We start from the raw sequence: 57,671 nt of genomic DNA, 5'->3' as shown, positions 1-57,671 counted from the left end.
AATACTGAATCTCTTTCTAAGAGAGGGGTTTTACACTCATGGTGGGTTGTTAAAAAACACGATGATCACTTGCCATTACGCACATGACGCGCAATCTGCTAGAATCCCTATCGCTTTATAACTTTAACTTTTGTAATTTTTACAAAAGTTATAAATGAAAAATCTGATATAATTGATTCCCCATAGTTAATCAAAAAAATTCATTGCTTAATAATATTTGACAACTTAGAAAAAATCTGATTGCCTCTCTACTGAGCGTCTCATATCTAAAATTTGAGATCCGAGTACAATATTTTCAAACTACTTACTAGAAATCCATTTTGCAGGATCTACGGTATCATTATCCTGCATGAGGACAAATTTAAGCTCTGTTTCTCCAGAGTTAGAGGTAAAAATCTCACCTATGACGTCTTTTGTATTTACCTTACTTCCTTTTTCTACACTTACAGACTTGAGATTATCATATATAGAAGTGTAGTTACCATGTCTTATGTGTACCGCGAGTATACCATACTTACTTTTTGTGATACGTATCACTTCACCTTCAAAAATAGCACGCACTTTTGCACCTCCAGGACTTTGTAATCTGAGACCATTTGAATCAATAGTAAGCGATCTTACCACTGGGTGCGGCTGCGTACCATAGCGTCTAGAAACAAAACCTTCTTCCACCGGCCATGGTAATTTACCTTTGTTACTTTTAAAATTATCAGCCAGAATTTTTGCTTCTGGTGTTAAGAAGAATTTATTTGCAACTGCGCCTGTTTTTCCTTTATTAGACGCTTTAATATCAGCTGCGATAAGAGCTTTAAGTTTTCGGTCTATTTTATTACGCTCATTTGCCTTTATTCTTATGTCAGCGACATATTTTTTCTCGTTTTCTTTAACCACAGCGAGCAGGTTCTCTTGTTCTACTTTATCAATTTTAAGTGCTGCTCTTTGTTTTTTATTAAGTGCTAGAACTTGTTTCTTTTCTTTTTTCTCTATTTCTAGCGCTACATTTTTTGCTGCTATAGCTTCCGATTTTATCGTTATTTCTTCTGCTTGTTTTTTACGGTAGTCTGCATATGATTTTAAATATTGCACTCTCTTATAAGCCTGTAAAAAATCTTCAGAACTCAGTAAAAACATAAGTCTGCTTTGATCATTTTGAGATTTATATGACTTTACGATCATCTGAGCATACTCTGCTTTTAGCGCTTTTACCTCTGTATTTAATTTTTTAATCTCGGCAGCATTTGCTTTTATATTTCTAGTGAGGTTATTAGCTTGCCTATTAGTAATATTAATAATCTCTTGTGTACGCAATATCTTTTTATCAATGGTCTCTACGAGTAGCACCATTGTTTTTTCTTCTTTACGCACGTTTTTGAGCAACCTATCAAATTGATTTATCTCTTTTTGAATCAATGCTTTACGTTTTTCTAGAGCTGCTTTTTCTGATTGCGCTTTCGCGAAAGCGAAACACAACAAAAACAATATCGATAAGTAAAAGCACTTTTTCATCTACAATTTAAACTCACTGTAACCAGATGGCATGCTGAAAGGAAACGTCATCGATTGATTAAATTCTACATTTTTAAACTCCATTTCTACCTTAGAAACTCGGTAGCGCTGGTTAGCATCTATCTTAACTTCAGTTGGGATTATTCTTCCATCTACCACTTGATACTCGGTGTAATTAACCTTTAAGAAGCTATTTTCTGACGGTTTAGCAATAGATTGCTCAGAAACCTTAAAGTCTGACGGACGAAGGCTGAAAAGCTTAGTCACGATACCTTCTTGCTTAAACTGATACTCGTTATCTACAATTTTAAAATCTTTATTATCCAGAGGCTCTACTGCCTGACCTAGTAACAAATCTTCTAATTGCTTAAAGGAGATTTCTTCTCCTAAAAATTCACTTATTAAGCTGAAATCGCCATCAAACGACCTTCTATTGAGTTTTTCATAAAACTGTACACGGTCTGGCGTTATGTAAACCTTTGCTCCTGTAAAGCCCAGTACACTTAAACTCATCCATATTTTCTTACCTTTTTCCATACGCAGGTTAACGGTGAAGGATCTCGTGGTGTTTGAGTTATCATAACTCATAGAAAGTCTAGCTTTCATGGTTTTAAAATCGATACTAGCCGCGTTATGAGAATTAACCACTTTAGATCTTTTTGCAGCTGCCGTGGCGCGATTTGCAGCACGTTGCGTACCACCACAACCGGCTAGCAGTATGAAAAAGATTATAGAAACGTATTTTAAGTATTTCATTATTTATTTTTAGACAGCGTTTTTACTTTAGAACGCATTTTTGCAGCTTTAGTTGTGTCACCTTTTTGATCGTAACTTATCGCTAGTTGTTGATATATGTCACTTTCTAGCTTAGGCTCATCGAGTAAAAAACTTAATCCAGATTCTAGTTGATCTATGGCCTTATCTGGTTCACCTAACTTATTATGTGCTACGCCATTTAACAAATAGAGCAATGCCTGTGCAGGAAAAACGTTCAGCGCCTCCTCAGTTATCTCTACTGTTTTATCATAATCTTTTATATCGATACTTAAGAGCGCCACCTTTTTAATAAGGTCGTAATTCTTATTATCAATATCCAGTCCTTTTTGATAAAAAGCTATAGAGTTACCTACGTCCTTTCTTTTAAGATAATAATCACCGAGCGCATTAAATGCTTTTACATCTTCCACCTGGTCTGCAAAATCATTTATCGCATTATCAATATCATTATCTTCTATGTCTGTGGCATCAGATTGTATAAAATCGTTAAGCACATTAATCTTAGTCTCTGTATCGAACTGTGTAGATTCAAAAACCTTTTGCATGCTCCTGATTCCCTTGTGTGTTTTACCTGCTTCTAGATAGATTTTATAAAGAGCGAGTTGCGCTTTATCACTTTTGGGCAAGTTTTTATCTAACTCTTCTGCTATTTCCTGAACCTTATCTGTGTTATTCTTTTTACTGTAAAGATAAATGAGGTTGATATAAGATTTTTCATCTTTAGGATTTGCCGCGATAGCAGCCTCTAGATCTTCAATATTGCCATCTCTAGCCTCATTTGCTCCTAGTCTTGCTTGCACCTGTCTTTTAACCAGTATGCGACGGTCATCCTCACCTAGACGTTTATCTAGCTTTTCTATGATCGCAAGCGCTTCTTCATTTTTATTTACTCTCAAGTATTGAAACGGCAGCAACTCTTCATAGTTTTCATTAATTCTTGCCAGTTTCTCAAGAACGGTTAACGATTTTTCATATTCCTTTTGTTTGTTATAAACGTCATATAAAGTTTCTAATAACCATTCTGATTCTCCAGATAGTTCAATGGCACGAGTTATTTTCTGTTCCGCTTTCGCGAAAGCGTTACTCATCAAATAATTCTTTCCCATTTCAAACTGGATGACTCCAGTATCAGGTTGTATTTTTTCACAGGTCTCTAGAAATAAAATAGCCTTATCGTGATTACCGATAGCCTTTGCAGATAGTGCATTGAAAAAATTATCCTTAAAGTCGTCAGAGACGTCACCTAGATCATCCACATTAACCTCGTCTGAGGATACTTCTTCTTGAGCTATAATATGGTTATTACACAAAAAAGATAGTGTAATAAAGGAGAGAATGTGGAGTGACTTGATCATAAGTTATTGTTTTCAATACTAGTTATTCCATGGTAGAATAATCACCGATACTTATTTTAGTAAAATTAGCATCGTATGTTACGTGACTGCCTATCATAGCCTCGTCTAATGTAGCATTTTTAATACTAGTGTTTTTTTGTATCAATGAGTTAGTAATGGTACTGTTATCTATGACTGTACCTGCACCTATAGAAACGTGCGGTCCTACGGTACTGTTTTTAAGAACGACACTGCTATCGATAACACACGGTTGTATAATAGTTGAGTTTTCTAGAGTAGGTTGCGAGTTGATTTCTTCACTTCCATCTTTTTCCATAAAGGTCATGATGCGCTGGTTAGTCTCTATGGCAACATTCTTGTTACCGCAGTCCATCCACTCATCTACTGTACCTGTTTTAAAAACATTTCCAGCAGCCATCATTCTTTTTATACCGTCGTTAATCTGGTACTCGCCACCGTTAATGATCTCGTTATCGATCACAAATTGCAGTTCTTTTTTGAGTTTCTCTATTTCTTTAAAGTAATAGATACCTATAACTGCCTGGTCGCTTACAAATTGTTCTGGCTTTTCTACTAGCTCTACGATTTCTTGTTGGTCGTTTAATTTCACAACACCATAAGCTTCTGGACGGTCTACTTGCTTAGTCCATATAACAGCGTCTGCTATAGGATCCAGTTCAAAACTTGCTCTTATTAACGTGTCTGCATAAGCAACTACTGCTGGACCAGAAAGAGAAGGCTCTGCACACATAATAGCGTGACCAGTCCCTAGAGGTTCTAACTGACGGTAAATACTAGCTTTGGCACCTAGACCTTCAGCAAGTTTTTCTAAACTTTTTACCACTTCTTCTCCAAAGAAAGCCGGATCACCCAGAATAAAAGCGATCTCTTCTACTGGCTCTGAAAGTATGCGTGCTATATCCTTAACTAGTCTATGTACAATAGGCTGGTTTGCTATAGGGATTAATGGTTTAGGAACAGTAAGTGAATGTGGTCTGAGTCGTGAGCCACGACCTGCCATAGGTACGATTATTTTCATAGGCGTTATTCCTATTCAGGTAGGAATTTATATATTATTGAGATGGGAAAAACATCTCTTAGTTAGTCTAGTTTAATATTTAAGTTATTATCAGTACAAATCTTATTAAAAAGATCTTCTTTATTCTCTTTTACAAACATACGATATAAGAAGCCTATCATTTTTTCAGCATCTGCAGAATAAGGTGAGTTGGAATCTAAATACAATTGCCTAGCGTCGATAGCCTTTTTTAAAGAATCTTCTATCAATTGTTGATTCATATAAGTGAGTGCAAGTCCATAATGCCCCTCAGGATCTTTAGGATTTACCTCAATTAGTTTTTCATACCAAAACGCAGCACTTTTAAAATCTTTTTTATAATTATAAGCTACCGCCATATTCATTATAGACGTAGGATTTAAAGAATCTACCTCATAAGATTTTTCATATGCCTTAATAGCTTTGTCAAATTTATTAATCTGCCTGTAAGATCTACCCAAATTATCCCATGCAAAAACAAACTTAGGATCTAATTTAACCGCTTTTTCATACAACTTAATGGCCTTATTATATTTTTCAGCCTCCATATAATCTATCCCATCTAAATAGAATTCCATGGCTTTCTCATTTGTGGAATATGAGTTTAACTTTTCTTCATCGTTAGAAAAAACCAATCGCTCTACTGCGGGACAATTTTCAACTAAATTATTTGAAACCAACTTCAAGAAAGATCTCATTTTTTCTACTGTACCTAGTTTTAATTCTTGAATAGAATTGCTACTAACTATAGCCTCAGTAGTACATTGCTTTATAGCTGTGTTTTTATCTGCTTGAGAAATACTAGTAGAAACCTCACTTATACAGTCACAAGCGATATCGGTAACGTCTGGCAGCATATTTTCTACAGAAACAGCTGCTGCATTATACTTATTGTAAAGATCACACTCATTGGAAAGTAATTCTAACGTTGCCTCCATATCTGATTGATCAATGGTATCTAGAGAAGCGTTGGGATTAAGTGTCAGCGTAGTGTCTCTATCTTTTGTAATTTGAGATAAGGCACCAGCAAAAACAGCTCCTTTCTGACATTCCTTATATGTTTTTTCAAAATTATCTTTCAGAGTACCTTCCTTTTCTGCATTCTCTAAGCATTCACAAATAACCTTAGACATTACAGCATTCTTATTCTCGATTTGAGAAAAACTGAAGATTGAGATAAAGAAACAACTTACTAAAATTAAACTTTTCATAGATCCAACTTTATTAAATGAGTTAAAATTATTGCCCTGTGCAGGAATTTTAGACTTACTTCAATCCAGTACTCCCAAAACCACCTTCTCCACGTTCTGTAGAACTTAATTCTTCTACTTGTTGCCAGTCGGCACGCTCATGCTTTGCGATAACTAGTTGTGCGATGCGCTCACCGTTCTCAACTGTGAATGGCTCGCTAGATAAATTTACAAGAATCACACCTATCTCGCCACGATAATCTGCATCTATAGTTCCTGGCGCATTAAGGACAGTTACTCCTTTTTTTGCTGCTAGACCACTTCTAGGTCTTACTTGCGCCTCAGTCCCTATAGGTAATTCAATAAATAATCCTGTTTTTATGATCGCTCTTTCTAGTGGTTGTAATGTCACTGCTGTTTCTAGATTTGCTCTTAAGTCCATTCCTGCACTTGCTTCAGTTTCATAATGAGGTAAAGCGTGCGATGATTTATTTATAATCTTGATGGTCATTTTCTTCTGAGGATTTTATTGATAATTTCTTTTTCGCGCAAGCAAACTACACCTAATACAATAAGAGTCATTAACACTCCTGTTAGGTAGGTTTGCCACGTTTCTATACCTAATTCACTTCTTATATAGTAAAAGAAAACTAATGATAATGAAATAGAAAGGCATAAATATAGCAGAATATTTTTGAGATCGTAAGGAACAGCGAGGTGTTTTCTACCTATCAAGTAAGAAATCACCATCATTACTCCATAAGCTGCACAAGTAGCATAAGCACTTGCCATATATCCTATATGCGGAATCAGAAGTACGTTTACTACAATAGTAAGAATCGCTGCAGCAATAGAAATGTAAGCACCATACCTGGTTTTATCTTGGATTTTATACCACACCGATAGCGTTTGATAGACACCAGAGAAGAAATAAGCGATTAAAATCAATGGCACTACTTCCATGGCGGTTTCAAAACCTTTATCTACTATAAATGGACGTATAAAATCTACTAGAACTACATAGGCAACTAGAGCTACCGATCCTAGGGCTACAAATGCCTTAGTTATCAAAGCATATTGTTGTGTTGCATTTTTATCGCCAGACTGGCTAAAAAAGAAAGGCTCTACTCCTAGTCTAAATGCTTGTGCATATAATGTCATTCCTACTGCAAGTTTGTAACCAGCTGAATAAACTCCTACTATCGCCTTATTTTCTGCGGCATCATATGGTAGTATATATTGCAACAGTACTCGATCTATCGATTCATTGATTGCAAAAGCTAAACCAGCCAACAAAATAGGCCAACCATAAAACAGCATTTTTTTACATAACGTTTTATCAAATTGCCATTTTAGAAAATAAGGTTTAATTACAATTAAAAATGTCAAAACACTAGCAGAGAGAAAAGCAATAAAGAATAGTTCTATTTTATCTGTAGGTAAAACTTTTTCAATTGCTGGAGCGTATTGTAAAATCGTAAAGAACAAATATGTCATTCCTACTGTAATCACTACGTTAAACAACTTTATTAAGGCATAATTTGTAGACTTTCCTTGAGCACGCATGTAGGCAAATGGAATCACCATTAAAGTGTCAAAAACAATTACACCTATAACCCATTTCCAGTAGGACGCAGAGAGCTCTGTTACTGCAGCAATGAGATCTCTACACAAATAAGCGACACTTCCAAAAACTAATGTTGTTATTAATAAAGAGATAAGAGCAGTACTTAAGGTCTTTGCCTTAGTAGATGCGTCATTATAAAATCTAAAAAACGCTGTTTCCATTCCATAGGTAAGGATCACATTTGCAAAAATAATATAGGTAAAGATGAGATTTGCTTCTCCAAATTCAATTGGGCTAGGTAAATAGGACGTAAGCAAATTAGTCAACAACACAGTAAGCAATCGCGGTAAAACTGTCGCGAGACCGTATATAAAAGTATTCTTAAAAAGGTTTTTTATGGAAGTCAAAAAACGTGGATTAATTGAATTTCAAAGGTAGGATTATTTTCATATATCTTTTACCTCTATTCTTTGCTTGGACCCAATGACATTGATATGGCCACTTATATTATTTGAGATTTGTTTTACTTGCGCTTTCGCGAAAGCGGAACTCAAAAACAAGAGCCTCAACTATAACTAGATTGTTTAAAATTAAAATGTTTTGACAAACCTATAGAAAGAAAGGACTCAAAAATAGTTAGTTACCATGAGTGAACCCTTTCTGATTATGAGTGAACAGTATATTTTCTATTTAATTTCTATTACTTTGAGGTGGAGCACTAGGATAAGCCATGGTTTCTTTTTGATCTATTCCATCTAGTTTTACATACATGGTTTTTCCATTTTTTAAAAAAGCGATAACCGCCTGATCATTATTTAATTGAAAAGGTACGTTTTCTAGATATGGTGACTTATTCCCGTATTCCTTTTTAGGATCCAGAGACATTTCTCTATCTATGCGTGGTAAATCAAAACGAGTAACTAACATTTTTTTATTATTAGAAGTAAAACTGGCCGTTTTTTTCTCCATACCACGGAAGTATGCTGCTACAAACTCGTTACCCTCTAGAATCGAGGCAGGAAAATAAAGCGATACACCACTACGAGAGCCTGGAGCACCAGCAGACCAGATCTGAAAATGAGGTTCTAATTCTGTTTTAAAATCTGATGTAGCCATATTTTTATTTATTTTTTGAGAACTACAAGAGCTCAAAGCAATCCCTAAACAGATAATCAAGTATTTCATAATGGTTTAATTTTTATAAGACAAGTGGTTTTCATTCAGTAATTTTTACAAGCTATTCAATATTTTTGCAGCAGCAATGATTTCTTCGTCTTTCTTTGCAAAACAAAATCTTAACATTTTAGGATCTTCACCTTTCATAAAAACAGAGATAGGAATACTTGCTATTTTATGTTCTATGGTAAGTCGTTTTGCAAAGTTAAAATCACCTTCGTCAGTTATGGCGCTATAATTTAATAATTGGAAATAAGAACCTTGGGCTGGTGTAAAGGTAAACTTACTTTCTTTAATTGAGTTAAGGAATAGATCTCGCTTGCGTTGATAAAATTTACCTAGATCTAAATAGCGCTGTGCTTTTTGAAGGTAATTTGCAATGGCATCTTGACCAGGGTGACTCACACAGAAGACCATGTATTGATGTATTTTATAAAATTCTTTCATGAGATGCAGCGGTGCGAGGCAATATCCAATTTTCCATCCAGTAATGTGAAATGTTTTACCAAAACTGCCTGTTATAAAACTACGTTCTCGCAAACCTTGATATCTAGCTGCACTGTAATGCTCTCTACCTTCATAAATAATATGTTCATACACCTCGTCACTTAATAATACTAAATTGTGTTCTACTACAATTTCTTGTATAACTAACATGTCCTGATGACTCAACATATTACCACTAGGATTATGCGGTGAGTTAATCATGATCATTTTTGTACGTGACGTAATTTTATCCTTTACTTCTTGCCAGTCTATAGAGAAGTCAGGTAAACCCATAGCAACACTTATTATTTTACCACCAGCTAGTTGAATCGCCGGTTCATAGCAGTCATAGGCAGGTGTGAAAACAATCACCTCATCACCTGGATGTACCACTGTTTGTATCGCGCAATAAATAGCTTGTGTAGCACCTGCAGTAAGGCAAATTTCATTTTCTGGATTGTAAAACGCTTCATGCTGTTGCTGTGTCATATTAGAAATCGCAGCACGTAATGAAAATAATCCAGCCATGGGTGCGTACTGATTCTTATCATCTTGAATAGCTTTAATATGTAAATCCTTCAGTATGGTGTCTACAGAAAAGTTGGGAAAACCTTGGGCAAGATTAATAGCATCATGTTCTTGCGACAGCCTACTCATTGTTGTGAAAATGGAGTCTGTAACGTTGGGTAATTTTGATATCATGAAGGGAAATTACAACAATTGTATTACAAAATGAAAAAATAAAACTGATGGAATCCATACAATAAATACAATTCCTTTAATAATAACGTATCATAAAAAAAGTACCCTTGAAAGATACTAATAACCTAAACCAACACATAATTTTAACCTTAGGTAATTTTTATAAGTTGAAAACAGTCTCCACAAGAATACACCTAAATGTTTAAGATTTAGATATAAATACATAACCATCTGTAAACATATACATTATAAGCTATAAAAAAGATAAGTAAAGTAAATAACATCGATAAAAAGCATTTTTATTTTTAATAAATATAAAAATACTAAAATAAAATTACACACCTCTATTATGTTGTTTTTCAGGTATTTAATCTTTGTGAGAAGAGATATTAATATCGATGCAATACAATAATACTCGTTTATCATGAATTATTTATGGTTGACTATAGGGATTTTACACAGATTAACGTGATATTTGTACCGATAAACGAATAAACCGAAAATCATGAAGAATTTTTACTTACTACGTAGCCTGCTTTTGTTTTGTCTCATTTCTATTATTGTGTCTTGTGAAAAGGACGAAATAACTAACGAAGATTTATACATAGACCCTACCGAAGGGACTATTGCTGATTATGTTAAATCGCAAAACAACCTCACCAACCTAGCCACAGCATTAGAACAAGTAGACCTTTTAACTACGTTAGATTCTAGTGAGCTTTCTTATGTGTTTTTACCGGACAACAGTGCATTTAATGCTTTTTTACAAGAGAATAATTACCAATCTATTGAAGATATCCCATCTAACTACCTAAAGCAAGTATTGCTTAATCATATAATGAATAGCGATATTGATATAAGATCACAAAGAACAGAGCCAGAAGTAATCATTACTACCAGAGCCACGCAATTGTTTAACAGCGATAATAATATCGCAGCAGTAGTAAAACACCAGGGTAATACCACTACTTTAAACGGTGTAGATGTAATGAATGAAACCATGTCATTTAGTAACGGTAATGCAACAATAGTAAATAATATCATTGAACCGTCTACATTACAGTCTTTATTGGTTTCTTATGAATCTTTCAATACAATGAGAGACGTAATAGCACAAAGTCCTGAAAGTGAAGAAATAATATCCTTATGTGATCAAAGAATAGTAGAAAGCTCTAACACACCGCTTACCGTATTTTTACCGAGACCAGAAGTAATTGAAGCTGCTCTAGCCTTTGAGGCAGACTTTATTAGCGCTCCTGTAGGAGACAGATTCGGAGATTTTGTTGACTCTCATGTTTCTGAAACAGGAACTCATTATGTAGGACAACTAGAAAATAATGAAGAAGTAGTTACTAGATTACGTACAGCGACTAGCCGTATTAATAATGATGGAAGCGTCTCACTAACTGTGAATAATGGGTTATCCCTACATACGGTTAACTTAATAGGTGACCAGGAAGGTATACTTCATGTAGCAAACGGCACAATTCAAAAAATAGCTGGCTCTCTATACTCAAGATAATATACGTATACCAGTTATCTTAATTCGGTTTTAAAAAAGCTCTTGTACATAAATGTACAAGAGCTTTTTAGTTTTATCAACTATCGCGTCCTAGAATAATCATACACAAACAAAAACGTAATGAAAAGGCAAGGTATTTCAGGATAATCCCAAATAACTATACACATTTTTTTAAATCTTATGTTCTATGTGAAGATAGCAAGGGTTCCATTCAAGAACTAAAGCTTGGGACGAATATGACATTAAAGCAGACTCAACTTTACACCAATAAGCTAAATAATTGCAACATAAATCGAGGAGACATAATTTAATACAACCTATCTAATAAATCTAAATAATACAATTTACAGATGGAGGCATTAGAAATTTGAATGTAAACAGAACGCTGAGGCAGAACATATTTCCTTAAGAGCCGACAATAAAGTGATCCTATAGGATACGCCTGTCGACATTTTGCAGAAAAGAATAAACACATAGGTCATCGACTGATACCGCACGAACAACAAGAGATTATAATTTTCATCTGTGGTTTCTGTGGGAAAATAGGTTTGCCTATCAAGTATGTTATTGGACTAAAAATCAAGAACTAACAAAGAAGGTATAGAACTAAGAGTCATTGAGAAGAACAGAGAAGCACATAAAAATGGCTTAATCGGTGCAAAAAGATGTACATAATCTATTGAGAGTACAATTATAAATGGTTTTACTATAGGAGATGCATAGACTAACCTCTTGGTATGGCATCATTTCATGATAATCCATAACTATTTAAACCGTAAGACAACAAACTCACATCATAGATATAAAACCCAAAAATAGAGTGTGTCCAACTAAACTGACCAAAACAGACCTAGATAATTGGTATTAATTAGGTTATAAAATAAACAAACCCTCGTTACATAACTATAACAACAAAAAACCAAACTAAAAATATAGCTACATAGCACGTATCGATACGTCTAGATATCATAAATAACTAAGTAAGCTAACAACACTAGTAGTCGGTCACCGGCAGTCAATTGATTCTTAAACACGCTTAAAAAGCGATTACATCCTTAAGGCAATAAAGGATCAGAATTAAAAAATCAATCATAATTAAATTTGAAACAAAAAAAGATTCAAAAACGTTACCGCTCTTGAATCCTTTAAAATTTAGGTAGTAATGAACCTTAGATTTATCCTAACGTTTCTGCTTTAAGATACTCACGGTTCATTCTAGCGATGTTTTCTAGCTTAATTCCCTTAGGACACTCAATCATACATGCTCCAGTATTAGTACAGTTACCGAAGCCTTCCATATCCATCTGACGTACCATATTCATAACACGATCCGTGGCCTCTACCTCACCTTGCGGTAATAATGCATACTGAGATACCTTTGCACTAGTAAACAACATAGCACTAGCATTTTTACATGCAGCAACACACGCTCCACAGCCTATACAAGTAGCTGAGTGGAATGCCTCGTCAGCCTTTGCTTTTTCAATAGGAATAGAATTAGCATCTTGAGTATTACCAGAGGTATTTACAGACACATAAGCACCAGCTTGCTGTATTCTATCAAAAGAAGAACGATCTACAATTAAATCCTTTATAACAGGAAAAGCAGCAGCTCTCCACGGCTCAATGGTAATGGTGTCGCCATCATTAAATTTTCTCATGTGCAACTGACATGTTGTAGTCAGTTTTTGCGGTCCATGAGGTTGTCCATTAATCATCATGTTACAAGATCCACAGATACCTTCACGACAGTCGTGGTCAAATTCTACAGGCTCCTCACCCTTATTAACCAGTTCTTCGTTTAAGATATCCATCATTTCAAGGAAAGACATATCACCATCCACACCATCTAGTGGATAAGTAACCATTTTTCCTTTGGCCTCAGGACTAGCCTGTCTCCATATTTTTAAAGTAAGTTTCATACTTTTTATATTTAGTTTGTCTCGCTTTCGCGAAAGCGGAACATTTAAAATTCAATTATTTATAAGAACGAGTTTTCAATTCTACGTTCTCAAACACTAGGTCTTCCTTGTGTAATTTTGCGTCACGTGGATTCTCGTTATATTCCCAAGCAGAGACGTAAGCATAATTTACATCATCCCTCAGCGCCTCGCCTTCCTCTGTCTGGTACTCTTCACGGAAGTGACCACCACAGCTTTCATTTCTATCTAAAGCATCCTTTGCAAACAGTTCTCCTAATTCAAGGAAATCAGCAACACGTCCTGCTTTTTCAAGTTCTTGATTCTTAGTGTCTGCACTTCCAGGAACCTTTACGTTTTTCCAGAAATCTGCTCTAAGTTCAGCTATTTCATCCATTGCAGATTTAAGGTCTGTTTCATTACGAGACATTCCACATTTATTCCACATGATTAAACCTAACTTTTTATGATAATAGTCCACAGAATGAAGACCTGAACCATTCATCAATTTCTCGATTCTAGCGCGAGTGTCTTTTTCTGCCTGATCAAACTCAGCAGTATCCGTAGAGATTGCGCCCGTTCTAATCTCGTCAGCTAGATAATCACCTATAGTATATGGTAGAACAAAATAACCGTCTGCTAGACCTTGCATCAATGCACTAGCTCCTAGACGGTTTGCACCGTGATCAGAAAAGTTTGCTTCACCAGCTGCAAAACATCCTGGAACAGTAGTTTGTAAGTTATAATCCACCCATAAACCTCCCATGGTATAATGAACCGCAGGGAAAATTTTCATAGGTACTTCATAAGGGTTTTCATCAGATATGTTTTGATACATATCAAATAGATTACCGTACTTCTTTTCAATTACTTTTTTTCCTAAAGCAATCATTTCCTCTTTACTAGCATCTTTCTTTCCATGAGTAAGAGCTTCTACTTTACCATAACGATAGAACGACTCTTCAAAATCGAGGTAAACCGCATTACCAGTTTTATTTACACCATAACCAGCGTCACAACGTTCTTTTGCAGCTCGTGATGCAACATCACGAGGCACTAAGTTACCAAAGGCTGGATACCTTCTTTCTAGATAATAATCTCTATCTTCTTCTTTAAGATCAACACCTCTTAATTTCCCTTCGCGTATAGCTTTTGCGTCTTCCAGATTTTTAGGAACCCAAATTCGACCATCATTTCTAAGTGATTCTGACATAAGAGTCAGTTTAGATTGATGCTCACCACTTACCGGAATACAAGTAGGGTGAATTTGAGTGTAACATGGGTTTGCAAAGTGTGCTCCACGACGGTGGGTTCTCCATGCTGCCATTACGTTACTACCCATAGCATTAGTAGAAAGAAAAAACACATTTCCATAACCACCAGAGGCGATTACTACAGCATGCGCTCCATGTCTTTCTATCTCGCCAGTAACTAAATTACGAGCAATGATACCGCGGGCTTTACCATCTACCTTTACAAGATCTAACATCTCATGACGGTTAAAAGGTTGCACCTTACCACGGTTAATCTGTCTGTTTAAGGCAGAATACGCTCCTAATAATAACTGCTGTCCAGTCTGTCCAGCTGCATAAAATGTTCTAGAAACTAATACACCACCGAAAGAACGGTTATCTAACAACCCACCATACTCACGTGCAAAAGGAACTCCTTGAGCAACACACTGGTCGATAATATTAGAAGAAACCTCAGCCAGACGGTGCACGTTTGCTTCTCGAGATCTATAATCACCACCTTTTATAGTATCATAGAATAAACGGAAATTTGAATCTCCATCACCTTGATAATTCTTTGCAGCGTTAATACCACCTTGTGCAGCAATCGAGTGCGCACGACGTGGAGAATCGTTGTAACAAAATGTCTTTACATTATATCCTAGCTCTGCTAGAGTTGCAGCTGCAGCTCCACCTGCTAGTCCAGTCCCTACTACGATAACATCTATGTTACGCTTATTTGCAGGGTTAACTAGGTTAATGTGATTTTTATGATTTACCCACTTTTCAGCAAGTGGTCCTTCAGGTACTTTAGAATCTAATACTGACATAACTTCTTATTATTAATGAGTAAAGTGATGATACAATGCAATAAAAATGAACCCAGCAGGGATCAATACGGACCATGCATAAGTTGCTTTTCTTAATCCATCACCTTTATTGACAGCTTTAGCCCCAACAGACTGGAAAGAACTATTGAAACCATGCCACAAGTGCATCGCAAGCAAAACAAAAGAAATTACGTAAAAACCAACTCTTATAGGGTCTACAAATTTTTCTCTTAACTCAGTGTAATACCTTGTTGGCGCTTCTGGCTGCACGTCTATGTACTTTACCGTCATTTCATGAACCCAAAAGTCATACATATGGAGTCCTAAAAATGCTAGCACAACTAAACCAGTAATAATCATATTACGAGACACCCATGATGAATTAGAATTACCAGAAAACTGTGCATACTTCACTGGACGAGCTTTTCTGTTTTGAAGGTCCAGCACTATTCCCATTACAAAGTGAACAATTAATCCACCTATTAAAATAGGTTGTGCTACAAATTGTACTAATGGATTATAACCCATGAAATGGGACCATTCATTAAATAAATCTGGTGCAAAAACAGATGTGATGTTGATGACAAAGTGTTGTGTTAGAAAGACAACTAGGAATAATCCTGAAAGTGCCATTACCCACTTTCTGGCAAGCGATGATTTTACTAATGCGCTCATGTGTGATTTTTTAGTTTAGACGCAAAGATAACTTTCAGATCTATCAATTTCAATCGTAATAGATAAAAGCCCTTTAACTTTACCTTATTTGGATTCAATCTTAATAGTTTTCTAGCCTCGATGCCCTTAATAAGTAGGATGTTTCTTATTATCCTTTCATAAAAATGGTTAATTAAATGTTGTTTTTTGTTTCGCTTTCGCGAAAGCGATACCTGCAACCATCTTCTCATACGAATTCTAATCCTATGTCGTTTATCAACTATGAAAACCTTTCTTCTATTTATCCTATTTATTCTAGGATCGTGGCAATTTTCTAATGCAAATAAAATTAAAACCATCCATATTTTTGTAGCACTTTGCGATAATGTGAATCAAGGTATCGCGCCTGTACCAGAAAAAATAGGAAACGGTCAAGATGCATTTAATAATTCATATTGAGGCGCAGGTTATGGCATCAAGAGATTTTTTAAACGCAGTAAGGACTGGAAACTAGTTTCAAGCATAAAAAATCAAACACCTATTTACTTGCAGGCGCCTATGATGGTAATACATCCAGCAAACAACTTATAGATTTCTTAGAAGCTAGTGCTGGCCGCAACGGTTTTCAAATAGCTATTGATGAACAGATGCTGTGTTTTGGTGGAGATTCTCAATTATTAGGGTATATAGGTCATAATGGACTAATGGAATTTGATGTAATTGGAGCTTTTGATCCCGTAAACGATCTAAAAAGAGAAACTATTATTCTGGCTTGTTATAGCAAAAATTATTTTACGCAGCATTTGCAAGTTTCAAAAGCAAAACCACTCGTATGGACCACGCATCTTATGGCGCCAGAAGCGTATACAATAGATGCAGCCATCAAGGGCTGGATTAGAAAAGAAAACGCCGATCAAATTAGGGAACGTGCCGCAATGGCTTATCACAACTATCAAAATTGCGGTAAAAATGCAGCTAGAAGGTTGCTAGTGAGTGGGTTTTGATCATAAAAAATTAAAAATACTCATAGAGAACTGGTGCTGATGTATTTTCTAATGTATCAAGATAATAATATTCTGTAAAATAACTTTCTATCCTACCTTGATTATCATATGTAAATATTCTTCTTCTCATCTGTGGACCACCAGGGTCATTCTGGATTGCATCAGGAATATGAGCCGAAAATAAAAGATAGCTGCTTGGAATATTTATAGAATCTCTAAAAGGTCGATACCGTAAAAATCCAAAAAGATGATCTAAGTTGCTTTTACCTGATTGATTTGCTGGATTTATAGTAGAACTATAATCTATAACCTCAGGAAACTCTTCACCTACTGATATATTGTTGTCTACATTAAAATAAAAGGAAAAACTACCTACTGAAAAGCACTCCTCTGCTCTTCCCGTAGTAACTCCATTAGCATCTACTATGGTTATCAAACTATAATCACATTGATCTAGTAAATTGTTATCGATATTTCCTCTGTAAAGACGTTGCCAAGTCTCTGTTTCTGTATATGTAGATGTTATCTCTTGAAAAAAACCATACGTACTGTCTTCTCCATATTGATTTAGCAAAGAGTCGTATGTAAATGTTCTAGATCCAATAGAACGTATTTTATCATTTGCGTCATAAATTACATTATGAACTAGGGTGGCTCCATTTTCAGTAACCGAGATAGAAGAAACTCGAGATTGTGCATCATAATTAAATTGCGTAGTTCGATGCAACGAGTTTATGATGTCTATTCTTTCCTGTGTATCAAAAAGAATATAATTGTTTGTGCTGTAAGTAATCTTCTTCAAACCCATCGCTTGAGTTTGTAGCACTATATCATCATCGCTTGAACAAGAGAACAAACTAAATAGTATTACAATACTGAACAGATACTTCATCAATCAATTTTTTTCCAAATCTAAATATTAATATCCATAATCACCCAAAAATCAAGTTTTCACATCTAAATCTATACGTTTATCGATTTTTAGGTCAGAATTGAAAATAACACAAAGCAGAATCACCTGCTTAGAAATCCAAGCTAAAAAACTACCTTGCAACCCAACAAAACGCCTTATAAAAGCGTTGAATTACGGCATGGATTTTAAGGAACATAAACAATTTTTATCGGCATTTTTTATAATCGCTGCAGGTGGATTACTGTTCTACTTTGCAAAACCTTACTTGCCTTCAAAACTTTTTGTAGAAAACACTACCAGCTCCAACATTGCAGTAGATAGTTTGATGCTAAGAGCTATGAAAGAATTTGAACAGGCAGAAGATTCCACCATCGTCGTAGTAGACTCTATAGTCATTCCAGCTATTAAAACCGATTCCATTATATTAGGAACTATCCCAACAGATTCCATACCTGCACCTGTGATTCAACAGGTTTCTTATTCTGACTTAATTAAAGTAGACGATTTTGACTTCAATTTAGAGCGCCCAACAGACTCTACTGGAAAAATCGCTATTCCATCACCCCTTGCGCTTAAGAGTTATAAGGGAATTAATAACCTCAAGAGATTTTTTGAAAAACTTTATGAGCTCGATCAGTCCAAAGAAGGGAAAATACGCATTGCATATTATGGAGATTCCATGATAGATGGTGATTTAATCGTACAAGATTTTAGAAGCTCGCTGCAAACTCGTTTTGGAGGTAGCGGTGTAGGTTTTGTATCCATAAAATCAGAAAGTGCTCGATCTCGGTATTCTGTTAAACATTATGCTAGCGGTAACTGGACACAGCGCAATTACATGAAAGCAAGAACAGACAGCCTGCCTTATGGTGTAAACGGCGCTATTTTTTTTCCTGTAGACTCTACTGCAAGTGTAAAATATCTAGCTAGTGGAATAAAGAACTCCTACCGACTCAATTCTCCACGTCTATTTTACGGTCCAGCAACAGATAACACTCTTTTAAAAGTCACTAAAGAAAAAGACACTACCTTCAACACAATAGCTTTAAAAGGTAAGAACGGATTAAACACCGTAAATCTATCAAGTAAAAATCTCAAAAAAATAGAATTGGACTTTTCTGGTGCACAAAACACACCTATTTATGGGATAGACTTTTCTGACGCGACAGGTATTGCCGTTGATGGATTTTCTAGTCGTGGTAATTCTGGATTACCTTTGAGTATTTTAAACATCGGCCAGATGAGAAAATTTGATCAGGTATTAAGTTATGACCTCATCATTTTACAATTCGGTGCTAACGTATTAACTCACAAATCTAAAAATTACAACTGGTACTCTAGCAGAATGACTAAGGTTATTCACCATTTACAACAGGCATTTCCAGATGCAGACATTCTTATATTAGGTACTGCAGATAAAGGAACTAAATTTGAAAACATCATAAAAACAGATACTAGTGTAGTGAAATTATTACGTGCGCAGCAACATTATGCAGCAAAAACAGAGTCTGGTTTTATGAGTCTTTTTCATCTTATGGGCGGCGTTAATACGATGCCTATATGGACGGATCAAAAACTGGCCAATGATGATTTCACACATTTCAGCTCTAGGGGTTCTCGTAAAATAGGTCGCATGATTTATGGGAGTTTGATGGAAGATTATTCCGCTTTCGCGAAAGCGAGATCAAAACAATTACAGTTACAAATAGAACGACATAAAGAAGATAGTCTGGCAACGAGCATCTTAAATGACAGTCTGAAAAATATACCATTACATGATTAAACAGTTACTTTTCTTATGGTTAGGAATTCTAGCCCTGCCAGTAATTGCGCAAAATGTGGAAGATTTACAAATCAATCCATTATTAATAGACCGCAGTTTTCAAGAAATTAAGAATCCGCTGGTGTTGAATGATTTCTTTAAAAAGGTAGAAGAATTAGAAAATGGCACACGTAGTCAAGTAACTGTTGTACAAATAGGAGATTCTCATGTGCAAGGACCTTATTTCCCACAGTTTATAAGACAAGGGCTGCAAAATAAACTAGGTAATGCTGGTCGTGGTTTTGTTTTCCCATATCGCGTAGCAGGAACTAATGGTGCCATAGACGTTAAGTTTAAAGCAAATGGCGACTGGACAGCTGTGCGCAATGTAAAAAGTAAAGGAAATGATAATGTAGGTCTAAGTGGTATCAACCTAGAAACTACAGACAGTAATTTTATCATGGAAGTAGATCTGGATAAATCTATAGAAACGGTTACAGAGGTAACCATAGCATCACCACATCCTGAGCGATTTAAACTGAGTACAAGCGATCAAAGCAATCTTATTAAACGAGTAACTAACACAAAAACCTACAAGGTAAAACCTGGTGATTACTTGGGTAAAATAGCTGCAAAGTTTCATACATCAGTAAAAAAAATACAGCGAGCAAATGGGATGAAAAATGTGAATTTGCGCGCTGGGCAATCGCTTAAAATACCTGGCACTACGTCTACAAACAAAGTAAGTGCTAATACAAATTTCAAGGACCTAACATCTATAGATGGTATTACTTATCAAATACCTGCAGGGACACAGCAACTTTATTTGCGAGCTGCGAGAAAAGAATCAAAATACGTCCTAGACGGACTTTTACTGAGTACAGGAAAAAGTGGTGTTCATTTTCACGGGATAGGCGTTAACGGCACAAAATTTAGTGATTACAACAAGTTTCCTAGGTTTTTTGATCAACTAGCAGCCATAAATCCAGATCTTATAATTATCTCACTTGGGGCTAATGAGAGTTTTTATGACACTTATACAGAAGAAAAACTCAAATCTGATATGGATATTTTTAATCGTGAGATGATTAAAAGAGGCATGACTGGTAGTGTTTTATTAACTAGCCCACCACCATCCATGAAGAAACGCAAACGCATCAATTCTACCGCAACGGTGTATGCTTATGAAATGGGAGTTTTTGCAAACTTGAACTCTTGGGCGTTTTATGATTTACACTCTGTTTCTAGAACGAGTACAGCAATGCCTGACTGGTATGCTGCAAAATTAACCTCTAGCGATAGAATTCATTTTATAAAACCAGGCTATCAACTACAGGCGCAATTGCTAGTAGAATCTATTTTCAACTCTTATGATCGTTATAAAAAATGAGCAGATTAGAAAGCATATGGAACTGGCTCAGTTATGACCCACAAAAACCTTTACTATTTAACAGTGAGGCATTTTTGTATTTATTTCTGGGATTCTATTTGCTATATATCTTAATGACTGATGTGCGTAGAACACGTATTTTATATGTTATTGCGTTTTCATTATTTTTCTATTATAAATGTAGTGGGATGTACTTCTTATTACTCATCTTTTCTTCCTTTATAGATTATTATATATCTGATCTTATCTACAAGAGCAATGATGCAAGTAAACGGAAATGGTTACTTATCACCTCGTGTATTATCAACCTAGGCTTATTAGCTTACTTTAAATACACCGGTTTTCTTACCCAAAATTTCAATGCTTTGTTTTCTGGCGACTTGAGTTTTGGAAATATTTTCCTACCTATAGGAATATCATTCTATACATTCCAGACCATGTCTTATACTATAGATATTTACAGAAGAGAATTAGAACCAGCGAGAAATGTATGGGATTTTATGTTTTTTGTTTCCTTCTTTCCACAACTAGTTGCTGGACCTATAGTAAGAGCCAAAGATTTTATACCACAGATATATGAAAAATTAGCCCTATCTAAAAAAGAATTGAGCTATGCTCTATTTCTCATCATAGGCGGATTGCTTAAAAAAGCGGTGATTTCTGACTATATAAGTGTAAATTTTGTTGATCGTGTATTTAATTTTCCAGATAATTATAGCTCATTTGAAAACCTACTGGCCGTTTATGGATATACGTTACAAATTTATTGTGATTTCTCAGGATACTCAGACATTGCGATAGGCCTAGCTCTATTAATGGGATTTGAACTACCAGCTAACTTTAGAACACCGTATCAAAGTACCAGTGTGACCGAATTCTGGCGCAGGTGGCACATATCACTTTCTGGCTGGCTGCGGGACTATCTATACATATCTATGGGTGGTAATCGCAAAGGAAAACTACGCACCTATTTCAATCTCTTTATGACCATGTTATTGGGCGGATTATGGCATGGAGCATCTTGGAAATTTGTTCTTTGGGGTGCGATGCATGGAACCGTACTTGCGGTAGAAAAAGCGTTTAACATTCCTAAGATTTCTAACAAACACTATACTTTAAAAATTATAGCAGGAATAGTTACATTTCACTTTGTGGCGTTTTGCTGGATATTCTTCAGGGCGTCAGATTTTGATAATGCTTTAAACGTAATTACTAATATAGGCATGATGGAATGGAATCCACAAAACTGGTGGAGCGTTTTAACAGGCTATCAAAACGTGGCTATTGTTCTACTTGTAGGTTTCTTATGGCACTTTGTACCCCAACAATGGCAAGATAAACAACTAGCCATTTTTCATAAAATACCAGTTGTAGGTAAAATGATTTTATTTGCAGCAGTAATTTGGGTGATAAGCGCTACTGCTAGCAGTGAAGTACAACCTTTTATTTACTTCCAGTTTTAGGATAGTACTATTGTTCTTGAGCAACGTTAAACTCTAAGTCCCAAAAAACAACATATTCAGATAGTGGTCCCAAGCCCATAATCGCTCTTCTAGAATCTACTTTGCTAGGCTCCTTTAAATCATAAAGTTCATAATTACCGTCTTCATTCATAGTAATTTGAGAGCCGTATAATTGCTGCTTACCAGCATCCATGAGCATTCTATCCTGCATTAAAGCAATACCCTGACGTTCTAAATCTCCTTTGTTTGCAGCTTCTAGCAGTTGCGGAAAATATTTAGTTCGTTTATCTGCACTAGCATGCTGTATCACTAACCAGATAGCACTCATACCTTTATCTCCAGCTGTATCAACATTAGGCATGCCGCATTTTGCGAGAATTTGCTCTACAGAATTCAAGTTGTTTAAATCCAACTCTTCATCCATTAGGTTATCAGTTCTATTTTCCTGATCTCTATCGTAAATGCGTTCTAGAATTCTATTTAAATTACTACAGTCTACCTTATTTATATCTTTAAAAACAGGTTCTTTTTTAAGCGCAATACGTGCCAATTTAGGATCTTGAAACTCGACTTTTCTAAGTACATTTTGATCATTTATAAACCAGTTAGCATAAGGCAAGTCTTCAGATAGAAGATCTTTCTCTGCCTTAGTTAGCAGCTTTCCCTTTTTATCATAATAAGCAACATCGTCTGGCATAGTAAAATCATTTACTAATATCAGGTCTGTCATCTCTTCATAGTTAATACGAGTGAGTTTTTCTTGCTTACAAGAAACGAATGTGATGAAAAAGATAAAACTGAAATATTTGCACATAGCATGGCTTTTAAAAGGTCGATTACTAAGGTAGTAGATTCTACACAAATTTAGATTTAACTTATATTATAAAATCTAACGAAGAAGTTTCTAGCAGATCCCACATAAATTTGAGATTAAATTTCTTGAGTATAGTCGTGCCTAATTTTGCGGGAAGACAATTAGAGTTTTAATTATATTTTTTCATTAACCTGCGAACATAACATACTCAAAGCTAGGACAGATTAACCATAAATAATGCACTAGCAATACCATCACTTAAAAACTTACCTTTTCTAGTCACAAGCAACGTATCGTCATCAATGTAAAGCAAGTGATCTTTAAGATATTGGGCAGCTTGTTTTAAAAGATATTCTTTAAAATTAGGACCGAAATCCGTTTCTATCTTATGTAGTGAGACTCCATAAATAGTCCGTAAACCAGTCATAATGTACTCATTATATCTATCAACTACGGTAAGTTTTTCTATTTCCATAGGTAACTCTCCAGCCTGAATAGCTTTTAGATATTTGACGTTATTATTGATATTCCAGCCACGTTTTTTACCATCAAAACTATGTGCACTAGGACCTATACCTATATAGCTTTTTCCTGTCCAGTAGGCGGTATTATTTTGCGAGAAGAAACCTGGTTTACTGAAATTAGAAAATTCATAGTTCTCAAAGCCATGCAGTTGCATAACGTCTAGCAAGATTTGAAAATGCTCTTGTGCCACCTCATCATCTACGTTTTTAATCATTCCTTTTTCTATGAATGATTTAAGTGCTGTATTATCCTCTACAGTAAGTGCATAACTAGAAATGTGTGGCACTTTTAAATCTATAGCTTTATTTAGGTTTTCTCTCCACCGAGCCTCGCTCATGCCTGGAATTCCATATATGAGATCTATAGAAATATTAGGGAAATAAGGCACGGCAAATTCTATACATTCCTGCGCTTCGGTAGCGTTGTGTGCTCTGTTCATGAGTTTAAGATCTTCTTCAAAAAAGCTTTGAACTCCTATAGAAAGTCTATTGATACGTGTGTTTGAAAAAGCAACTATCTTTTCCTTAGTTAAATCATCAGGATTTGCCTCAAGAGTAATCTCTGGATTTGAACTAACTGTATAAAAATCAAAAACGGTTTGTAAGATTTTATCCACCTCGGTAACCTCTAGTACACTAGGTGTCCCACCACCTAAATATATAGTTTGCACAGTGGTGTTTTTAAATTCGCTTTCGCGAAAGCGTAACTCATCACAAATAGCATCGATAATATCCTTTTTGTACTTTAAATTAGTACTAAAATGGAAGTCGCAATAGTGACAGGCCTGTTTACAAAATGGAATATGTATATAAATACCGCTCATAGTAGCAAAAGTACTAGTAAAAATTCTAGTAAAATAAAGGTGTCAGATAAAAAGTGTTAAATATTGGTTTTTAAGGTATTAAATCGTAAAATAAGTTTATATTTATAAATATTGTTTGTATATTATTTTAATTAAAATTTCTAAAATATTTATGTTAAAAAAAATAATGTTTCTCTTCAGTTTACTGGTGATTAACTTAGCTCTGGCAGGTGATAATTCTCCTTTAATAACTCACCAAAACCCACAACTAGAGGTGATCAATTATCAAGATGCTGGTTTACAGCTAGCACTACAAGATCAAATTAACGCAAACACTCACTGGAGAGATCTTATCCAGCAAAGAAGGATGTCTATAAGTCTAGTTGATATATCCAATAAGGATAATATTAAGTATGCAAATATTAACGGTGATCATATGATGTATGCTGCAAGTATGCCTAAAATTGCTGTTTTATATGCTGCAATGGATGCTATAGAAGAAGGTGACCTTAGACTTACTAAAAAAGTTCAAAAGGATATGTGGTTAATGATTAGTAAATCCAATAATGCTGCATCTACGAGAATGATAGATCGTGTAGGTTTTCAAAGAATAGAAGATCTTATGTGTAATCCTGAGAATCCTTTTTATGATAAAGAAGGAAACGGTGGTTTATGGGTAGGAAAAAGATATGCCGCACAAGGAAAACGTAATCCAGAGCCTATAAGAGGTCTAAGCCACGCAGCAACTACTGACGCGGTTGCAAAATTTTATTACCAACTTGCTACAGGACAACTAATCAATAAAAGCCGCAGCGCACAAATGCTTACATATCTCAAAAATCCAGGTTTGCACCATAAATTTGTAAATACGCTAGATGTAATCGCTCCAGGTGCTACTCTTTATAGAAAAAGTGGCTCTTGGAAAAAATGGCATTGCGATTCTATAATGGTTATAGACGAAGCTAGAGGTAAAAAATACATTCTAGTAGCGATGGTAAAGGATACAAATGGAGAACAAATTATAAGAAGTTTAGTAAAACCTGCAGAGATTGCACTAGATCAAAGCGGTACCTTAGCCCCAGATTTACAAAAGAATGAAGTCATTATTACAGCAGGTACATAAATTTTTTGACATTAGGGATGGAGAAGAATCCATTTCCTTAATGATGCAGCTGTATATATTCCTAATTATATGCGCACTACTGATAGTTAAACCTACAGTGAGTGCGCTTTTTTTATCTCAGTTAGGTGCAGAGAACTTATCAGTTGCCTTTATCATAATCGCTATAACAGCGGTAGTGGTATCTTTTATTTACAATAAATACTTAGAAAAATTTGCCCTGCGCTACATTATAAGATCAACACTTATCTTATTTTCTGTAGGATTTATTGCTATGGGATGTATCGTGGCTTTGGGATGGGTAACACCGTTTTTCTCTTATCTTTTCTACACCATGGTAGGTATGTTTGCTCTTTTAGCGACTTCTCAATTTTGGGTTTTGGCAAATGTGGTATTTAATGTTAGAGAAGCAAAAAGACTTTTTGGATTTATAGGAGCCGGTGGTATTGCAGGTGGTATTATAGGTGGTTATCTTACTTCTATCCTTGCTGGATATTTAGGTAATGGTGTTTTGATGATACTGTCTGGAGTACTAATAGCGGCATGCAAAATCGTTTTTAATCGCATCTGGAAAACTCGCGTTCAAACCTTGAGTAAATTTAAAAGGAAAGAACGCGCTACTGTATCTACAGAGTCTTCTATAAAGCTTATTTATAAATCAAAACACCTCACTTACCTTGCTGCTGTTATAGGACTAGGCGTTCTAGTTGCAAAACTAGTCGATTACCAATTCAGTTACATCGCGGCTGCAAAAATTCCTGACCCACAGGAACTAGCTTCTTTCTTTGGTTTCTGGTTCAGTACATTTAATATTGTTTCTTTATTAATTCAGCTTTTTGTAACTAATAAAATTTTAGAAAATACAGACATCAGTGTAAGTCTTATTGCCTTACCTATAGGGATAGTTTTGCTTTGTCTTGCTCTACTCGTTTTTCCAGAGCTATGGATAGTTATTATCATTAAAGGCCTCGATGGTAGTTTAAAGCAATCATTACATAAGAGTGCCGTAGAATTACTAGCGTTACCTATACCGTCTAGCATTAAGAATAAAACTAAAACTTTTATAGATGTAGTTGTGGATAGCCTGGCCACAGGTATAGCTGGATTTTTATTGATATTTGTAATCAAAGGTTTAGAGTTATCTGCCACATACATCACTTTAATTACTATCCTTATAGTTCTTGTATGGATAATAGTAGTCTTTAAAGTAAGAGATGCCTATCTAGGTACTTTTAAAGAAAGCATCATGATGCGAGAAAACATGGGCAGCACTAAAAAATCAATAGGTCGCATACGTCAGAATATGCGTGTGATTTTTGAATCAGGATCAGAAAAAGATATTCTAGAAATTATTAAGCGTTTACCAGAAATAACGCATCCATCTCTTAAAAACGATGTTCTCAAATTACTAAACCATGAAAGTCATAAAGTAAAAGCTGCTGTTGTTGATAGTCTTAGATATATTACAAAAGAACCACAAACTAAGGTTCAAGATTTTATTTATATAAAAGATGACACTCTTATCATGGCTACTATGCGTTATCTAATGTCACAAGACAAAATCTCTTATCAGTTCTTTGAACAGTACTTAGATTATGAAAATGAATTTATAGCAACTGCCGCTTTACTAGCGCTAGCAAGAGAGTCTGAAGACAACCCTACTCTAGCTGCAAAATACAATCTCCACCTGAGGATAAAGATGTTTATCGACGAGCTAGAAAGTGAAGATAGCGACCTGAAAATATCTGAAATCGCTAGACTAATAGAAACTCTAGGTTATGTAAAAAGAACAAAGTATCATGACATTATTGAAACGTATTTAAAACACCCTAATCCTATTCTAAAAAATGCTGCAATATTAGCAGCTGGAGAAACAGCAAGAGAAAAATTCTTGCCTGTACTTTATAGCGAATTGGAGAACATCGCTTATCGTGAGAGTAGCATTAAAGCCATCTCTAGTTTTGGTAACGCTATTATACCCACTCTGTATAAAAAGTATCTAAACGCAAACCTTAACAGCCAACAAAAATCACAGATACCGACTATTATTAGTAACATCCATACTGAAAAGGCTTATCGTGCTCTGTTTAAAATGAGTCAACGTGGTGATTTTAAATTGAGAACTAAAGTAGCCGACTTACTTTATACATGGCGCAAAGAGGGAATTGATTATTCTATTAATCAGCGTACTTTAAGATTAATTATAGCAAATGAATCTAAATTGTATAGACAATTATTAGGTTGTTATTTTTCCATCCGTATTATAGAACGATCAAAATTGCAACCGCTCAAAGTAATCTCCTTACCTGAAAAAACAGAAAGGTCTCATTTAATTCAACAATTAAAAACATCTCTAGAACTAAACCTAAAAAGAGTTTTCAACTTACTCGCCTTATACTACAATCCAGAAGATGTATTTGTAGCATACAGAGGCTTAAAAAGTGAAACTAAAGAGTCTCAACTACACGCTATGGAATACTTAGAGGGTTTACTAAGTAGAAACCTTAAAACGCTTCTATTACCGATACTAGAAAGCGGCACGTCTTCTCCTAATCAAGAAATGAGTGACTACCATAAACATGTCTCTTTACTCAATCAAGAAGATTGCCTTAAAACGATTATGTATCTTGAAGATGAGTCCTTACAAATCAAAGCCATCGCCTTATTAAAGATAATAGAAGATGACTATTCCTACAAGTTACTAATAGACGCCTCAGATTTAGCATCTAATAAAATAACAGAGGCTGCCTTAGAAGCATTAAAATTTAAGAATGGTAAACAACGCAGTGCCTAGATAATTAAAATAAAAAAAAGCTGACATTTTAAAGAAGTCAGCTTTTTTTAGAAACCATAGAAATATCACTTCTCTTCTACCTCATATTTTTTTCTAATAGCTTTATCAATAGCACTTGCTAGATAAAGATGTGCACCAGCACTATTTTTACTCAACACGTTACTTTCTAGACATACTATATAATTGACACCACTAGGGTGCTCTACTATACAAACACTGTTCATATAATTGTACACATTTCCTTTATATTCTCCATATGGAGTCCCTAGAGATTTATTATTACTATAAAAACTACCAGATTTAAAATACACTGCAGCATCATTTAATTGTGGGCTTGCTCCATACCGTATTCTGCGATCAGTCATGTAGAGTAAACGTTTGATCTCAAGACTAGACTCCTCATCTACTACAAGACCTTGTTCTAGTTTAATAAAGTACTTCATTAAACCTTTGGGTGTTCCTATAGAACCGCCTTTACTACCTACATAACGATCTGGACCATTTGTAAACAAACTGCCTAATCTCCACTCATCATTGGTAATACCTAGATTTCTTAAAGGATCATTTACCACACTTATTGCTATGTCAGTAATTTCACTCTTATCTACCTGATCAAAATAAGCGTCTGCTTGTTCTTGAGTTAAATTAAAGTACTCATCGCCAAAAACACGCATTAACATCGCTTCTCTCCATACTATACTCGCTGCGCCGTTATTACTAACGCTTAGCATGTGATCCACCCATTCATAAAGGGTAAACTCGTCACTAGCGATAACAGTACGTTTTACATAACTGTCCTTTTCTATATTATAAATAGGAATCGTATGATGATCATAAAGACCCCAATTACCAGATTTTACCACCTTATTACGCATTAAATTAGTACGCACATTAAAATCCTCTGGACACAGGTTTTTTAACTCTGTAAAAAATGCAGTTGCTACCGCTATTTTACCTACACTGCCTGGCTGGAAACCAGTATTTTCATTCATCTCTGCATAGCGCGTATTATTGACATCTGTAATATCCAACACTGTTATACCGTATCCAGAACGACTAGGGAAAAGTCGCAACATCTCTTTCTGGAATTCGGTATCTACAGACATAATCTTATCTATGGAATCTGTTTTTTCACACATCCATAGATTGATCTCATCATACTTTTTGAAAGATCCTTTTCTAAGATAGTATTCATTAAGAGTACTATCTAGAGTCTTTTCAAGTCTTTTAAGTCGCTTTATCCCAGTCTTACTAAATCCATCAATAGGATAGAAAGCTAGCAAGAAAACCCCTGTAAATAAGACTGCTATTATTTTTGTTATATTTTTCAAATTGCGATAGGTTTATGTAATAATAAGGCAGTGTTTACATCAACATCTGCATCGATAGAATTTAGGTATTCAGAATTTACAGCTTGTGTATTTTCTACAAATGGTCTTATCTGGAATAAGTACATTTTACCATCCTTAAAACCTAACTCAATATCCCATGCGCCAGTATAACTACCGTCTTTAGAACCTGGCATGATCTCGTGCACCGTTTTAGCAAACTCTCTAATGGTTTTTAAATTTTGCGACGTTAATATACTTGTGTCAAAATCTACATGCTCCATCACAGACCCACCAGTTATAGGTAATTTGCGTTGCTTGTTTTCTCTAGCCGGAGAGATCAATAAACCTTTTCCTTCTTGATCTATTAAATACGTTTCGGCGTTCTGTCCATCTACAGCACCACCAGCACCACGACTCATAGCAACCGTAATAGAATTCTCATTATCATTAATAAAATCTTTAGTAATTAACACACCACTATAATCTACATCTACCGTGGGAATAATTAATATCGATGGATATACGTTCTCTGGATTTTCTAGATATACTTGTCTCCATTTAAAACTACGCTCTGTATAAGGACTGGCCCATACCTCGCGTATTCCATTGATTACTTTTTCTCTTGCCACAGCATTAAAAACAGTAAGGTTTAAACCGGCTCCAGTAAACTCTTCAAGGTCTTCCATATTGGTATCACTACGCAAGAATACAGGCACATTACCTAATTTATCTCCTAGAATAGATTTAAAATCAGCCTCTAAAGCATTGATAAAACTTGGTTTAAATTCCATCTTAGAAATAGCGTCTCTAAGAATAGCTAATTCACCTAGCTGGTAATCTATAATTTCTTGTTCTGATTTTCCATCTGCTTTTAACTGTTTCGCTTTCGCGAAAGCGGACATCAAAAAGTCCCAGTAACTACCATTAGTTTCTGGCATATTTTGATTCATATGATCTTTAAAAACCCCAAACGGAATCACAATCCCATTCACTACTCTATCAGGGAAAAGCTGTTTTAATTGACCCAAATTTGCCGCCTTAGGACCACAAAGAATACCACTGTCCGAACTGCCTACAGCAGCCATGTCTAAAGGTAAGACGCCATCTAGTTTAAGTTTACCTTCTGGAATTCTGATGGTTTTCTTCTCTTTCTTGCTAGCGGTATTGAAAAGAGCATTTTCTTTATCATTCATGTCGCTAGCCGATTTAATAATCACCGTACCACGATTACTCACAGCATAGAAAATCTCTTCTCCATCAAGTTCTTTTAAATCATTTAAGTTATCTATAGAAATAGCAGCGTTAGGGATACCTAAATTACGCGCCAATAATTGCACGTGAGAAACTAGATTTCCTTCTGACACTGTTGCTATACCAGCGACAGGTTTTAAATCGCTAGGCGGATGATCAAAAATGTAAATTTTATTAGGGTCTACCTGCATACCTTCGGCATTACCGCTTACTACTACCAGTTCTCCTTTTGTATATCCAGGGTTAAGACCTCTTATGGTACTCACATTATTTACACTTGCTATCTGACTAGTAAGACCTATCTGTCTAGAGACTAGACCACCTAAATTACCTATCGCATCACCTAGAGGTAAAAGCAAAGAACTTCTTATACGGTCGTCATAGAAACCATATGCCTTAGGCTCAAACTGAGAATATTGTTCTACCACGTCGCCATAAATAGCGTTTACCATACCTGTTCCCCATTCTACCTGACTACGGCCAGTATTGATAAAATCGAGTAATTCATGTGCTTTTATAGTCTCACCATTGGCTAGAAATAATTCGCTTTCTATTGCGTACCATTCCCACATTTCTACATAACCAGCACTTGCTAGTGCCTCACTAAGGGAATATATTTTATCCAAATGTTCTTGAAGATCTACCGGCTGCCAGTTACCTGCCTGTTGGAAAATTAATTCTTCTAATCTTAAACTTAATTCTAGTGCATTAGTACGTCGTGTACCTCTTTTATCATCCTTAATATTGGTTTTAATGTCGCACATTAAATTTGCAGCTGCAGGTACTAATATGGCAGGGTCTGTTTCAGTAGCATAAAATTTTGAGAACCACTCTGTTTGTGTTCTTATGTAAGCATCTTCATTCCAGTCTGCCACCATTTTATTTAAATCTCTTACAGACACTGGTTCAAAAAACTCTTGCATATCGCTCATAAGTTTATTGAAGTCTTTTTTAGATTGCTCACTTATATCGGTTTCATTTTTATCTAGCCATTTTTTTACAGATTCAATATCAGCAGCTTGTGGATTACCGTGAATTTTAATCCTGATGTCCATAAACTTTGAGTGACGCTCTGCAAGTACTTTACTTAGACTTCTAATATCTTGAGCCAGGTTAGTATCTCCATCATGTGGTATATCGCGCAAACTCTCTCTTATTAAAAAGAAATCGCGCTCTACGAGATCGTTATCTGATAGTATGGTGTAATAGAATTTACGTCCCCATTCTTCTTCGTCCTCAATTTGTTTTGCACCGCGATAAAATTTAGAACGTTCTTGTATCCAGCCATTATCAACAGACTCTAGATATTTACCTAATTGATATTGTTTTACACGACTGTGATTATTATTTCCATCCCAAAAATCCCATACTTCATTAGAAGCAAGAATTTCACCCAAAAAGATATGACGTTTTCTAGCCAGTTCTTCAACATCTTTCTTATAACTAGCATGTTGTATTCCTTCACCTATAACATCTGGACAAGGATCTTTTGCGTCTCTAATGGTACCGTCTGGGCAAAACCAGTTGATACTCTTGTACGGTCCACGATCGAGCTGTCGGTACTCATTGATCATTTCTTTGATACGAGTATCTGTAAATTCTTGTGCAGTGGCAACACTACTCGCAATAATCACTAATAGCAATAAAATTCTTTTCATAATATCAAAAGTATTGGGAATCAACATAATTAACCACTACTTAAGAACAGTTTAACTCTAATGTAAACAATAAACTAACCTTTCTTTTAATAATTTGATAATGGTGCATTTTAAATAGCAAAAACATAACCGCATATTAAAATGTTTTCAAATGCCTAGCGTTTTATAGTAGAAAGGGTTAAGCTGCGTTAATATATGTTAACCGACTTCTATGTATAAGAGGAATAGCGCACCTTTGAAAATATGAATGATAGAAAATATCACTTTCTTCTAGTTTTAATAAGCCTGGTAGTACTAGCTACTCTAGCTATACAAGTCTATCTTAATTACATAAACTTAAAGGACTCTGAAGACCAGCTGGTCGTCGAGCTTCAAAATAGCCTGGATGAAAGTGTAGATACTTATTATGCCTTACTTGCCAAGGATAATAATATAGGTATTATGGTAAAAAAAACTACTAATAAACATCCTTATATTAAAGACATGTTTGAGCGTTTTGATACCGATACTCTTAGCCGCAGTCTGGGTTACAACGGTTTTAAATTTGACGATATACCTCTTGATGATATTTCAGAAATATTCCTATATAATGGAGCAAACATGTCTACTCTTAATGAAATAGAACCTGTTAAAGATCTATGGAATCTACCTAATTATGAGATAAACGCACAACCAGATAATAACTTTGCACTAGAAATACAGACCTTTTTTGCCGATACTCAAAACTTACAAAAAGCAGTAGCAGAGCTCAATTCAAAAATGATTTTAAGTATCAAGGAAGAGAGCATGAACTTAGAAAGACTAGATAGTTTAGTAAATTCTAATTTAGACAGGAAAAAGATTCATGTCAACTTTGATCTTATGTTGATTAAAAAACGACAGGTTGACTCATTATTTCCATTACAAAAAAATAATGCTCTACGTGCGTCTTCTGAATTACTACCTAGAAATCAAGCGCTAACTCTTACCTATTCTAGTCTATCTAAGACCATCTTTAAATTAAATATAACAGGTATTTTATTAAGCGCACTTCTTATCGCAGCAGTTGTTTTATGTCTTTTTTATCTATTACAGATAATTAAAAAGCAAAAAGCGCTAGGCGAGATGAAAAACGATCTCATCTCTAACATTACACACGAGTTTAAAACACCTATCGCTACTGCTAGCGCTGCACTAGAAGGAGTACAGAGTTTTAATAATAGTGGAGATCTCGATAAAACCGATCGGTATTTAAGTATGGGGCGCGACCAGTTAGTAAAATTAAATGGTATGGTAGAGCGCATACTAGAAACTGCCACACTAGACAGTAAAGATCTTATGCTACAGAAAAGTGCTTTTGAAATAAATGAACTAATAGATATAATTATTAAAAAGCATCAAAATCAAACTTCTAAAAAAATCACTTTTAAAGAGATAGATAAAAACATTACCATTACTGCCGATGCTTTTCACCTAGAAAACGCCATTAATAACCTGGTAGATAACGCAATAAAATACGGTGGTGACCAGATAACGGTAGAATTAAAAAACAATAATAATTACACGGTTATAACTGTTAGCGATAATGGACAGAATTTAAGTAATAAAGACGTAAAACTAATTTTTGACAAGTTTTATCGTGTAGGAAAAGGAAACCGACACGATGTTAAAGGATTCGGTATCGGTTTATTTTATACTAAATCTATTATAGAAAAACACAACGGTACGATTACTGCTGCTGCACAACCACAAACCACTTTTAAAATCACGATGCCTCATGAATAAAAATACTACCATAGACATTATCCTCGCCGAAGATGAACCTGCACTAGGAATGATCGTAAAAGAGAGTCTAGAAACTAGAGGTTTTAGTGTACGACATAAAGAAAACGGTGCACTGGCACTAGATGCTTTTCATGAAAAACAACCAGACATACTGGTGCTAGATGTAATGATGCCGCAACTAGACGGTTTTGAACTTGCTAAGAAAATACGCGTAGAGAATGAAGAAATACCTATTATTTTTCTTACCGCAAAATCTCAAACAGAAGACGTTCTAGAAGGTTTTCATGTAGGTGGTAATGACTACCTTAAGAAACCCTTTTCTATGGAAGAGCTTATCGTGCGCATAGAAAATTTATTGAGTAGACAGACGGTTCAAAAAACAGCTGCTATTTATGAACTAGGCGACTATTCTTTTAATTTTCCAAAACAACAACTCATTTATAAAGAAGAGGTTACTAAATTAACCCACAGAGAATCACACTTACTGTATCATCTAGTTTTAAAGAAAAACAAAGTACTAGACCGTACTTTTATTCTTAAAAAATTATGGGGTAATGACGACTTTTTCTCTGGCCGTAGTATGGATGTATTTATTACTAAGTTGAGAAAAAAACTAGCGCAAGACGACCAGTTAGAAATAGTTAACGTGCGTGGTTATGGATATAAATTAATGGCGCCATAGTAGTTATCAGAATACTAATTGCTTTTGCGGCGATCTAAATTCAGCCAAAAATGACCTATTTAAAAAGTCTTCTTACCATCAAACCGTGGATTTGGTTTTCAATATTTGTTCTCTATAGTATTGTAGGCAATGCGTTTCCTATATATGTACCTATTTTTCTATTTCTATTGACATCTTTCTTCACTTATTGGACTCTAGGTGTAGGAACTGAGCTTCATGGGAAATTAAGAGACAATAGTATGTTAAGATTGAAACGTTTTAAATTTCAGATAGGATTTGTAATTGTGATCATATTAATAGCTTTATCGTTAGTTATAATAGGACAAAAGATTCTAGCTGAATTTATTAATGATAATAGTTGGATTTTGTGGATAATTATACCAATACATTTTCTTACTATGTTCTTTATGTTTCACACCATATACTTTCTCTCAAAGTGTATCTCAGTTTTAAGAAATGAAAGAGGAAACGTCCACTGGTATATGCTTGGTTTTTGGTTTTTCCCAATTGGAATTTGGATTATTCAACCTAGGATCATTAAATTGATTAATAAAGAAGATTGATAATCTCATTCTCTAAAATCCGTTACATAGTTGTAATTTGCGGTTATGAAATGGACCTTATTTTTACTTTTTATCAACTCACTTTCCTGGGCTCAAAAAACAGATCAAGGTTTTAATCTCACGGCAGACTCTTTCTATGGTCTGGATGATTTTGGCGCTGTTTATTATGGTAAAAAAGATGCCTTTTTCAAGAAAAATGGTAAAGAGATCACACAATTCTATGACCTACAATTAGGCGATTTAACTGAGGTAGATCTCATCAACCCATTAAGCATTTTATTATTCTACAAAGACACTCAGACCATAGTTTTACTAGATAATAGGCTTAATGAAAAGCAGCGTATTCTTTTAAATCAACTAACACCTAGCAGGTTTATAGAACACGCTAGACTAGCCGGCGAGCGACGTTTATGGCTGCACGATCTGGACCAGAACCGTCTAGAGTTATACGATTACATTAATAACAAGACTCTAATAAGCACCGCTGTTTTAAAAGAAACTACATCTCAATTATTGAGTGATTATAATTTTTGTCACGTGGTGAGTGATCGTTCTATAGAAACATACAACTCTTATGGTAGTAAAACCTCTTCCTTACCTATAGAAAGCGCCACACTTATAGATTATGATTTTGAACATCTAGTTCTATTAAAAGAAGGCGTAATTAAAGTGTATAAGTTAGATAAAACGTTCCGCTTTCGCGAAAGCGAGATCGCAACCATCACCATCTTAGAAAAGGACATTAAAACCCTTTATCTAAAGGGCGGAAAACTTTATCTTTGGCACGATAAACGTGTGGACGTTTATAAGATCAATCCTATTAAGAAATAAAAATGCATATAGCCGTTGCCGGAAATATAGGTGCTGGTAAAACTACCCTAACTAACTTACTTGCAAAACATTATAAATGGACACCTCAATTTGAGGACGTTCTAGAGAACCCATATCTAGAAGATTTTTATCAAGATATGGAACGCTGGTCCTTTAATTTACAGGTCTATTTCTTAAACAGCCGTTTCCGTCAGGTGCTGGATATACGCGAGAGTGGAAATAAAATTATACAGGATCGTACTATTTATGAAGATGCCAGCATATTTGCGCCTAACCTACATGCGATGGGATTGTTATCTCAACGTGATTTTGATAATTACAGTTCCCTATTTGACCTTATGGAAAAGGTAGTCGCTGCTCCAGATTTATTGATTTATTTGCGCAGTTCTATACCTAATTTAGTGAATCAAATTCATAAACGTGGTCGCGATTATGAAAACACGATCTCCATAGATTACCTAAGCCGCTTAAATGAGCGCTATGAGGCGTGGGTTCATGGTTATGATAAAGGTAACCTATTAATAATCGATGTAGATGATATCGATTTTGTAAACAATCCTGAAGACCTAGGTGGTATTATTAATAAAATTGATGCCGAGTTAACTGGGCTTTTTGCTTAAAGATTAAAGATATCTGATTAACGATTAGAGATTTTTGATTTGTTCACTCTTGTGAAAATAATAAATTAACAAAGCCTGTTCTAAATATTAGAACAGGCTTTGTTATAAATAAGTATTCAAGTATTAATACCCTACTTTACTACGTACACGTTTTAATACATCATTTGCGATATGACGTGCTTTAAAAGCACCTTCTTCTAGTGCCTCGTCTATTTCATGTCTGTTATCCATAAGATAGTTATAACGTTCTCTTGCATCTTTGAATCGGTCACAAAGTGCTTCAAAAAGCGCTTGCTTAGCATGTCCATAACCGTAATTACCAGCCTCATAATTATTGCGCAATTCTTGTATTTTTTGCTCTGGTGCAATTAACTTATATAATGCAAAAACATTACAAGTATCTGGATTTTTAGGCTCTTCTAACGGTGTACTATCTGTCTCTATAGACATACACTGTTTGCGCAATTTCTTATCGGTCTGGAAAATATCGATATAATTGCCTCTAGACTTACTCATCTTTTCTCCATCAGTTCCTGGAATAAGCATTCCATCCTTTTGAATCTTTGCTTGAGGTTCAATAAAAGTTTCTCCCATCTTATTATTAAATCTACCAGCAACGTCTCTAGTAATCTCAAGATGTTGTAATTGATCTTTTCCTACAGGAACGATCTCTGCATCATATAATAAAATATCTGCAGCCATTAACATAGGATAGGTAAAAAGACCAGCGTTTACATCTTCTAGACGGTCTGCTTTATCTTTAAAACTATGCGCTAGAGTTAGCCTTTGAAATGGGTAGAAACAAGCAAGGTACCAGTTTAATTCTGTTACTTGCGGTATATCACTTTGTCTATAAAAAACGGTCTTATTGATATCTAGACCACATGCCAGCCATGCTGCTGCTGTAGAATAGGTGTTTTCTCTTAATAAATCTCCGTCCTTAATCTGTGTCAAGGAATGCATGTCTGCGATAAAAAGAAAAGAATCGTTTTCTTCATTTGTAGACATTTCGATCGCTGGTAAAATTGCTCCTAGAAGGTTTCCTAAGTGCGGTGTCCCAGTAGATTGAACGCCAGTAAGTATTCTTGCCATTGTTTTTAATTGAAGATCAAAGATAATTAGTAAAAAGTGATCAACACAATGTAAAACGCGTTAAAGCTTTATAAAATATCGAGAGATCAATTATTTTAAGTAGATCGATAGATATACATGATCATAAAATCATAAATTCTTCTATTTTTGATATCTTGAAATGGATGCGCTACATATTGATGCCTTTGTACCGAGTATGGTTTTATATTTTAATGGGTGTACCCATTATTATTATGTTTCCCTTACTGGTACTGCTTACTATTTCAGAAAAAACGTATCATTTATTCTTTAAGGTAGCTCGATTATGGTCGGCAATAATTATCTATGGCATGGGTTTTTGGCCAGTTATTAAGCGTGCACAACCCATGAAAAAGAATCAAAGTTATATGCTGGTTGCTAACCATACGAGTATGACAGACATTATGATGATGTTGTTGATCTCTAAAAACCCTTTTGTTTTTGTAGGTAAAAAAGAGCTTTCTAAGATTCCTGTTTTTGGTTTTTTCTATAAGCGTACTTGCATTCTAGTAGATAGAAAAAATCCTAGAAGTAGAAAAGAGGTTTTTAATCGTGCTAGCCAGCGTATGCAGGATGGTGTTGGGATTTGTATTTTTCCTGAAGGCGGCGTTTCTGAGGATTTAAATGTGGTTTTAGATCCTTTTAAGGATGGCGCTTTTAGACTAGCTATAGAGCATCAAATACCTTTATTACCAATTACTTTATACGATAATAAAAAACGATTTCCTTTCTATTTTTGGGGTGGTAGTCCTGGGATTATGAGAGCAGAAACTCATGCCCCAATAGAGACGGTAGGTATGAAGGTGATGGAGGATAAGGCACGCTTTCGCGAAAGCGTAAGAAACATCATTCTTCATTCTCTGGAAAAGGCTTAAAATAGAAAAACCGCTCCATGGCAGTGAAACGGTTTTTCATCATCATTGCAAAAATTGAGTTTCAATAACTAACCTCAATATTCTTCTTTTTCTTTTTCACTGAAATCTTAACTAGCTCACAATGACTACTAGCGATTTAAAAATTTAATGCCACACCACTTTGTACCCCAATGGTATAAGGCTTAAAGTCTGCAACGTTATTTCTTAAGGTACTTAATTGATATTTAAATGTAGGTTCTATAAACACACCTAATTTAGATGTAAAGTCATAACTTATTCCTAATCCAAAGTTTGCGCTCTGGTTGAATTCATTAAAATTACCATCCTCACCTAGTTCTAATCGCTGATTATCATTTTGAACAGTCACCATATTATCTGTTAGAAATAAAGCGCTCATTCCACCTAATACGTTTACCTTAAACTTATTGTTTACTAAACTGTATCTAAGTTCTAGCGGTACTTCTATGTAACCTAATCGTTGAGAAAGCTCTCCTTTAAAGCCTTGTAACTGGCTACCTACTAACTCTTGCGCTCCAAAACCAGTATCTAAGACATCATTAGAAATAGGGCTTAAATTATTCCCAACTGCATTGGTTATAGCACTAGAAGAATAAGCCTGAGATAAAAATCTACCGCGACTAGCTATATCTACATTTACCTGATAATTAACATCTTGTGTGGTAAAAGTCATATTTACATGATTAAGGCCGCTTCTCACACTCCATCGAGGAGAAATCTCATAGCTCAATCCTATACCATAACTTAAGTTAAGCCCTGCGTCTCGATTATTATCGACTACTTCACTGTTTATGGCACTACCACTTAAACTGCTGGAATACACAGGCCCTACTTGTGTACTTGCTGCCCATTTTCCTTTAAACACAGCTACATTTAGACTGTCTTCTTTTTCTTCTTGTGCTGCTATTTCTTCTAGAGTAGATAGTTTTTTCTTAATGGAGTCTACTACTGTAACGGTGTTCTTTAAAGCCTGTTTAGTTAGAATATCACCGGCTTTATTTTTTGAGCTATTAATAATACCTACTTTATTACTAGCTGTAGAATTATTTTCTGTAACAGAATTTATATCTTTAGAAGTTTCATTTACTACATGAGAATTATCACTTTGTGTTGCTAAAACAGATGAGTTATCACTTTGCGCAATAGGAGTTCTATTATATGTATTGTTAGCTATAGTTTTAGAGGGACTAGAAGGTGCATTTATTACCGTGATTTTATTTAAATCACTATTAGTAGAAGAATTACCAGCAGTTAATAAATTACTCGCTTTTTTAGGAGATTTTATTTGAGTCTTTATTCTCGTATCACTATAAGGATGTTTATTTAAATTATTTAAGCCGTTTTGTTCAGAATCAAGATTCTTAGTTACTAATTGCACATCACTAATTGATTCTTTGCTATCAAGTGTTGTGTCTAGATTATTATCGACATCTTTGACAGCGGTCTTTTTTTGAGTTTTTCTATGATTATCAATTGATGTAGGCACATTAACTATAGGTAGCTTATCATCTACAGTTGTGTTGCTGTCTACACTTATATAAACGGATAACAAGAGTGCTACTCCAGCAGCTACACCGGTTAGAATCAACCATAATGAAATGGTTTTATGCTTTTTATTACGTCCTATTTCTTGGCCTATATTATCCCAAACCATAGCAGGTGGCTTCACCTCAAAGTCTATAAAACCTTCTTGAAAAAGTCTATCTATATCTTTCTTATCACCCATAATAACTGGCGTTAGATTTATGCGATTCTCGCCATGCTTTAACCATTACTTGCAGGTTTTGCCTTGCTCGAGCAAGGTTAGATTTTGAAGTACCCAAGGTAATCTCCATCATTTCTGCTATTTCTTTATGACTGTATCCATCCATTACATACATGGTGAAGACCAGTCTATACCTTTCTGGTAACTGTTGTACCATAAAAAGTAAGTCTTTAAGCGGCACGTCATCAGATCCTTCTATCTCAACGGCTTCTACATCTTCTATTTGATCCTGATGAACTAAGTCAAATACTTTTGTACCTCTATACCTTTGTAAGGCTGTATTTACTGTTATTCTTTTACACCAGCCTTCAAAAGAACCTTTAAATTTAAACTGATCAATTTTTTTAAATATAGTGATAAAAGAATCTTGCAAAATGTCTTGTGCTTCTTGCTCATTAGGAGCATATCTTAAGCAGGATCCATAAAGCTTAGGCGAGAACATTTCATAGAGTACCTTTTGCGCTTTAGGATCATTATTTTTACACAATAAAACTATCTTTTTATAGTCCACAACTTAAAACCCAATCATTCTTCTACAGGTATCGTATATTCTAAATAAGTAGGTAGATTATTTACATCAAATCCTGTAAAGAATTTAAATACATAAGTTCCATTACTTGCTGCGAGAAATCTTAAATTTTGATCACTTCTCACTACCTCATCAATACAATTACCGTTACTAACTGATGCCACCACGGTAATAACCCTTTCATTTAAGTTAGAATCTACTTCAAAACCTGCAAAGTTCTGACAGCTGTTAGTAAAATCAAAAGTAACAGGAATTACATGCACATCACCGAAGGTAAACGCTTGTGGCAGGTCGACACTTTCTACAGCTAAAGCTTCATAATTAATAATTGCAGCGTTATCACCATCATCTATGCTACAACTTTTAAGAGTACTTAATGCTAGAGCAAGAATTATAATAAATTTTAATCTCATCTTCATTTTCAGTATTATACATTATAGATGCTCAATTATAAAAAAGGTTGCGTGTAGATTTAAAAAAACCGCTCCCTATTACAGAGAGCGGTTTAATTTTTTATAAAAACTAAAAGACTAGTTACTTATAGCTTTTATAGATTCCATTATTTTAACTTCTAACTCTTCTACTAGATCTGGATTATCTTTAAGAATAGTCTTAACAGAGTCGCGACCTTGTCCTAGTTTAGTATCTTCATAAGAGAACCATGAACCAGCTTTATTGATGATTTCATAATTAACACCTAAGTCAATGATTTCTCCTAGTTTAGAAACACCTTCACCGTACATGATATCAAATTCGGCCATTCTAAATGGTGGCGCTACTTTATTCTTAACCACTTTTACACGAGTCTTGTTACCTTGCACGGCACCACTACTGTCTTTAATTTGTGTAGATCTTCTTATGTCTAATCTTACAGAGGCGTAGAACTTTAATGCATTACCACCAGTAGTAGTCTCTGGATTACCGAACATCACACCTATTTTCTCACGTAACTGATTAATGAAAATAACGGTACAATTTGTTTTAGAAATAGAACCTGTTAGTTTTCTAAGTGCTTGAGACATTAAGCGAGCGTGAAGACCCATTTTACTATCTCCCATTTCACCTTCTATCTCACTCTTAGGAGTAAGTGCTGCTACAGAGTCCACTACTATTATGTCTATTGCTCCCGAGCGTATTAGGTTATCTGCAATTTCTAGAGCTTGTTCTCCATTATCTGGTTGTGAAATAATTAAATTATCAAGATCAACACCCAGTTTCTCAGCGTAGAAACGGTCAAAGGCGTGTTCTGCATCAATAAATGCTGCGATACCGCCTGCCTTTTGACACTCTGCTATGGCGTGTAAAGTTAATGTCGTTTTACCAGAAGATTCTGGTCCATAAATTTCAATAACTCTACCACGTGGATAACCACCTACACCTAAAGCTGCGTTTAACGCAAGTGATCCGGTAGAAATAGATTCTACCTCAACAACTTGCTTATCACCCATTTTCATTACCGTTCCCTTACCGTAAGCCTTATCTAGCTTATCGAGGGTTAATTTAAGGGCTTTTAATTTTGCTTCTTTCTCTTTATCGTCTGCCATTGTAATTATTTTAGGTAAAAATACGGCCTAGATAAAGCAGAAACAATAGTATAAAGATTAGGTTATTAACGATGTTTATAAAAATTCCGCTTTCGCGAAAGCGAAACTAATATCCAACAATAAAACATAAAAAAGGGAAACCCTGAATTAAGGTCTCCCTCTCTAATTATCAATTGAATAACTTAAGATTACTTTTTTGATCTTAATTTTGCTACCCCAATACCTATTGCAGCGCAAACAGCTAATAGCAAACCAGGAATCGGCGCAGTATCTTCTACATCATCCACAAAACCAGGAGCTTGTGCGTGTGCTATAGTACCTATTAATATAAAAATTACTAAAACTACATATTTGTTATTATTCATTTCCCTATATTTTTTTTTAAAAAATTATCTTTTAATTACCGCTTCTATCTTGTTAGAGATGTTCACTATGTATGGTTCATTTTCTAATCTAGAAATTACTTGCTGCCTGGCGTTAAATAAAGTCACCTGCAACTTTTCTCAATAAAAAAAATAAAGATAAATAAATTGCATCACCATTTACAAGATTAAGCAAACATTTACCTAATTAATAAACAAATGATCATCATTTCCTAACGTTTATCCTTAGAGAACTATATCAAATTTACATAAACCTTTACTTTCTATTTGATTTAAGATTATAGACATTTTATGATCAGTACGATAACAAAGCACTAAAAGACTTTATTTTATGTATAATCTCGTGATGATCTTCCGCTTTCGCGAAAGCGGAACAACAACAAATAGAACGGCATAAAAAAAGAGAATCTCATTACAAGATTCTCTTTTCTCAATAAATTAAAAGTGTGAATTACTTGATTACTCCTTTATAAATTTTAAAGTAGTCTGAGAAGCTCCATTAACCACTTTTACAAAGTACATACCTGTTGAAAGGCTAGAAATATTATTAATATTAATTGTAGTATTTACTTGATCAAAAGATCTAGTCATTACTTGCTGTCCTATAGAATTATAAATAGCGACCTCTAAAGAAGGTGCACTAGAGCCATTCATATTTAGAGTAACTACATCGCCATTTACTGGATTAGGATAAAGAGATAAATTATTTTCAAAAACACCTTCATTACCAGCTGTACCATCTATAATGAATCTACCTACATGAAAATCATAATCTTCTAAATCATCTGCTACCCCATCGCTAGCAAGAAATGCAAACTGAACTGTACCGCTGTAAGAACTTAAATCAACAGTTGCTCTGGTACCATCTACTGCAGGCTGGTTTGCAACCGTCCATGTTAGTAAAGAAATCCATGTAGTACCACCGTCTGTAGTTATAAGTAAATCTACCTGATCATCAGATCCCATAGTATCTGGAGCGCTTGTACTATTCCAATTAGTTACTGCCACCTCTACAGTAAGTACATCATTACTAGTACCTGTCATGTCATATCGTTCAGAAATAAGCCACTCTCTATCCAAATTTTGCCAAAGGTTGATCGCATTACTAGGTACAGAAGTACCTGAAAAATCCAGATAAGACCTACTATCTCTCCAGTCTGAAATACCGAATCCTGAAGGACCATCTACTATCTCACCATCACCAGCCTGATCCCAACAATTATTAGGAACATTTGAGGTGAAGTCTGTTGTTACAGGGTATGAAGTAACCGGATCACATAAAGTAGTAAAATTTAACGCATTTAAAGTCCATGGACTCTCATCACCTGCAGCACAAACCTCTCTAACGTAAATGAAATATTCTGTGTCTGCAGTAAGACCCATGACTGTATAGGTAACGTTAGGCATGTTACCAGCCACATCTGACCATGTTCCTGTAACTACAGGTGCTGCAGTAGCTGTGTCCATTAAAGCATATTCATAATTACCTGCGCTTGCAGCATTACCACTATCAAAATTAATTACAGCATCAGAAGAAGTAAAACTTACTATAGCAAGATTTGCAACGTCTGGGCAAGAAGGTACTTCTCTAACTTGAAATTTACTTACATGAAAATATACATCCTCAATATCATTTACTGTACCTTCATCACCTAAAAATGCAAATTGCACATTACCAGTAATTGAAGATAAATCATAAGTGATTTCTTCACCTATATCTGTAGGTACAGTTCCTTGTACCCAAGCTTGCATTTCGGTCCATGTAGAACCGTTATCAACAGTCATTAATAAACTCACTCTATCATCAGAACCTAAGTCTGCACCAGAACCGCTAGTACCACCTTCTGTTAAAGCTACGTACACATTTAATTCACTAGGTGCAGCAGTAGATAAATCAAAAACAGGTGATATAATCCAGTCACTTCTAGTCGCTTGATACAAGTTAATTCTATTACTAGGTGTGCCATTATGATTTGAAGCAATCCAGTTACCAGCACCAAAATCAGAAGGGCCAGAAGTCATATCTCCAATATCTGCCTCTTCCCAGCAATTAGGTACATTTACAGACATATCTGCATTGTAATCTGGCTGTATAAAATCACAAGTTGTTGTGAATGAAAACGGTCCAGAAAATACGCTAGAACCACCACCACAATCAGCACGTACATAATACTCATAAGAAGTTTCTGCTGTAAGATTTGTAGCAATAAATGGGTTAGACACTGCTATGTCAGTTGGGTTTCCTGTTGGAGTAAATCCATCAATCCCTAATTCTATATCCCAAGAAGTTTCTCCACTACCTCCAGATAACCATGATAATTGAGCGCTATCTGGTAAAAAATTACTGGCATTCAAATCAGTAGGCGGTAAACAAGCTGGTGGGTTAGGAACAACAATCATAAAAGAAGCTTCTAATTCATCAGCTGGAGTTTCCCAAGATGAATCAATGTCCACATTAGTACCATCATCTGGCGATACACCACCGTTATTACCTATAGAAGTACCATAAGCAGTAACATCTATGGTCGTACCATCCCAAGAGTCAGCATATCTATCATAACAGTTCACCCAGTAAGTACCAGGAGCTATAGCAATATTTTGATTAATAAGACCTTGTCCGTTTCCATAAGTTCCATCTCCTTGACCCCAGATTTGAGTCCCTGCACCGTCTGCCATGTCTGTTATACTAACCCACTTTTCAGATCCGAAACTACCTCCAGAGGTAGTTATATTAATAGTAGACTGTCCTTGAACTAACAGTCCAAAGGTGAATACCACCATAGTGGTTAAGAGTAATTTTAATTTCATATGATATTAGTTTTAGATTCTAGACTAAATTCTAGACCTAAAAAGTACAGTTAATTTAAACCTTATCTCAAAAACTAGTATTAAGTAGTTTAAATGACGCATTTATCGGACAAAAAGCTGCCTTTAGTCTTTTATTAATTCTCAGTACCTTTGCGCAAATTTTCAACACATAAACTGTTTATAGCATGCAACTGTATAACAAATTAAGTGCTGAAGAAAGACGTGTATTAATACGCGAGGCTGGAAAAGAACGCCTTACTATATCTTTCTATCAGTACCACCAGATCGGTAATCCCCAACTTTTTAGAGATCATCTATTTCTTCACTGGCATCCCATGGATGTTCTAGGCAGAATTTATGTCGCTCATGAAGGTATTAATGCACAACTATCTGTTCCAGGAGATCGTTTTAAAGAGTTTAAAACCTTTTTAGACGGTATAGATTTTTTAGAAAACGTACGTTTAAATATCGCAAGAGAACACGATAATGAGAGCTTCTTAAAACTCAAAGTAAAAGTGCGTAAAAAAATAGTCGCAGACGGGCTTGAAGACCAATCCTTTGATGTTACAAATAAAGGCATACATGTAGATGCAACAGCTTTCAATGAACTTATCGACGACCCTAATACCGTTCTCGTGGACATGCGCAACCATTACGAGTCAGAAATAGGACATTTTAAAAATGCCTGGACTCCAGATGTAGACACCTTTAGAGACAGTCTAGATTATATAGAAGATAAACTAAAAGACCATAAAGAAGACAAGAAGCTAGTCATGTATTGTACTGGTGGTATACGTTGTGAAAAAGCTAGTGCTTATTATAAACACAAAGGCTTTAAGGACGTTTATCAACTAGAAGGTGGTATCATAGAATACCACAGACAGGTAACTGAACAAAATTTAGAAAATAAATTCAGAGGTAAGAACTTTGTCTTTGACCACAGACTGGCAGAAAAGATAGGCAACGAGGTGATCTCTAACTGTCATCAATGTGGTGCACCTTGCGACACACATACTAATTGTGAAAACAATGCGTGCCACTTGCTATTTATACAGTGTGATTCTTGCAAAGAAAAATATGAGAATTGTTGTAGCGAGGAATGTAACGATATTATTAAATTACCATACGAAGAGCAAAAAGCTTTAAGAGCAGGACATTACAACAGCAATAACATTTTCAAGAAAGGCCGCTCAGAAAAGTTGGCTTATAAGAAATAGCTTAAGAAATTTAAATTAAGATTTTACAAGTTCCGCTTTCGCGAAAGCGGAATTTTCATTCAATCCTTACCCTAACAACATGGTTAAAATAGGCGATATAGAATTACCAGATTTCCCATTACTACTTGCACCTATGGAAGATGTAAGCGATCCACCTTTCCGTACGTTATGTAAAGAAAATGGTGCTGACGTAGTTTATACAGAATTCATTTCTAGTGAAGGTCTTATACGTGATGCTGCAAAAAGCACCATGAAACTAGATATTTATGAAAGTGAACGACCTGTAGGAATCCAAATATTTGGTGCAAATCTAGACTCTATGCTACAATGCGTAGAAATAGTAGAACGTACAAAGCCAGATATTATAGACATCAACTTTGGCTGTCCTGTAAAAAAGGTAGTCTCTAAAGGTGCAGGAGCAGGAATACTTAAAGATATAGATCTTATGGTAAAACTCACTAAGGCAATGGTAGAACATACCTCCTTACCCATTACCGTAAAAACGAGATTAGGCTGGGACGACGACTCTATAAAAATAGTAGAGGTTGCAGAGCGTTTACAGGATGTAGGAATAAAAGCCTTATCTATTCATGGCCGTACACGCGCACAAATGTATAAGGGTAACGCAAACTGGAAACCTATTGCACAGGTGAAGAACAATCCACGTATGCACATTCCTATATTCGGTAATGGAGATGTTACCACACCAGAGCTTGCTATGAAAATGCGTGATGAATACGGTCTAGACGGCTGCATGATAGGCCGTGCTAGCATAGGGTATCCATGGTTTTTTAACGAGATCAAGCATTTTTTTGAGCATGGAACACATATGGCACCACCTACCATGAAAGATAGAGTAGAAGTAGCTCGCAGACATTTACAAATGGCAATAGACTGGAAAGGAGAAACGCTAGGTGTTTTTGAAACACGCAGACATTATACAAATTACTTTAAAGGAATACCTAATTTTAAAGAATACCGCATGAAAATGGTCACTAGTGACGATTCTGCTGGGGTTTTTGCAGCCTTTGATGATGTGTTAGCAAAATTCGGTGATCATAATTTTGCCTGAGAAAGCAAACGATCATTTATTCTTCTAGAACCTATATAACTGGCGATTATCCCTAATACGGTAATAGTCGCCAGAGATATAATCACGTTCCAGAAATCCATCGCAAACGGATAAGGTAAACCAGGTGCTATATAGACCAGTTTATATTCTACTTGCAACACCACAAATAGCAACCCAATCACCAGACCTATAATCCCACCAGAAAGTGTCATAAGGCTGCCCTGTATAAAAAATATCTTGCGCAATGCTACCACTGGAGCACCTAGATCTAGTAAAGTTTTCAGGTTCTTCTTTTTATCAAGAATCATCATGATAATACTGCCTACTACATTAAATAAAGCAATAATTAACACCAGTGTAAAGATTAAATACACAATTAGATTTTCTGAATTAAGCATTTTATAAAGAGCATCATTCATCTGGAATTTATCCTTAATTTTAATAGGCTCTTTAAAAACATCATTAATCGCCATGCGTACATCGATCTCGTTTGCCGTAGGAGATAATTTCACCTCAACAGCACTAGCTGTAGAGTCTTCCATATTTAACAATCGGCGTGCTGCACTTATTCTAGTAAAAATGTACTTACTATCCAGCGTCTCATTAACGCTAAAAGTACCCACAGGTATAGCATCCATTTTAGAAAACGAACTAGTTATATTTAATTTATTAATGGCGTTAGTACCTGGTTTAGGCACCATAATTTGCATGTAACTACCATAGTTATTTACCGTAAGTGATAATCGAGAAGCTAGGGAGTATCCAGCTACTACTTGTGCATCGCTTTTAGATAACCAGCTACCATTATATAAAATAGAATCTGGCTGGATCATGTTTACATAATCATCAGGAACCCCTTTTATAAAGGCTATGTCATTTTTCTCTTCATAATTTAGAAACGCCTTTTCTTCTATGATAGCACATATTAATTCTACCCCTGGGATTTTTTCAAGTTCTCGCTTTCGCGAAAGCGGAATCGAAACAGTCTTACCTTTTACCGGTAAAATTTTGAGATCTGGATCAAAATAATTTGAAAATTCTGTACTAAATTCCTTAAGTCCTGAAAAACCAGAAAGCACGATAAAAAGTGCCGCAGTCCCTACTACAGTAATAATAAAACTAAGGATATTGATAATGTTAATGGCGTTTTTGCCATTTTTAGAAACGAGGTAACGTCGTGCTATGTAAAGAGAAAAATTCACTAAGACTTTTTACGTCGTGGCAAGAGATCTGGATTATCAATAGGATTATTCTCTCCTCTCAGTTCGCGATCTATTTGATCCATGTATTCTAAAGAATCGTCATTAAAAAACTGTAATTCTGGCATGCGTCTAAACTGGTGACGCACCTTTGCAGCCACTTCATAACGTATCTCATGACCCATTTCTACTATCTCCTTAACAACTACAACAGATTTCTCTGCTGGAAAAACAGACAGGTACACCTTTGCATAACCTAAATCTGGAGTAACAGTAACCTTAGTCACTGATACTATAAGATTGTTTACAGCATTCTTTCTCATCACATCCTGAATAACCGTAGATAGGTCGCCCTGTAATATTCCGGCTATTTTCTTCTGTCTATTACTTTCTTCCATGCTGCAAAGGTAAGTTGTTCCTCATTAAAAGTTAGTAGACTAACCGTAATATGACTATAGAAATAAGTTCTAATGGATTATCTACATTAAATTTGCCTTACAAAAAGTAAATTTAATGTTTGGAAAAATAGAACACTTAGGAATTGCAGTTAAAAATCTAGATCAAGCAAATGAATTATACACAAAACTTTTGGGGCGTGAACCCTATAAAACAGAAACGGTAGAGAGTGAATCTGTAGATACAAGTTTTTTTAAAAGTGGTGATAATAAGATAGAACTTCTTGCCGCAACTAGCGAGAGCAGTGCGATAGCAAAGTACATCGCTAAGAAAGGAGAAGGTATACATCACGTAGCATTTACCGTAACAGATATCAAGTCAGAGTTAATGAGATTAGAAAAGGAAGGTTTTCAAATTCTTAACAAAGAACCCAAACGTGGTGCCGATAATAAATGGGTCGCATTCCTACATCCCAAAGGAACAAATGGAGTTCTTATAGAATTATGTCAAGAAATTGAATAAAAGTTTGCAGTTATGGAATAATTGATTAAATTTGCACACTTTTTAGATAAGATATTACCAGCTATTATCTTATTGGGCCTATAACTCAGCTGGTTAGAGTATCTGACTCATAATCAGAAAGTCCCTGGTTCGAGCCCAGGTGGGCCCACAACAAGACCTTAGTTAACGCTAGGGTCTTTTTTATTTTAACACCTTTTACATACATGGCGTGGCTCTATATTATTTTTAGTAAACAATTGAATAAATTCTATGTAGGCATTACTCAAGACAGCCCAGAAGCAAGACTCAATGCACACAATCAAGGCAAATACGGAAATGCAAAATTTACTGCTACCACTCATGATTGGGAAATGAAACTAACTATACCATGTGATGATTACGCACATGCTACTCGATTAGAAAAGAAAATTAAAAGTATGAAAAGCAGAACGTACATCAAGAATTTAATGAAGTACGAAGAATTGCGAGAGAAAATCTTAAACAAAACTAGATAATCTGACTCTCCCGATAGCTATCGGGACAGAAAGTCCCTGGTTCGAGCCCAGGTGGGCCCACAACAAGACCTTAGTTAACGCTAGGGTCTTTTTTATTTTAACACCTTTTACATACATGGCGTGGCTCTATATTATTTTTAGTAAACAATTGAATAAATTCTATGTAGGCATTACTCAAGACAGCCCAGAAGCAAGACTCAATGCACACAATCAAGGCAAATACGGAAATGCAAAATTTACTGCTACCACTCATGATTGGGAAATGAAACTAACTATACCATGTGATGATTACGCACATGCTACTCGATTAGAAAAGAAAATTAAAAGTATGAAAAGCAGAACGTACATCAAGAATTTAATGAAGTACGAAGAATTGCGAGAGAAAATCTTAAACAAAACTAGATAATCTGACTCTCCCGATAGCTATCGGGACAGAAAGTCCCTGGTTCGAGCCCAGGTGGGCCCACAACAAGACCTTAGTTAACGCTAGGGGCTTTTTTGTTCCTATCGTATTTTAAAAAATCCTTACCACATTCTATTGGCCTCACAATAAAAACCCACAGGTCATTGTGTATTATTATTCAAGAGTTTAAATTTAAACTACCTCTATTTACTATCGCGCAACTCCTTCATTTGCAATTCTAACATCGCCAGTTTATCTTCAAAAGAGTCAGAGAAATCTGGCATACGTCTAAAGAAAACGTAACGCACACGCCACAATTGCTTCACAGCTTTTTTATCTACAGTAATATCATCAACATTTTTATGATCAGCTCTAAGAACCAGCCCCTTGTCCGTAATATACAGCCTTCTTAAAATAAGTGTCTTATCAGTTACCACAAGAACCACAGTTCCATTATTAAGCTTAGTAATCACATTTTTAGGCACCTTCTCACCTACCACTACATCTTTAGGAAACAGTCCTTTGTCATGTGTAGTCATTTCTAGATTAGTCACCGTATAACCTATAAAATCCTTTTCTACATTAAGTGGTAATGTAAGCGCAGGCAAATCGGAAAGAAAAGCATCATTGTCATAATATTCTATATAATCATGTGCCGTTTTTTCTGTAATACAAGGTATTTGTGCAAACTGCTCTCTCTCTAACTCTTCAGGCGTTAAAGTCAGGTTATCATTGAATCGCAGTAACTGATTCACGGTTAATTCGGCCGTGAGCATATCCCCTATAGCAATGCTAAAATAATTAGCAATAAGGATTATAGTATCTATCTTAGGCTCACTCCTACCTTCTTCATAAGCGCCTAAAGTACCTCTCTTTAAGTCAAATAGGTCTGCAAAGGCTTGCTGACTCAACCCTTTAACTCCACGTATTTTTTTTATGTTCTTTCCGAAAAATGACATATTTTGCTAATTTTATTTGCAGATATTAAATAATTATGTATCTTTACACTAACAATATTAGCTAAAGTATTTGATCTACACTAATATTTTGAGCAAAAGTTCTGGAGTTGTAACTCACTTTTTAGAACGATTGTTATTTAATACAACTGTAATAATGCAATAGGCCGTTGCTGTTTACGCTTTCGCGAAAGCGAGATAACCTTAAAACAAAAAAACTATGACACCTTTTATTATTTATATTATTGAAATAGCTACCCAAATTTTAGTGGGATTACCATAAGCTTTTTCGTAATATTAAACCTGCCAATTAACAAACAATGAATAATTACTTCAATACGATAAAAGACTACCTCTTACAGCTTGATTTTGACATCATCAGAGAAAATCCGCAAGACGGAATAATGGTGGTAGAAAAAGAAAGCGCTGGAGTTAAAAATATGATTTTGGGAATCGCACCGCCTATTCTCATTATGGAACAATATATTTTTAAAATCAATAATAAAAACGAAGAGGTTTTTAAGAGCCTGTTACAAAAAAACCGAGATATCATTCACGGCGCGTTTGTACTGGATGAAAGTGGTACTAAAGTCATATTTAGAGACACACTTCAAATAGAAAATCTAGACCTTAACGAGTTAGAAGGTACTCTTAACTCATTGAGCTTATTAATGAGCGAGTACTCAGACCAAATTATCAAATTTTCAAAATATTAGTACAAGCGCAACGCTTGCCCCTAAGTATAACAGCGGATGCAATCCGTCATATAAACACAACATCATGAACATATTTAAAAGAATATTTAAAATAGGAGAAGCACAAGCTAACAAAGCAGTTGATAACCTAGAAGACCCTATCACAATGACCGAACAAGGAATACGTGATATGAAAGAAGATCTTAATAAAAGTGTAGAGGCGGTCGCACAAGTAAAAGCAATGGCCATACGTTCTAAAAATGAATGTAATGAACACGAGGCAAAAGCTAAAGACTATGAGTCTAAAGCTATGTTGATTCTCAAAAAAGCACATTCTGGCGACATGGCAGTTGATGAGGCAGATCGCCTGGCTAAAGAAGCACTTACAAAAAAAGAAGAAGCTCAACAACACGCAAATCGTGCTGCTGCAGACACAGAAAAGTTTGAAAAAAATGTATCACAATTAAAAGATACCATTGAGACCATTAAAGGAAACATCACCAACTGGGAAAACGAACTTAAAACACTGAAAGCACGTGTTAAAGTAAGTGATGCAACAAAAAATGTCAATAAACAAATGGCAGAACTCGATAGCGCAGGAACCGTAAGCATGCTCGAGCGTATGAAGGAAAAAGTAGCGCAAGACGAAGCTCTTGCTGAGGCTTATGGAGATCTCGCAAAAACAAATAAATCTGTAGATGATGAAATTGATGCCGCTGCAGACATGACAGCATCTAAACTGGACGACGACCTGGCAAAACTTAAAGAGCAGTTAGGGATCAAAAAAGATGACGCGTAACGGACGCATGCCATGCGTCCAAACGTAAGGGCGGATCGCATCCGCCAGACATAAACCACTAAAAACTAACCAACCTTGGAAAACTATTTCAACATATTATTCTCTGAAGTGAACATCACACTTACCGTGTTGTTGATCATTCTCATTCTATACTGGCTTGCTACCATGATTTCAGGTATCGATTTTGACCTGGACATCGATGTTGACGTAGACGTAGATATAGATGCAGACATTGATCTAGACACCGGTATAGAAGGTGGTAACATGGATTTCCAGGATGTTGCAAATGCTGAGGTAGATCGCCAGCACGTGGTGAATAAACGCACTCGTAAACTTAAATGGTGGCAAATATTTTTGATCTACTTCAACTTTGTAGGCCTGCCATTCATGTTCACATTTACGTTTTGGATTTTTATCTGGTGGATGTCCTCCGTACTTACCACAATTATAACCAGTAGTTATGACAACTCATTTGGATATGTAATTGTTCTTGCGGCATTTGTACCAGCCTTAATACTGACTAAAGTGATCACCACACCATTTAAATCCTTTTTCAAAAATTTGAATAAAGATGGAGACAAAGCAGTAGACTTTTTAGGCCGTGAAGCCTTACTTTTATCTTCCATTTCTGGAGATAAATTAGGAAATGCAGAGGTCATGGCAGATGGTAACGTGATGAGTATCTATGTAAAATCTTTAGATGGATCAGAATTACGCTTTCGCGAAAGCGTGCTCATCATCAAACAATCTGATGATAAGAACTATTTTTTAGTGAGTAAAGCTTAAGTGTTTGGAAGAAGAGGAATTAAAAAAAATCGTTCAAGATTTAAGAACTCATAATTTAGAAAAGGATGCGTTCTTCGGTTTTATTCAGTATGGCGGTGGTCCTGATGAATCATGTATTAAAGCTAATAAAGAAGGAATACGATTATATGCAGCAGAATTATTAGCGGCCAGTGTTAAAATACCAGAAAAAAATTCGATTGGATTGCAAACAGAATGGACTTATGATAATGGTGATTTCTTTTTCGATTATATAGAGATTTCAGAAAAGATTGAAAACCAAGAAGAACAAGAAGCAAGAAAAAACAACTGGTGGTTAAATAAGTTATTTACTGTTGGGTGTATTTCAGTCATTGCTGCTTTAATTATATTTATAATAGTAGGTGGCTATACTGTTTTAAATTGGCTTCTGTAAAACAAAAAATGTCAGTCTGAGCTTGTCGAAGACGATGTATTTATCAATAAAAATAAAAACAACTAAATAAAAATAAACCAAACAAAAACTATGGACGGAACATTAGGAATCATTGTAACAGGAGTAGGAATCTTTCTATTTCTTGTAATTGTTTACTTCGCTATCATCGCGATGTTTTACAAAAAAGTACATCAAGGACAGGCGCTGGTGCGTACTGGTTTTGGAGGTACTAAAGTAGCTACAGACAAAGGACTTTATGTCGTACCAGTATTCCACCGTGTGGAGACTATGGATATTTCTGTAAAGAAAATCCAGATTGAACGTATGGGCGTAGAAGGACTGATCTGTAAAGACAACATGAGAGCCGATATTAAAGTAGCATTTTTCGTGCGTGTCAATAATGAAGTAGAATACATTAAAAAAGTAGCTCAAACCATAGGTGTAGCTCGTGCATCTCGTAAAGAGACACTTGAAGATCTTTTTGAAGCAAAGTTCTCTGAAGCATTAAAAACGGTAGGTAAGAAATTCGAATTTATCGATTTGTATGAAGCACGTCGCGAGTTTCGTGATGAGATTGTGGACATTATCGGTACGGACTTAAATGGTTATACACTTGAGGATTGTGCGATTGACTTCTTAGAACAAACCAGCGTTTCTCATTTAAAAGCTGACAACATCTTAGATGCTGAAGGTATCAAGAAGATTACAGATCTTACCGCTGCACAAAACATTAAAGCAAACCTGATCAAACGTGATGAGGAAAAGGTAATACGCAAGCAAGATGTGGAAGCTCGTGAAGCGATTCTAGAACTAGATAAGCAACTGGCCGAAAAAGAAGAGCAACAAAAACGTGAGATTGCTAACATAAAGTCTCGTGAAGATGCTGAAACACTAAAAGTAGCTGAAGAAGAAAGATTGAAGTCAGAAACAGCTCGTATCGCTACTACAGAAAAAGTTCAGGTTGCCGAAGAAAATATGCAACGTCAGATTATCGTTGCAGAGAAAAATAAGCAACGTACTGCTGCTGTAGAAACAGAACGTGTAGAAAAAGATCGCATGCTAGAACTTACCGAGAGAGAAAGAGTGGTGACTCTAGCTCAAATCGAGAAAGAAAAAGTAGTAGAGGTTGAGAAAAAGAACATTCAAGATGTCATTAGAGATCGTGTAGTCCTTGAAAAAGGTGTGGTAGAGGAGCAGGAAAATATGAAAGATATAGAGGCTTTCAAAACCGCAGATCGTGCTAAGCAAGTCGCTATAACTAATGCTGAAGCAAAAGCTCAAGATGATTTAATTAAAGTAACTAAGGCTGCAGAGGCTTCTAAACAAGCTGCAGTTCAAAAAGCTGAAGAAATCAACATAGAAGCACTTGCTCATAAAGAAGCTAGTGAAAAAGAAGCAGACGCACGTAAGATTCTTGCTGAAGCACAAGCTAAAGAAGAAGCAACTGTAGGTTTATCTGAAGCACAGGTAATGCATGCAAAAGCTGAGGCTAGCGAGCGTCAAGGAATTGTAGACGCACTCATCATCCAGAAAAAGGCTGAGGCTGAAGCAAGCGGTATCGCTGCAAAAGCTGAGGCTAAACGTAAAGACGGACTTGCAGAGGCTGAAGTAATCAAAGAAAAAGCCCTTGCAGATGCTGCTGGTATCGAAGAGAAAGCTGAAGCAATGAAGAAACTTGATGGCGTAGGTAAAGAACATGAAGAGTTTAAACTACGTCTAGATAAGGAACTTCAAGTAGATCTAGCACAAATCAATATCCAGAAAGATATTGCAGACGCACAAGCGCAAGTAATAGGAGATGCATTAAAAGCGGCTAAGATTGATATCGTAGGTGGTGAAACCATGTTCTTTGAACAAATCATTGGTCAGATCACTAAGGCAAAAGGTTATGACAGACTCGTAAATCATTCTGAAACTGTATCTGAAGTAAAAGATGCTATACTAGGAAGTGATGACGTAAAAGGTAATTTACTCGATAAGGTAAAGGACTTTGCAGACAAGTATAACATCAGCTCTGAGGACATCAAGAACCTGAGTATCGCAAACATTTTGAACAACCTACACGGTAAATCAAATGATGGCGATGAGAAAAACATGCTGAGCAACTTGTTGAACATGGCAAAAGGTATGGGACTTTCTGGGAAAAAGCTAGGAGATATCTAAACAAACAACCAGTAAGGGCGGATCGCATCCGCCCAATACTGTAAAAGACGCATGCGATGCGTCAACAACACGCATGCGATGCGTCAACAACACGCATGCGATGCGTCAACAACACGCATGCGATGCGTCAACAACACGCATGCAATGCGTCAACAACGCGCATGCAATGCGTCAACAACGCGCATGCAATGCGTCAACAACACGCATGCGATGCGTCAACAACACGCATGCGATGCGTCAACAACACGCATGCGATGCGTCAACA

General features: G+C 35.5%; 50 protein-coding genes and 1 tRNA gene. 24 read left to right on the top strand and 27 right to left on the bottom strand.

Translation table 11 applies throughout. The features are described from left to right. Positions 1–300 precede the first annotated feature (300 nt). The 9 genes from Q0838_RS05315 to Q0838_RS05275 form a co-directional block, all read right to left on the bottom strand. Positions 301–1,506, bottom strand: coding sequence for a peptidoglycan DD-metalloendopeptidase family protein (locus Q0838_RS05315; protein WP_298952130.1), 1,206 nt, complete (start codon positions 1,504–1,506; stop codon positions 301–303). After that, positions 1,507–2,262 carry a DUF4292 domain-containing protein gene (locus Q0838_RS05310; RefSeq protein ID WP_298952129.1) on the bottom strand — a complete coding sequence of 252 codons (756 nt, stop codon included), beginning with the start codon at positions 2,260–2,262 and terminating at the stop codon, positions 1,507–1,509. Beyond that, positions 2,262–3,638, bottom strand: a complete 1,377-nt coding sequence (locus tag Q0838_RS05305; RefSeq protein WP_298952127.1) for a hypothetical protein — start codon at positions 3,636–3,638, stop codon at positions 2,262–2,264. The genes Q0838_RS05310 and Q0838_RS05305 overlap by 1 nt, the downstream gene beginning before the upstream one ends. Before the next feature lie 22 nt (positions 3,639–3,660). Beyond that, positions 3,661–4,677, bottom strand: coding sequence for a sugar phosphate nucleotidyltransferase (locus Q0838_RS05300; protein WP_298952125.1), 1,017 nt, complete (start codon positions 4,675–4,677; stop codon positions 3,661–3,663). Positions 4,678–4,739: 62 nt separating this feature from the next. After that, the gene (locus tag Q0838_RS05295; protein ID WP_298952123.1) at positions 4,740–5,906 is read right to left on the bottom strand and encodes a tetratricopeptide repeat protein; all 1,167 of its coding nucleotides are present in this window, start codon (positions 5,904–5,906) and stop codon (positions 4,740–4,742) included. A gap of 55 nt (positions 5,907–5,961) precedes the next feature. Then, positions 5,962–6,396, bottom strand: coding sequence for a dUTP diphosphatase (gene dut / locus Q0838_RS05290; protein WP_298952121.1), 435 nt, complete (start codon positions 6,394–6,396; stop codon positions 5,962–5,964). Continuing rightward, positions 6,393–7,859, bottom strand: a complete 1,467-nt coding sequence (locus Q0838_RS05285; protein ID WP_298952119.1) for a polysaccharide biosynthesis C-terminal domain-containing protein — start codon at positions 7,857–7,859, stop codon at positions 6,393–6,395. Before Q0838_RS05285 ends, dut begins: the two co-directional genes overlap by 4 nt. A 283-nt stretch (positions 7,860–8,142) precedes the next feature. Further along, a complete protein-coding gene (locus Q0838_RS05280) occupies positions 8,143–8,637 on the bottom strand; it encodes a hypothetical protein (protein ID WP_298952117.1) in 495 nt (164 codons plus the stop codon). A 45-nt stretch (positions 8,638–8,682) separates the two neighbouring features. Continuing rightward, on the bottom strand, positions 8,683–9,816 hold the full coding sequence (locus Q0838_RS05275; RefSeq protein ID WP_298952116.1) for a methionine aminotransferase: 1,134 nt from the start codon (positions 9,814–9,816) through the stop codon (positions 8,683–8,685). A gap of 505 nt (positions 9,817–10,321) precedes the next feature. Between Q0838_RS05275 and Q0838_RS05270 the strand changes: the two genes are divergently transcribed. Continuing rightward, positions 10,322–11,338 (top strand): fasciclin domain-containing protein, encoded by a 1,017-nt coding sequence (locus tag Q0838_RS05270; RefSeq protein WP_298952114.1) that lies wholly within the window; start codon positions 10,322–10,324, stop codon positions 11,336–11,338. Between the two features lie 1,175 nt (positions 11,339–12,513). On the opposite strand, the gene Q0838_RS05265 is transcribed toward Q0838_RS05270, so the two are convergent. From Q0838_RS05265 to Q0838_RS05255, 3 genes are read right to left on the bottom strand one after another with little or no spacing between them, the layout of a single operon-like run. Further along, positions 12,514–13,260, bottom strand: coding sequence for a succinate dehydrogenase/fumarate reductase iron-sulfur subunit (locus Q0838_RS05265; protein ID WP_298952112.1), 747 nt, complete (start codon positions 13,258–13,260; stop codon positions 12,514–12,516). Positions 13,261–13,315: 55 nt separating this feature from the next. Next, the gene (locus Q0838_RS05260; protein WP_298952110.1) at positions 13,316–15,319 is read right to left on the bottom strand and encodes a fumarate reductase/succinate dehydrogenase flavoprotein subunit; all 2,004 of its coding nucleotides are present in this window, start codon (positions 15,317–15,319) and stop codon (positions 13,316–13,318) included. A 12-nt stretch (positions 15,320–15,331) separates the two neighbouring features. Next, entirely contained in the window at positions 15,332–15,994 is a 663-nt protein-coding gene (locus Q0838_RS05255; RefSeq protein WP_298952108.1) for a succinate dehydrogenase cytochrome b subunit, read from the bottom strand. 261 nt (positions 15,995–16,255) lie between these two features. Here Q0838_RS05255 and Q0838_RS05250 point away from each other — a divergent pair, with 261 nt between their 5' ends. Further along, positions 16,256–16,432, top strand: coding sequence for a hypothetical protein (locus Q0838_RS05250; protein WP_298952106.1), 177 nt, complete (start codon positions 16,256–16,258; stop codon positions 16,430–16,432). Positions 16,433–16,620: 188 nt separating this feature from the next. Then, entirely contained in the window at positions 16,621–16,977 is a 357-nt protein-coding gene (locus Q0838_RS05245; protein ID WP_298952102.1) for a hypothetical protein, read from the top strand. 10 nt (positions 16,978–16,987) lie between these two features. On the opposite strand, the gene Q0838_RS05240 is transcribed toward Q0838_RS05245, so the two are convergent. Next, positions 16,988–17,869, bottom strand: a complete 882-nt coding sequence (locus Q0838_RS05240; RefSeq protein ID WP_298952100.1) for a hypothetical protein — start codon at positions 17,867–17,869, stop codon at positions 16,988–16,990. 199 nt (positions 17,870–18,068) lie between these two features. Between Q0838_RS05240 and Q0838_RS05235 the strand changes: the two genes are divergently transcribed. From Q0838_RS05235 to Q0838_RS05225, 3 genes are read left to right on the top strand one after another with little or no spacing between them, the layout of a single operon-like run. Next, positions 18,069–19,673: a hypothetical protein gene (locus tag Q0838_RS05235; protein WP_298952098.1), complete on the top strand. Its 1,605-nt coding sequence runs from the start codon at positions 18,069–18,071 to the stop codon at positions 19,671–19,673. Then, complete coding sequence (locus Q0838_RS05230) at positions 19,666–21,042, top strand: LysM peptidoglycan-binding domain-containing protein (RefSeq protein WP_298952096.1); 1,377 nt, start codon at positions 19,666–19,668, stop codon at positions 21,040–21,042. The genes Q0838_RS05235 and Q0838_RS05230 overlap by 8 nt, the downstream gene beginning before the upstream one ends. Further along, on the top strand, positions 21,039–22,505 hold the full coding sequence (locus Q0838_RS05225) for an MBOAT family O-acyltransferase (RefSeq protein ID WP_298952094.1): 1,467 nt from the start codon (positions 21,039–21,041) through the stop codon (positions 22,503–22,505). The genes Q0838_RS05230 and Q0838_RS05225 overlap by 4 nt, the downstream gene beginning before the upstream one ends. Positions 22,506–22,512: 7 nt before the next feature. On the opposite strand, the gene Q0838_RS05220 is transcribed toward Q0838_RS05225, so the two are convergent. Both Q0838_RS05220 and hemW read right to left on the bottom strand, forming a co-directional pair. Then, entirely contained in the window at positions 22,513–23,235 is a 723-nt protein-coding gene (locus tag Q0838_RS05220) for a DUF6624 domain-containing protein (RefSeq protein ID WP_298952092.1), read from the bottom strand. Between the two features lie 298 nt (positions 23,236–23,533). Continuing rightward, a complete protein-coding gene (gene hemW, locus Q0838_RS05215; protein ID WP_298952090.1) occupies positions 23,534–24,667 on the bottom strand; it encodes a radical SAM family heme chaperone HemW in 1,134 nt (377 codons plus the stop codon). Between the two features lie 166 nt (positions 24,668–24,833). Between hemW and Q0838_RS05210 the strand changes: the two genes are divergently transcribed. Next, positions 24,834–25,769 (top strand): serine hydrolase, encoded by a 936-nt coding sequence (locus Q0838_RS05210; protein ID WP_298952088.1) that lies wholly within the window; start codon positions 24,834–24,836, stop codon positions 25,767–25,769. Next, positions 25,741–28,560, top strand: a complete 2,820-nt coding sequence (locus Q0838_RS05205) for an Npt1/Npt2 family nucleotide transporter (protein WP_298952086.1) — start codon at positions 25,741–25,743, stop codon at positions 28,558–28,560. Before Q0838_RS05210 ends, Q0838_RS05205 begins: the two co-directional genes overlap by 29 nt. A 65-nt stretch (positions 28,561–28,625) precedes the next feature. Here the strand turns inward: Q0838_RS05205 and Q0838_RS05200 are convergent, their stop codons facing one another. Next, complete coding sequence (locus Q0838_RS05200; protein ID WP_298952083.1) at positions 28,626–29,891, bottom strand: serine hydrolase; 1,266 nt, start codon at positions 29,889–29,891, stop codon at positions 28,626–28,628. Then, positions 29,888–32,800 carry a PEP/pyruvate-binding domain-containing protein gene (locus Q0838_RS05195; RefSeq protein ID WP_298952081.1) on the bottom strand — a complete coding sequence of 971 codons (2,913 nt, stop codon included), beginning with the start codon at positions 32,798–32,800 and terminating at the stop codon, positions 29,888–29,890. The genes Q0838_RS05200 and Q0838_RS05195 overlap by 4 nt, the downstream gene beginning before the upstream one ends. Positions 32,801–33,043: 243 nt before the next feature. Between Q0838_RS05195 and Q0838_RS05190 the strand changes: the two genes are divergently transcribed. From Q0838_RS05190 to Q0838_RS05175, 4 genes are all read left to right on the top strand, one after another. Continuing rightward, a complete protein-coding gene (locus Q0838_RS05190; RefSeq protein WP_298952079.1) occupies positions 33,044–34,564 on the top strand; it encodes a HAMP domain-containing sensor histidine kinase in 1,521 nt (506 codons plus the stop codon). Continuing rightward, positions 34,557–35,246: a response regulator transcription factor gene (locus Q0838_RS05185; RefSeq protein ID WP_104514285.1), complete on the top strand. Its 690-nt coding sequence runs from the start codon at positions 34,557–34,559 to the stop codon at positions 35,244–35,246. Before Q0838_RS05190 ends, Q0838_RS05185 begins: the two co-directional genes overlap by 8 nt. Before the next feature lie 608 nt (positions 35,247–35,854). After that, positions 35,855–36,640 carry a hypothetical protein gene (locus Q0838_RS05180; protein ID WP_298952074.1) on the top strand — a complete coding sequence of 262 codons (786 nt, stop codon included), beginning with the start codon at positions 35,855–35,857 and terminating at the stop codon, positions 36,638–36,640. Between the two features lie 2 nt (positions 36,641–36,642). Beyond that, a complete protein-coding gene (locus tag Q0838_RS05175; RefSeq protein ID WP_298952072.1) occupies positions 36,643–37,260 on the top strand; it encodes a deoxynucleoside kinase in 618 nt (205 codons plus the stop codon). Positions 37,261–37,383: 123 nt separating this feature from the next. On the opposite strand, the gene trpS is transcribed toward Q0838_RS05175, so the two are convergent. Beyond that, complete coding sequence (gene trpS / locus Q0838_RS05170) at positions 37,384–38,352, bottom strand: tryptophan--tRNA ligase (protein ID WP_298952070.1); 969 nt, start codon at positions 38,350–38,352, stop codon at positions 37,384–37,386. A 233-nt stretch (positions 38,353–38,585) separates the two neighbouring features. Between trpS and Q0838_RS05165 the strand changes: the two genes are divergently transcribed. Continuing rightward, on the top strand, positions 38,586–39,245 hold the full coding sequence (locus Q0838_RS05165; protein WP_366942016.1) for a lysophospholipid acyltransferase family protein: 660 nt from the start codon (positions 38,586–38,588) through the stop codon (positions 39,243–39,245). Between the two features lie 136 nt (positions 39,246–39,381). Here Q0838_RS05165 and Q0838_RS05160 read toward each other — a convergent pair whose 3' ends face one another. The 6 genes from Q0838_RS05160 to Q0838_RS05135 all read right to left on the bottom strand — a co-directional run bounded on the left by Q0838_RS05160 (position 39,382) and on the right by Q0838_RS05135 (position 46,292). Next, positions 39,382–40,989, bottom strand: a complete 1,608-nt coding sequence (locus tag Q0838_RS05160) for an outer membrane beta-barrel protein (protein ID WP_298952068.1) — start codon at positions 40,987–40,989, stop codon at positions 39,382–39,384. Next, the gene (locus tag Q0838_RS05155; protein WP_366942015.1) at positions 40,982–41,515 is read right to left on the bottom strand and encodes a sigma-70 family RNA polymerase sigma factor; all 534 of its coding nucleotides are present in this window, start codon (positions 41,513–41,515) and stop codon (positions 40,982–40,984) included. Before Q0838_RS05155 ends, Q0838_RS05160 begins: the two co-directional genes overlap by 8 nt. 38 nt (positions 41,516–41,553) lie before the next feature. Then, on the bottom strand, positions 41,554–41,976 hold the full coding sequence (locus Q0838_RS05150; RefSeq protein WP_298952064.1) for a hypothetical protein: 423 nt from the start codon (positions 41,974–41,976) through the stop codon (positions 41,554–41,556). Between the two features lie 111 nt (positions 41,977–42,087). Then, on the bottom strand, positions 42,088–43,101 hold the full coding sequence (gene recA / locus Q0838_RS05145) for a recombinase RecA (protein ID WP_298952062.1): 1,014 nt from the start codon (positions 43,099–43,101) through the stop codon (positions 42,088–42,090). Between the two features lie 188 nt (positions 43,102–43,289). Beyond that, positions 43,290–43,466 (bottom strand): hypothetical protein, encoded by a 177-nt coding sequence (locus tag Q0838_RS05140; protein ID WP_298952060.1) that lies wholly within the window; start codon positions 43,464–43,466, stop codon positions 43,290–43,292. Between the two features lie 477 nt (positions 43,467–43,943). Beyond that, complete coding sequence (locus tag Q0838_RS05135) at positions 43,944–46,292, bottom strand: T9SS type A sorting domain-containing protein (RefSeq protein WP_298952059.1); 2,349 nt, start codon at positions 46,290–46,292, stop codon at positions 43,944–43,946. A 185-nt stretch (positions 46,293–46,477) separates the two neighbouring features. Between Q0838_RS05135 and Q0838_RS05130 the strand changes: the two genes are divergently transcribed. Next, positions 46,478–47,509, top strand: coding sequence for a rhodanese-related sulfurtransferase (locus tag Q0838_RS05130; protein WP_298952057.1), 1,032 nt, complete (start codon positions 46,478–46,480; stop codon positions 47,507–47,509). Positions 47,510–47,588: 79 nt separating this feature from the next. Further along, entirely contained in the window at positions 47,589–48,581 is a 993-nt protein-coding gene (dusB, locus tag Q0838_RS05125) for a tRNA dihydrouridine synthase DusB (protein WP_298952055.1), read from the top strand. Here dusB and Q0838_RS05120 read toward each other — a convergent pair. Both Q0838_RS05120 and Q0838_RS05115 read right to left on the bottom strand, forming a co-directional pair. After that, a complete protein-coding gene (locus tag Q0838_RS05120; RefSeq protein ID WP_298952053.1) occupies positions 48,566–49,783 on the bottom strand; it encodes an FtsX-like permease family protein in 1,218 nt (405 codons plus the stop codon). The genes dusB and Q0838_RS05120 overlap by 16 nt on opposite strands. Continuing rightward, positions 49,783–50,178, bottom strand: a complete 396-nt coding sequence (locus Q0838_RS05115) for a ribosome-binding factor A (protein ID WP_298952051.1) — start codon at positions 50,176–50,178, stop codon at positions 49,783–49,785. Before Q0838_RS05115 ends, Q0838_RS05120 begins: the two co-directional genes overlap by 1 nt. Positions 50,179–50,293: 115 nt before the next feature. Between Q0838_RS05115 and mce the strand changes: the two genes are divergently transcribed. The 4 genes from mce (at position 50,294) to Q0838_RS05095 (ending at position 51,598) form a co-directional block, all read left to right on the top strand. Then, the gene (gene mce / locus Q0838_RS05110) at positions 50,294–50,698 is read left to right on the top strand and encodes a methylmalonyl-CoA epimerase (RefSeq protein ID WP_298952049.1); all 405 of its coding nucleotides are present in this window, start codon (positions 50,294–50,296) and stop codon (positions 50,696–50,698) included. 74 nt (positions 50,699–50,772) lie between these two features. Then, a tRNA-Ile gene (locus tag Q0838_RS05105) sits at positions 50,773–50,846 on the top strand. Between the two features lie 55 nt (positions 50,847–50,901). Then, positions 50,902–51,192 carry a GIY-YIG nuclease family protein gene (locus tag Q0838_RS05100; RefSeq protein ID WP_298952047.1) on the top strand — a complete coding sequence of 97 codons (291 nt, stop codon included), beginning with the start codon at positions 50,902–50,904 and terminating at the stop codon, positions 51,190–51,192. Between the two features lie 115 nt (positions 51,193–51,307). Next, positions 51,308–51,598, top strand: coding sequence for a GIY-YIG nuclease family protein (locus tag Q0838_RS05095; RefSeq protein WP_298952047.1), 291 nt, complete (start codon positions 51,308–51,310; stop codon positions 51,596–51,598). 200 nt (positions 51,599–51,798) lie between these two features. Here the strand turns inward: Q0838_RS05095 and Q0838_RS05090 are convergent, their stop codons facing one another. Then, complete coding sequence (locus Q0838_RS05090; RefSeq protein WP_298952046.1) at positions 51,799–52,554, bottom strand: helix-turn-helix transcriptional regulator; 756 nt, start codon at positions 52,552–52,554, stop codon at positions 51,799–51,801. Between the two features lie 317 nt (positions 52,555–52,871). Here Q0838_RS05090 and Q0838_RS05085 point away from each other — a divergent pair, with 317 nt between their 5' ends. From Q0838_RS05085 to Q0838_RS05065, 5 genes are all read left to right on the top strand, one after another. Then, complete coding sequence (locus tag Q0838_RS05085; RefSeq protein ID WP_298952044.1) at positions 52,872–53,267, top strand: molecular chaperone Tir; 396 nt, start codon at positions 52,872–52,874, stop codon at positions 53,265–53,267. Positions 53,268–53,331: 64 nt separating this feature from the next. Next, positions 53,332–54,045 carry a PspA/IM30 family protein gene (locus Q0838_RS05080; protein WP_298952042.1) on the top strand — a complete coding sequence of 238 codons (714 nt, stop codon included), beginning with the start codon at positions 53,332–53,334 and terminating at the stop codon, positions 54,043–54,045. A 75-nt stretch (positions 54,046–54,120) separates the two neighbouring features. Continuing rightward, a complete protein-coding gene (locus tag Q0838_RS05075) occupies positions 54,121–54,831 on the top strand; it encodes an OB-fold-containig protein (protein WP_298952040.1) in 711 nt (236 codons plus the stop codon). A 4-nt stretch (positions 54,832–54,835) separates the two neighbouring features. Further along, on the top strand, positions 54,836–55,243 hold the full coding sequence (locus Q0838_RS05070; RefSeq protein WP_298952038.1) for a hypothetical protein: 408 nt from the start codon (positions 54,836–54,838) through the stop codon (positions 55,241–55,243). Between the two features lie 90 nt (positions 55,244–55,333). Continuing rightward, positions 55,334–57,406 (top strand): flotillin family protein, encoded by a 2,073-nt coding sequence (locus tag Q0838_RS05065; RefSeq protein WP_298952036.1) that lies wholly within the window; start codon positions 55,334–55,336, stop codon positions 57,404–57,406. Positions 57,407–57,671: the final 265 nt, after the last annotated feature.

The organism is uncultured Nonlabens sp. (assembly GCF_947495285.1).
Lineage (GTDB): Bacteria > Bacteroidota > Bacteroidia > Flavobacteriales > Flavobacteriaceae > Nonlabens.
Note: the sequence above shows the minus strand (reverse complement) of the source record. Positions and strands in the feature narration are given on the sequence as shown.

Bases quoted from the DNA above. Each gene is read 5' to 3' on its own strand.
- Q0838_RS05165 (WP_366942016.1), top strand. From the start codon at position 38,586: ATGTTTCCCTTACTGGTACTGCTTACTATTTCAGAAAAAACGTATCAT.
- Q0838_RS05140 (WP_298952060.1), bottom strand. From the start codon at position 43,466: ATGAATAATAACAAATATGTAGTTTTAGTAATTTTTATATTAATAGGT.
- Q0838_RS05090 (WP_298952046.1), bottom strand. From the start codon at position 52,554: ATGTCATTTTTCGGAAAGAACATAAAAAAAATACGTGGAGTTAAAGGG.
- recA (WP_298952062.1), bottom strand. From the start codon at position 43,101: ATGGCAGACGATAAAGAGAAAGAAGCAAAATTAAAAGCCCTTAAATTA.
- dusB (WP_298952055.1), top strand. From the start codon at position 47,589: ATGGTTAAAATAGGCGATATAGAATTACCAGATTTCCCATTACTACTT.
- Q0838_RS05080 (WP_298952042.1), top strand. From the start codon at position 53,332: ATGAACATATTTAAAAGAATATTTAAAATAGGAGAAGCACAAGCTAAC.
- Q0838_RS05065 (WP_298952036.1), top strand. From the start codon at position 55,334: ATGGACGGAACATTAGGAATCATTGTAACAGGAGTAGGAATCTTTCTA.
- Q0838_RS05295 (WP_298952123.1), bottom strand. From the start codon at position 5,906: ATGAAAAGTTTAATTTTAGTAAGTTGTTTCTTTATCTCAATCTTCAGT.
- Q0838_RS05195 (WP_298952081.1), bottom strand. From the start codon at position 32,800: ATGAAAAGAATTTTATTGCTATTAGTGATTATTGCGAGTAGTGTTGCC.
- Q0838_RS05265 (WP_298952112.1), bottom strand. From the start codon at position 13,260: ATGAAACTTACTTTAAAAATATGGAGACAGGCTAGTCCTGAGGCCAAA.
- Q0838_RS05255 (WP_298952108.1), bottom strand. From the start codon at position 15,994: ATGAGCGCATTAGTAAAATCATCGCTTGCCAGAAAGTGGGTAATGGCA.
- Q0838_RS05260 (WP_298952110.1), bottom strand. From the start codon at position 15,319: ATGTCAGTATTAGATTCTAAAGTACCTGAAGGACCACTTGCTGAAAAG.
- Q0838_RS05240 (WP_298952100.1), bottom strand. From the start codon at position 17,869: ATGAAGTATCTGTTCAGTATTGTAATACTATTTAGTTTGTTCTCTTGT.
- Q0838_RS05185 (WP_104514285.1), top strand. From the start codon at position 34,557: ATGAATAAAAATACTACCATAGACATTATCCTCGCCGAAGATGAACCT.
- Q0838_RS05160 (WP_298952068.1), bottom strand. From the start codon at position 40,989: ATGGGTGATAAGAAAGATATAGATAGACTTTTTCAAGAAGGTTTTATA.
- Q0838_RS05085 (WP_298952044.1), top strand. From the start codon at position 52,872: ATGAATAATTACTTCAATACGATAAAAGACTACCTCTTACAGCTTGAT.
- Q0838_RS05095 (WP_298952047.1), top strand. From the start codon at position 51,308: ATGGCGTGGCTCTATATTATTTTTAGTAAACAATTGAATAAATTCTAT.
- Q0838_RS05225 (WP_298952094.1), top strand. From the start codon at position 21,039: ATGAGCAGATTAGAAAGCATATGGAACTGGCTCAGTTATGACCCACAA.
- Q0838_RS05235 (WP_298952098.1), top strand. From the start codon at position 18,069: ATGGATTTTAAGGAACATAAACAATTTTTATCGGCATTTTTTATAATC.
- Q0838_RS05315 (WP_298952130.1), bottom strand. From the start codon at position 1,506: ATGAAAAAGTGCTTTTACTTATCGATATTGTTTTTGTTGTGTTTCGCT.
- Q0838_RS05205 (WP_298952086.1), top strand. From the start codon at position 25,741: ATGAAGTCATTATTACAGCAGGTACATAAATTTTTTGACATTAGGGAT.
- Q0838_RS05230 (WP_298952096.1), top strand. From the start codon at position 19,666: ATGATTAAACAGTTACTTTTCTTATGGTTAGGAATTCTAGCCCTGCCA.
- Q0838_RS05275 (WP_298952116.1), bottom strand. From the start codon at position 9,816: ATGATATCAAAATTACCCAACGTTACAGACTCCATTTTCACAACAATG.
- Q0838_RS05245 (WP_298952102.1), top strand. From the start codon at position 16,621: ATGCTGTGTTTTGGTGGAGATTCTCAATTATTAGGGTATATAGGTCAT.
- Q0838_RS05310 (WP_298952129.1), bottom strand. From the start codon at position 2,262: ATGAAATACTTAAAATACGTTTCTATAATCTTTTTCATACTGCTAGCC.
- Q0838_RS05180 (WP_298952074.1), top strand. From the start codon at position 35,855: ATGAAATGGACCTTATTTTTACTTTTTATCAACTCACTTTCCTGGGCT.
- Q0838_RS05220 (WP_298952092.1), bottom strand. From the start codon at position 23,235: ATGACAGACCTGATATTAGTAAATGATTTTACTATGCCAGACGATGTT.
- hemW (WP_298952090.1), bottom strand. From the start codon at position 24,667: ATGAGCGGTATTTATATACATATTCCATTTTGTAAACAGGCCTGTCAC.
- mce (WP_298952049.1), top strand. From the start codon at position 50,294: ATGTTTGGAAAAATAGAACACTTAGGAATTGCAGTTAAAAATCTAGAT.
- Q0838_RS05250 (WP_298952106.1), top strand. From the start codon at position 16,256: ATGAAAACCTTTCTTCTATTTATCCTATTTATTCTAGGATCGTGGCAA.
- dut (WP_298952121.1), bottom strand. From the start codon at position 6,396: ATGACCATCAAGATTATAAATAAATCATCGCACGCTTTACCTCATTAT.
- Q0838_RS05280 (WP_298952117.1), bottom strand. From the start codon at position 8,637: ATGAAATACTTGATTATCTGTTTAGGGATTGCTTTGAGCTCTTGTAGT.
- Q0838_RS05100 (WP_298952047.1), top strand. From the start codon at position 50,902: ATGGCGTGGCTCTATATTATTTTTAGTAAACAATTGAATAAATTCTAT.
- Q0838_RS05115 (WP_298952051.1), bottom strand. From the start codon at position 50,178: ATGGAAGAAAGTAATAGACAGAAGAAAATAGCCGGAATATTACAGGGC.
- Q0838_RS05135 (WP_298952059.1), bottom strand. From the start codon at position 46,292: ATGAAATTAAAATTACTCTTAACCACTATGGTGGTATTCACCTTTGGA.
- Q0838_RS05300 (WP_298952125.1), bottom strand. From the start codon at position 4,677: ATGAAAATAATCGTACCTATGGCAGGTCGTGGCTCACGACTCAGACCA.
- Q0838_RS05305 (WP_298952127.1), bottom strand. From the start codon at position 3,638: ATGATCAAGTCACTCCACATTCTCTCCTTTATTACACTATCTTTTTTG.
- Q0838_RS05130 (WP_298952057.1), top strand. From the start codon at position 46,478: ATGCAACTGTATAACAAATTAAGTGCTGAAGAAAGACGTGTATTAATA.
- Q0838_RS05175 (WP_298952072.1), top strand. From the start codon at position 36,643: ATGCATATAGCCGTTGCCGGAAATATAGGTGCTGGTAAAACTACCCTA.
- trpS (WP_298952070.1), bottom strand. From the start codon at position 38,352: ATGGCAAGAATACTTACTGGCGTTCAATCTACTGGGACACCGCACTTA.
- Q0838_RS05270 (WP_298952114.1), top strand. From the start codon at position 10,322: ATGAAGAATTTTTACTTACTACGTAGCCTGCTTTTGTTTTGTCTCATT.
- Q0838_RS05210 (WP_298952088.1), top strand. From the start codon at position 24,834: ATGTTTCTCTTCAGTTTACTGGTGATTAACTTAGCTCTGGCAGGTGAT.
- Q0838_RS05150 (WP_298952064.1), bottom strand. From the start codon at position 41,976: ATGAAGATGAGATTAAAATTTATTATAATTCTTGCTCTAGCATTAAGT.
- Q0838_RS05190 (WP_298952079.1), top strand. From the start codon at position 33,044: ATGAATGATAGAAAATATCACTTTCTTCTAGTTTTAATAAGCCTGGTA.